Annotated in this window: 50 protein-coding genes (2 of these 50 running past the window's edge); 25 read left to right on the forward strand and 25 right to left on the reverse strand. The window is 73.3% G+C overall.

Annotated features, from left to right (window positions below; genetic code table 11):
• From ABT296_RS09015 to ABT296_RS09025, 3 genes are all read right to left on the reverse strand, one after another.
• Window positions 1–1,209, reverse strand: the 5' portion of a protein-coding gene (locus ABT296_RS09015) for an aminotransferase class I/II-fold pyridoxal phosphate-dependent enzyme (RefSeq protein ID WP_351924848.1). The gene continues 39 nt to the left of window position 1, outside the view; only the first 1,209 of its 1,248 coding nucleotides appear in the window; the start codon lies at window positions 1,207–1,209; the stop codon falls past the left edge of the window.
• Between the two features lie 54 nt (window positions 1,210–1,263).
• Window positions 1,264–1,872 carry a hypothetical protein gene (locus tag ABT296_RS09020; RefSeq protein ID WP_351924849.1) on the reverse strand — a complete coding sequence of 203 codons (609 nt, stop codon included), beginning with the start codon at window positions 1,870–1,872 and terminating at the stop codon, window positions 1,264–1,266.
• 519 nt (window positions 1,873–2,391) lie between these two features.
• Window positions 2,392–3,183, reverse strand: coding sequence for an RNA polymerase sigma factor SigF (locus ABT296_RS09025; protein ID WP_351924851.1), 792 nt, complete (start codon window positions 3,181–3,183; stop codon window positions 2,392–2,394).
• A 226-nt stretch (window positions 3,184–3,409) separates the two neighbouring features.
• On the opposite strand from ABT296_RS09025, the gene ABT296_RS09030 reads away from it, so the two are divergent.
• The gene (locus tag ABT296_RS09030; protein ID WP_351924853.1) at window positions 3,410–3,796 is read left to right on the forward strand and encodes a DUF2795 domain-containing protein; all 387 of its coding nucleotides are present in this window, start codon (window positions 3,410–3,412) and stop codon (window positions 3,794–3,796) included.
• Window positions 3,797–3,887: 91 nt separating this feature from the next.
• On the opposite strand, the gene ABT296_RS09035 is transcribed toward ABT296_RS09030, so the two are convergent.
• From ABT296_RS09035 to ABT296_RS09045, 3 genes are all read right to left on the reverse strand, one after another.
• Window positions 3,888–4,130 carry a DUF6158 family protein gene (locus ABT296_RS09035; RefSeq protein WP_351924855.1) on the reverse strand — a complete coding sequence of 81 codons (243 nt, stop codon included), beginning with the start codon at window positions 4,128–4,130 and terminating at the stop codon, window positions 3,888–3,890.
• Window positions 4,131–4,283: 153 nt separating this feature from the next.
• A complete protein-coding gene (locus ABT296_RS09040) occupies window positions 4,284–5,903 on the reverse strand; it encodes an ABC-F family ATP-binding cassette domain-containing protein (protein WP_351924857.1) in 1,620 nt (539 codons plus the stop codon).
• Window positions 5,904–5,945: 42 nt separating this feature from the next.
• Entirely contained in the window at window positions 5,946–6,602 is a 657-nt protein-coding gene (locus ABT296_RS09045; protein WP_351924859.1) for a histidine phosphatase family protein, read from the reverse strand.
• A gap of 62 nt (window positions 6,603–6,664) precedes the next feature.
• On the opposite strand from ABT296_RS09045, the gene ABT296_RS09050 reads away from it, so the two are divergent.
• The 3 genes from ABT296_RS09050 to ABT296_RS09060 all read left to right on the forward strand — a co-directional run bounded on the left by ABT296_RS09050 (window position 6,665) and on the right by ABT296_RS09060 (window position 9,285).
• Window positions 6,665–8,158 (forward strand): bifunctional phosphatase PAP2/diacylglycerol kinase family protein, encoded by a 1,494-nt coding sequence (locus tag ABT296_RS09050; RefSeq protein ID WP_351924861.1) that lies wholly within the window; start codon window positions 6,665–6,667, stop codon window positions 8,156–8,158.
• A 91-nt stretch (window positions 8,159–8,249) separates the two neighbouring features.
• Window positions 8,250–9,071 (forward strand): methyltransferase domain-containing protein, encoded by an 822-nt coding sequence (locus ABT296_RS09055; RefSeq protein ID WP_351924863.1) that lies wholly within the window; start codon window positions 8,250–8,252, stop codon window positions 9,069–9,071.
• Window positions 9,072–9,114: 43 nt separating this feature from the next.
• Window positions 9,115–9,285 carry a hydrophobic protein gene (locus ABT296_RS09060; RefSeq protein ID WP_351924865.1) on the forward strand — a complete coding sequence of 57 codons (171 nt, stop codon included), beginning with the start codon at window positions 9,115–9,117 and terminating at the stop codon, window positions 9,283–9,285.
• Between the two features lie 113 nt (window positions 9,286–9,398).
• On the opposite strand, the gene ABT296_RS09065 is transcribed toward ABT296_RS09060, so the two are convergent.
• From ABT296_RS09065 to ABT296_RS09075, 3 genes are read right to left on the reverse strand one after another with little or no spacing between them, the layout of a single operon-like run.
• Window positions 9,399–10,079, reverse strand: coding sequence for a GvpL/GvpF family gas vesicle protein (locus tag ABT296_RS09065; protein WP_351924867.1), 681 nt, complete (start codon window positions 10,077–10,079; stop codon window positions 9,399–9,401).
• 59 nt (window positions 10,080–10,138) lie between these two features.
• Window positions 10,139–11,995 (reverse strand): transketolase, encoded by a 1,857-nt coding sequence (locus ABT296_RS09070; protein ID WP_351924869.1) that lies wholly within the window; start codon window positions 11,993–11,995, stop codon window positions 10,139–10,141.
• Complete coding sequence (locus ABT296_RS09075; RefSeq protein WP_351924871.1) at window positions 11,992–12,171, reverse strand: hypothetical protein; 180 nt, start codon at window positions 12,169–12,171, stop codon at window positions 11,992–11,994. The genes ABT296_RS09070 and ABT296_RS09075 overlap by 4 nt, the downstream gene beginning before the upstream one ends.
• Window positions 12,172–12,425: 254 nt before the next feature.
• Between ABT296_RS09075 and ABT296_RS09080 the strand changes: the two genes are divergently transcribed.
• Window positions 12,426–12,773 carry a VOC family protein gene (locus ABT296_RS09080; RefSeq protein ID WP_351924873.1) on the forward strand — a complete coding sequence of 116 codons (348 nt, stop codon included), beginning with the start codon at window positions 12,426–12,428 and terminating at the stop codon, window positions 12,771–12,773.
• Here the strand turns inward: ABT296_RS09080 and ABT296_RS09085 are convergent.
• Genes ABT296_RS09085 through ABT296_RS09115 form a run of 7 tightly spaced genes read right to left on the reverse strand, consistent with a single transcriptional unit; the run spans window position 12,764 to window position 19,783 of the window.
• Entirely contained in the window at window positions 12,764–13,327 is a 564-nt protein-coding gene (locus ABT296_RS09085) for a GNAT family N-acetyltransferase (protein WP_351924875.1), read from the reverse strand. The two genes, ABT296_RS09080 and ABT296_RS09085, sit on opposite strands and share 10 nt — an antisense overlap.
• Window positions 13,328–13,369: 42 nt before the next feature.
• Window positions 13,370–13,624: a LapA family protein gene (locus tag ABT296_RS09090; protein ID WP_351924877.1), complete on the reverse strand. Its 255-nt coding sequence runs from the start codon at window positions 13,622–13,624 to the stop codon at window positions 13,370–13,372.
• A gap of 59 nt (window positions 13,625–13,683) precedes the next feature.
• Window positions 13,684–14,607, reverse strand: coding sequence for a S66 peptidase family protein (locus tag ABT296_RS09095; RefSeq protein ID WP_351924879.1), 924 nt, complete (start codon window positions 14,605–14,607; stop codon window positions 13,684–13,686).
• The gene (locus tag ABT296_RS09100) at window positions 14,604–16,562 is read right to left on the reverse strand and encodes a S9 family peptidase (protein ID WP_351925181.1); all 1,959 of its coding nucleotides are present in this window, start codon (window positions 16,560–16,562) and stop codon (window positions 14,604–14,606) included. Before ABT296_RS09100 ends, ABT296_RS09095 begins: the two co-directional genes overlap by 4 nt.
• A gap of 5 nt (window positions 16,563–16,567) precedes the next feature.
• Window positions 16,568–17,872 (reverse strand): M20/M25/M40 family metallo-hydrolase, encoded by a 1,305-nt coding sequence (locus ABT296_RS09105; RefSeq protein ID WP_351924881.1) that lies wholly within the window; start codon window positions 17,870–17,872, stop codon window positions 16,568–16,570.
• A complete protein-coding gene (locus ABT296_RS09110) occupies window positions 17,865–18,698 on the reverse strand; it encodes a M55 family metallopeptidase (RefSeq protein WP_351924883.1) in 834 nt (277 codons plus the stop codon). Before ABT296_RS09110 ends, ABT296_RS09105 begins: the two co-directional genes overlap by 8 nt.
• A gap of 47 nt (window positions 18,699–18,745) precedes the next feature.
• Window positions 18,746–19,783: a heme/hemin ABC transporter substrate-binding protein gene (locus tag ABT296_RS09115; RefSeq protein WP_351924885.1), complete on the reverse strand. Its 1,038-nt coding sequence runs from the start codon at window positions 19,781–19,783 to the stop codon at window positions 18,746–18,748.
• An 87-nt stretch (window positions 19,784–19,870) separates the two neighbouring features.
• Between ABT296_RS09115 and ABT296_RS09120 the strand changes: the two genes are divergently transcribed.
• The 4 genes from ABT296_RS09120 to ABT296_RS09135 all read left to right on the forward strand — a co-directional run bounded on the left by ABT296_RS09120 (window position 19,871) and on the right by ABT296_RS09135 (window position 24,960).
• Window positions 19,871–20,641 carry a hypothetical protein gene (locus ABT296_RS09120; RefSeq protein ID WP_351924887.1) on the forward strand — a complete coding sequence of 257 codons (771 nt, stop codon included), beginning with the start codon at window positions 19,871–19,873 and terminating at the stop codon, window positions 20,639–20,641.
• Window positions 20,642–20,679: 38 nt separating this feature from the next.
• Window positions 20,680–21,582, forward strand: a complete 903-nt coding sequence (locus tag ABT296_RS09125; protein ID WP_351924889.1) for an HtaA domain-containing protein — start codon at window positions 20,680–20,682, stop codon at window positions 21,580–21,582.
• Window positions 21,583–21,771: 189 nt separating this feature from the next.
• On the forward strand, window positions 21,772–22,299 hold the full coding sequence (locus ABT296_RS09130) for a hypothetical protein (RefSeq protein WP_351924891.1): 528 nt from the start codon (window positions 21,772–21,774) through the stop codon (window positions 22,297–22,299).
• A 75-nt stretch (window positions 22,300–22,374) separates the two neighbouring features.
• Window positions 22,375–24,960: an immunoglobulin I-set domain protein gene (locus ABT296_RS09135; RefSeq protein WP_351924893.1), complete on the forward strand. Its 2,586-nt coding sequence runs from the start codon at window positions 22,375–22,377 to the stop codon at window positions 24,958–24,960.
• Between the two features lie 48 nt (window positions 24,961–25,008).
• On the opposite strand, the gene ABT296_RS09140 is transcribed toward ABT296_RS09135, so the two are convergent.
• The 4 genes from ABT296_RS09140 to ABT296_RS09155 all read right to left on the reverse strand — a co-directional run bounded on the left by ABT296_RS09140 (window position 25,009) and on the right by ABT296_RS09155 (window position 31,470).
• Window positions 25,009–25,734, reverse strand: coding sequence for a class I SAM-dependent methyltransferase (locus ABT296_RS09140; RefSeq protein WP_351924895.1), 726 nt, complete (start codon window positions 25,732–25,734; stop codon window positions 25,009–25,011).
• 170 nt (window positions 25,735–25,904) lie between these two features.
• Complete coding sequence (locus ABT296_RS09145) at window positions 25,905–28,361, reverse strand: SpoIIE family protein phosphatase (RefSeq protein ID WP_351924897.1); 2,457 nt, start codon at window positions 28,359–28,361, stop codon at window positions 25,905–25,907.
• Window positions 28,362–28,506: 145 nt separating this feature from the next.
• A complete protein-coding gene (locus ABT296_RS09150) occupies window positions 28,507–30,867 on the reverse strand; it encodes an MFS transporter (RefSeq protein ID WP_351924899.1) in 2,361 nt (786 codons plus the stop codon).
• Between the two features lie 159 nt (window positions 30,868–31,026).
• On the reverse strand, window positions 31,027–31,470 hold the full coding sequence (locus tag ABT296_RS09155) for an SRPBCC family protein (RefSeq protein WP_351924901.1): 444 nt from the start codon (window positions 31,468–31,470) through the stop codon (window positions 31,027–31,029).
• 143 nt (window positions 31,471–31,613) lie between these two features.
• On the opposite strand from ABT296_RS09155, the gene ABT296_RS09160 reads away from it, so the two are divergent.
• The 3 genes from ABT296_RS09160 (at window position 31,614) to ABT296_RS09170 (ending at window position 34,991) form a co-directional block, all read left to right on the forward strand.
• Window positions 31,614–32,672 (forward strand): Rv2578c family radical SAM protein, encoded by a 1,059-nt coding sequence (locus tag ABT296_RS09160; protein ID WP_351924903.1) that lies wholly within the window; start codon window positions 31,614–31,616, stop codon window positions 32,670–32,672.
• Window positions 32,673–32,808: 136 nt separating this feature from the next.
• Window positions 32,809–34,374 carry an alpha/beta hydrolase gene (locus ABT296_RS09165; protein WP_351924905.1) on the forward strand — a complete coding sequence of 522 codons (1,566 nt, stop codon included), beginning with the start codon at window positions 32,809–32,811 and terminating at the stop codon, window positions 34,372–34,374.
• A 50-nt stretch (window positions 34,375–34,424) separates the two neighbouring features.
• A complete protein-coding gene (locus ABT296_RS09170; RefSeq protein WP_351924907.1) occupies window positions 34,425–34,991 on the forward strand; it encodes a GNAT family N-acetyltransferase in 567 nt (188 codons plus the stop codon).
• Window positions 34,992–35,028: 37 nt separating this feature from the next.
• Here the strand turns inward: ABT296_RS09170 and ABT296_RS09175 are convergent, their stop codons facing one another.
• Entirely contained in the window at window positions 35,029–35,604 is a 576-nt protein-coding gene (locus ABT296_RS09175) for an adenylosuccinate lyase (RefSeq protein WP_351924909.1), read from the reverse strand.
• A gap of 475 nt (window positions 35,605–36,079) precedes the next feature.
• Here ABT296_RS09175 and ABT296_RS09180 point away from each other — a divergent pair, with 475 nt between their 5' ends.
• From ABT296_RS09180 to pssA, 9 genes are all read left to right on the forward strand, one after another.
• The gene (locus ABT296_RS09180) at window positions 36,080–37,885 is read left to right on the forward strand and encodes a 3-hydroxyacyl-CoA dehydrogenase family protein (RefSeq protein ID WP_351924911.1); all 1,806 of its coding nucleotides are present in this window, start codon (window positions 36,080–36,082) and stop codon (window positions 37,883–37,885) included.
• Between the two features lie 136 nt (window positions 37,886–38,021).
• Window positions 38,022–38,831, forward strand: a complete 810-nt coding sequence (locus ABT296_RS09185) for a TetR family transcriptional regulator (protein ID WP_351924913.1) — start codon at window positions 38,022–38,024, stop codon at window positions 38,829–38,831.
• A 422-nt stretch (window positions 38,832–39,253) separates the two neighbouring features.
• The gene (gene ccrA / locus ABT296_RS09190) at window positions 39,254–40,597 is read left to right on the forward strand and encodes a crotonyl-CoA carboxylase/reductase (RefSeq protein WP_351924915.1); all 1,344 of its coding nucleotides are present in this window, start codon (window positions 39,254–39,256) and stop codon (window positions 40,595–40,597) included.
• 11 nt (window positions 40,598–40,608) lie between these two features.
• Window positions 40,609–42,759: an ethylmalonyl-CoA mutase gene (locus tag ABT296_RS09195; RefSeq protein WP_502977211.1), complete on the forward strand. Its 2,151-nt coding sequence runs from the start codon at window positions 40,609–40,611 to the stop codon at window positions 42,757–42,759.
• Complete coding sequence (locus tag ABT296_RS09200; protein ID WP_351924918.1) at window positions 42,756–43,715, forward strand: HpcH/HpaI aldolase/citrate lyase family protein; 960 nt, start codon at window positions 42,756–42,758, stop codon at window positions 43,713–43,715. The genes ABT296_RS09195 and ABT296_RS09200 overlap by 4 nt, the downstream gene beginning before the upstream one ends.
• 4 nt (window positions 43,716–43,719) lie before the next feature.
• Complete coding sequence (locus ABT296_RS09205; RefSeq protein WP_351924920.1) at window positions 43,720–44,232, forward strand: MaoC family dehydratase; 513 nt, start codon at window positions 43,720–43,722, stop codon at window positions 44,230–44,232.
• Window positions 44,233–44,234: 2 nt separating this feature from the next.
• Window positions 44,235–45,440 (forward strand): acyl-CoA dehydrogenase family protein, encoded by a 1,206-nt coding sequence (locus ABT296_RS09210; RefSeq protein ID WP_351924922.1) that lies wholly within the window; start codon window positions 44,235–44,237, stop codon window positions 45,438–45,440.
• Window positions 45,441–45,608: 168 nt separating this feature from the next.
• Window positions 45,609–46,265, forward strand: coding sequence for a phosphatidylserine decarboxylase (locus ABT296_RS09215; protein WP_351924924.1), 657 nt, complete (start codon window positions 45,609–45,611; stop codon window positions 46,263–46,265).
• 22 nt (window positions 46,266–46,287) lie between these two features.
• Entirely contained in the window at window positions 46,288–47,106 is an 819-nt protein-coding gene (gene pssA, locus ABT296_RS09220) for a CDP-diacylglycerol--serine O-phosphatidyltransferase (RefSeq protein ID WP_351925185.1), read from the forward strand.
• Between the two features lie 480 nt (window positions 47,107–47,586).
• Here the strand turns inward: pssA and ABT296_RS09225 are convergent, their stop codons facing one another.
• Entirely contained in the window at window positions 47,587–48,717 is a 1,131-nt protein-coding gene (locus ABT296_RS09225) for a glycerate kinase (RefSeq protein WP_351924926.1), read from the reverse strand.
• A 155-nt stretch (window positions 48,718–48,872) separates the two neighbouring features.
• Between ABT296_RS09225 and ABT296_RS09230 the strand changes: the two genes are divergently transcribed.
• The 4 genes from ABT296_RS09230 to ABT296_RS09245 all read left to right on the forward strand — a co-directional run bounded on the left by ABT296_RS09230 (window position 48,873) and on the right by ABT296_RS09245 (window position 51,659).
• Window positions 48,873–49,946 carry an ADP-ribosylglycohydrolase family protein gene (locus ABT296_RS09230; RefSeq protein WP_351924928.1) on the forward strand — a complete coding sequence of 358 codons (1,074 nt, stop codon included), beginning with the start codon at window positions 48,873–48,875 and terminating at the stop codon, window positions 49,944–49,946.
• Between the two features lie 24 nt (window positions 49,947–49,970).
• A complete protein-coding gene (locus ABT296_RS09235; protein WP_351924930.1) occupies window positions 49,971–50,462 on the forward strand; it encodes an NUDIX domain-containing protein in 492 nt (163 codons plus the stop codon).
• A gap of 87 nt (window positions 50,463–50,549) precedes the next feature.
• The gene (locus tag ABT296_RS09240; protein ID WP_351924932.1) at window positions 50,550–51,275 is read left to right on the forward strand and encodes an SIR2 family NAD-dependent protein deacylase; all 726 of its coding nucleotides are present in this window, start codon (window positions 50,550–50,552) and stop codon (window positions 51,273–51,275) included.
• 15 nt (window positions 51,276–51,290) lie between these two features.
• Window positions 51,291–51,659 (forward strand): VOC family protein, encoded by a 369-nt coding sequence (locus ABT296_RS09245; RefSeq protein WP_351924934.1) that lies wholly within the window; start codon window positions 51,291–51,293, stop codon window positions 51,657–51,659.
• Here the strand turns inward: ABT296_RS09245 and ABT296_RS09250 are convergent.
• The 3 genes from ABT296_RS09250 to ABT296_RS09260 form a co-directional block, all read right to left on the reverse strand.
• Window positions 51,656–52,138 (reverse strand): methylated-DNA--[protein]-cysteine S-methyltransferase, encoded by a 483-nt coding sequence (locus ABT296_RS09250; RefSeq protein WP_351924936.1) that lies wholly within the window; start codon window positions 52,136–52,138, stop codon window positions 51,656–51,658. The genes ABT296_RS09245 and ABT296_RS09250 overlap by 4 nt on opposite strands.
• 9 nt (window positions 52,139–52,147) lie before the next feature.
• Window positions 52,148–53,611: a DNA-3-methyladenine glycosylase 2 family protein gene (locus ABT296_RS09255; protein WP_351925187.1), complete on the reverse strand. Its 1,464-nt coding sequence runs from the start codon at window positions 53,609–53,611 to the stop codon at window positions 52,148–52,150.
• 61 nt (window positions 53,612–53,672) lie between these two features.
• Window positions 53,673–55,558 carry the 3' portion of a heavy metal translocating P-type ATPase gene (locus ABT296_RS09260; protein ID WP_351924938.1) on the reverse strand. Its footprint extends 31 nt past the window's final position, so only the last 1,886 of its 1,917 coding nucleotides appear in the window; its start codon lies beyond the right edge, outside the window; the stop codon is at window positions 53,673–53,675.

Consider the following 55,558-nt stretch of genomic DNA (forward strand, 5'->3'; position numbering starts at 1 on the left):
TTCGCCGAAGACCGAGCGCACGCGGGTCAACGCGGCCTGCACATGGGGAAGTTCCAGTGGTGCGGGGGCGTAGAGGGCGGCGGCCCGGTCCTCGTCGGTGCCGCCCAGCATGTCCCCGGTGGACAGCCGTACGCGGGGTGCGGCGAGGTCGTCGCCGAAGCGGTGGCCGCCGGGGGCGGGCATGCCGAGCCGGGCGGTGAGGAAATCCTCCAGGTCCTGGGCGTCGCCGACGCCGTGCGCGGCGAGCGGGTCGCGCAGGGGTGCGAGGTCCACGTAGAGGTGGCGGCCGGCCCGCGGCGGGCGGGCGAGGGCGCCCGCGTCGACGACGGCCGCGTGCAGGGCGGCGGCCATGCGCGCGTGCAGGCCGACGGCGGCGGCCCGGCGGGTGGTGACCGGCTCGGGTTCGGAGAGGGCGTACCCGGCGGCGGAGGCGACCGGGCCGGCGACGCGGGCGCCGAGTGCGGTGAGCACGTCCAGAACGCGCGCGTACAGGCCCTGTCCGGCCTCGCCGGCGGGGAACCTCGCTACGGCGGCCGGCCAGCCCGGCGGCAGCAGGGCGCCGGCCAGGTCGGTGACGACGGTGACGTGCTCGGGGAGCATCTCGGCGGGGCTGAGCAGCACGGAGTCGTGGGCGGCGTGCCGGGTGTCGCGCCAGGTCTCGTCGCTGACCAGGTGCAGCCCCTCGGCCGCGGCGGCCTCGACGGTCTCGTGCAGCAGTTCGGGGGGCGCCACGGTGGCGGTGGGGTCGTCGGCGACGGACAGCACCAGCAGGCGTGGGTCGCCGCCCTCGGCGCGGACCCGTCGCACGGTCTCCAGCAGGGCGTACGGGTCCGGCACCCCGCCGCACTCGGCCGGGGTGCCGACGTGGAAGACGGGTCTTCCCAACAGGCGCGCGTACGGCCCCCACCAGGCCGCGCAGGGCCGGGGCACCAGGACGTCGCCGCCGAGCGCGGCGGTCAGCGCGAGCAGCAGGGCGGGGGCGCCGGGGGCGGCGACCACCCGATCGGGCGCCGCGGGCAGTCCGCGCCGCTCCCAGTGGCCGCGGGCCGCGTCGAGCAGGGCCGGCCCGCCACCGACGGGTTCGCTCTCGGCCCGGTCGGCCGCGGCGGCGAGCACGGCGGCCAGTGCGGGCAGTACGGGCAGCCCGTCCCCGGGCAGCGGTGGCCCGTACCGGACGGGGCCGTGGCTCTCGGGAACCCTGCGCGCCACCCTGACTCCCTCCGCTGGTGCGTACGGTCGAATCGACACGGGCCCGCGCGGGCCCTACCCGGCCGGGGACCTGCGCCACAGCCGGTACACGGCGCCACCGAGCGCGCCCGCGACGAGCAGGCCGCCGGCCACCAGCGCGGGCACCGAGTCGGCGAACGTGCCGCCCTGCCCGGCGTGGACGCCGCGCTGGACGACCGCGCTCGGGCAGGACTCCCGGTGTTCCTCGGCGGTGCAGGGCCGCGCGGTGGAGCCGCCGCCCTTGGTGACGGTGAGGGTGGCGCTCCACGGCCTGCCCTGGCCGCCGGGTGCGGCGGGGCAGGTCCCGTCGACGGTCCAGGCGGTGTCGGGCCCCAGCGAGTCGGCGACCTCCAGTTCGGCGGCGGCCGCGATCCGGGCGGTGCCCCGGTAGGTGGGGTTCTCGTCGTCGCCGGTGCTGTGCAGGGCGACGGTGCCCTCCTCGAAGGCCTGCGAGGTGGCGTCCATGGTGGCGGGCGCGGCGCCGCCGAGGGGGTCGCAGGTGACCGACACGGTGACGCTCGCGCCCGGGTGCACGGACGCGGGGCTGACCTCGGCGGCCGGTTCCGCGAAGGCCGCCGATCCGGCGAAGCCGACGGCGGCGCCGCCCAGGGCGAGGGCGGACAGGACACGGACGCTGCGGTGCATGGCGCGGCTCCTTCGGCCGACGGCTGCCGGACGCGCCGACGCGCGCCCCGCAGCCATCACAGCCCGCCCCGGCCCCGGCCGCGCGCGGCCGGACACCATTGGCGGCACGAAAGCCGCCCGTGCGAGTGAAACCCCGCGCGGCGGAGGTTCGCCCCCGCGGGCCGGTACGGCCGCACGGCGGCCCGGCACTCCGGCCCGCACGGCCGCACGGAGGTCCGGCGACCCGGTCGGCAGGCGGGCCGGAGGCCCGGCACCCGTCCCCGTACGGCCGCACGGAGACCAGGCACACCGCCCCGCACAGCCACACGGAGTTCCGGCACCGCGGCCGGTACGACCACACGGAGGTCCGGCCCCCGGTCCGTACGACCGCGCAGAAATCCGGCACCCCGGCCCGTACGGCCGCACGCAGGTCCAGCACCGCGGCCCGCACGGCCGTACGGAGTTCCGGCACCCCGGCCCGCACGGCCACACGGCGGCCCGGCACCCCGGTCGGCACCTTCGCGCGCAGGCCCCGTGCCGCTACGCGGCGTCCCGGAGGACCTGTTCGCGGACTCGGCCGCAGCAGCGGCTGATGAGCCGGGACACGTGCATCTGCGAGATGCCGAGCTGCTCGGCGATCCGGCTCTGCGTCATGTCGCCGAAGAACCGCATGTAGAGGATGGCCCGCTCGCGCTCGGGCAGCGCGGCCAGCCGGGCCCTGACGGCCTCCCGGTCCACGACGGTGTCCAGCGCGGGGTCGGCGGAGCCCAGGGCGTCGCTCAGGGAGTAGCCGTCCTCGCTGCCGGGCAGTTCGGCGTCCAGGGACAGCGCGGTGAAGCTCTCCAGCGCCTCCAGGCCGGCCTTGACGTCGGCCTCGCTCATGGCGGCGTGCTCGGCGATCTCCGCGTTCGTGGGCCGGCGGCCCGAGACGCTCTGGAGGTCCTGGAGGGCGAACCGTACGCGGTTGCGCAGGTCCTGGACCCGGCGCGGGACGTGCAGGGTCCACATGTGGTCGCGGAAGTGCCGCTTGATCTCACCGGTGATGGTGGGCACGGCGTAGCTCTCGAAGGCGTTGCCGAGGTCGGGGTCGTAGCGGTCGACGGCCTTGACCAGGCCGAGGGCCGCGACCTGCCGGAGGTCCTCCAGGCTCTCGCCGCGGCTGCGGAATCGTCCCGCGAGCCGGTCGGCCATGGGCAGCCAGGCCTCGACGACCTGGTCGCGCAGGGTGTCCCGCTCCTGCCCGGGGGGCAGGGCGGCGAGCCTGCGGAACGCCTCGGCGGTGTCGGGGGCGTCGTCGTGCGGGTGGTGCTTCGCGCTCACTCGGGTGGGCATTGCGTCGCAGCTCCCTCGGTTCGGTGCTCGGGTGGGGCGGTCACCGTGGGAGGACGTGCCGGGGCCGGACGGAGCGCGGCCGTGGCGGCGTGACGCCGCTCCCACGGACGTGCCTCCTGTCCGAAGCACTGACAGTGCGCCTGCCCCGGGTCCCGTGGGGCAAACACCGTGTCGTCCGCCGCCGTCCGGGTACGCGGTGCGCACCCGCGAAGATCTGGAGGGAGTCATGCAGCGAGGCAGTGACCGGCTGAACGTCCGGCGCGACGACGAGATGAAGCACGAACTCCAGGGCCTGCTCAGGTCCGGTCACCCGACGCGGACCGAGGAGTGGCACGACCCCGAGCCGACCGCCGACGACGACCCGCCGGTGGCGGGCGGTCCGGTGGCGCCGGGGACGGCCGCGGCCTCCCTGCCGGCGGTGCGGCAGGCGCTCTCCCGGTTCCTGGGCCGCGGCCGGTTCCCGGCGGGCCCGAGCGAGCTGGCGGGCACGATGCGCCGTGGGTACGCGCCGGACGGCCTGGTGGAGTCCGTGGAGCGGCTGCCCCGGTCGGCGCGCTACAGCACCGTGCAGGAACTCGCCGAGGACGTCACCGAACGCAACCGGCGCCGGTAGCCGAGAGGAGTGGCCCGGGCCCGCCGCACCCCGCCCGGGGTGCGGCGGTTCCCGCGCTCGGGCGTCCGGGGCCGGACCGCAGCCCAGTGACTCAGGCGTCCGGGGCCGGACCGCAGCCCCGTTCCCGGGCCCCGTCGCGGGTGCGGCCCGCGGAGACGAGTCGGCGCGGATTGCGGCGGAGGTACTCGCCCTCCAGCCGGGCCATGCGTTCGTTGTGCGCTCGCAGGGCGTCGTTCGAGCCGTACAGGAGCGCGTCGTGACGCGTGCGGTGGATGGTCTCCAGCTCCTTCATGAGCTGCTGGTCGTCCAGCCGGCTGGGGTCGACTCCGGTCATGGTGGTGCCCCGCTCGTCGTGTCCGTGCGCGCGGTCCGGGCCGGGCGGCGCCCCGTGCGCCGCCCGGGAGGGCCGCGGCCTACGCCTCTGCCTCCACTGTACGAACATCCCGCCGGACGGGCCCTTTCGGGCCCCGCACCATGGACCCCCGCGCTATCGGGCCCGTTCCACGCGGCGCTCGTCCCAGACCGGCTCCGGGGTCTCCCGGACCCGGCCGTCGGAGCCGAAGACCAGATAGCGGTCGAACGCGCGAGCGAACCAGCGGTCGTGGGTCACGGCGAGGACCGTGCCCTCGAAGGCCTCCAGGCCCTCCTGGAGTGCCTCGGCCGACTCCAGGTCGAGGTTGTCCGTGGGCTCGTCGAGCAGCAGGGCCGTCACGCCCTCCAGCTCCAGCAGCAGGATCTGGAAGCGGGCCTGCTGGCCGCCGGAGAGCCGGTCGAAGGTCTGTTCGGCCTGCTGGGTCAGCTCGTAGCGGCGCAGCCGGGACATCGCGGCGCCCCGGTCCTGGGAGTGCTCCGTCCACAGGATGTCCAGCAGGGTGCGGCCGGTCAGCTCGGGGTGCGCGTGGGTCTGCGCGAAGTGTCCGGGGACGACCCGGGCGCCCAGCTTCCACTGGCCGGTGTGGGCCACGTCCTCCCCGGCGAGCAGTCGGAGGAAGTGCGACTTGCCCGAGCCGTTGGAGCCGAGCACGGCGACCCGTTCGCCGTAGAAGACCTCCAGCGAGAACGGCTTCATCAGGCCGGTCAGCTCCAGGTCGGCGCAGGTGACCGCGCGGACGCCGGTCCGGCCGCCCTTCAGGCGCATCCGGATGTCCTGCTCGCGCGGCGGCTCGGGCGGCGGGCCGGCCTCCTCGAACTTGCGCAGGCGGGTCTGGGCGGCGGCGTAGCGGGACGCCATCTCGTGGCTGACCGCGGCCGCCTGGCGGAGGTTGAGGACCAGCTTCTTCAGCTGCGCGTGCTTCTCGTCCCAGCGGCGCCGCAGCTCCTCGAAGCGGGCGAAGCGCTCCCGGCGGGCCTCGTGGTAGGTGGCGAAGCCGCCGCCGTGCACCCAGGCGTCCGCCCCGGTCGGCGAGGGCTCCACGGAGACGATCTTCTGCGCGGCGCGGGCGAGGAGCTCCCGGTCGTGGGAGACGAACAGGACCGTCTTGCGGGTCTCCCGCAGCCGCTCCTCCAGCCAGCGCTTGCCGGGCACGTCGAGGTAGTTGTCCGGCTCGTCGAGGAGCAGCACCTGGTCGGTGCCGCGCAGCAGGGCCTCCAGGACCAGCCGCTTCTGCTCACCGCCGGACAGGGTGCTCACCTTCCGCCACTGCGCCTTCTCGTAGGACACGCCCAGCGCGGCCGTGGTGCACATGTCCCACAGGGTCTCGGCCTCGTACCCGCGCACCTCGGCCCAGTCGGCGAGCGCCTGCGCGTACTTCAGCTGGGCGGCCTCGTCGTCGACCGTCATCATCGCGTGCTCGGCGGTGTCGACCGCTCGGGCCGCCTCCTGGATGCGGGGCGGCGCGACGGAGACCAGCAGGTCCCGTACGGTCGTCTCGTCCCGTACCGACCCCACGAACTGGCGCATCACCCCGAGGCCGCCGGTCACGGTGACCGAGCCGCCGTGCGGTTTCAGCTCGCCGGAGATCAGCCGCAGCAGGGTCGTCTTGCCGGCGCCGTTGGGGCCGACCAGGGCCATCACGGACCCCTCGCCCACCCGGAAGGAGACATCACCGAGCAGCGCCCTGCCGTCGGGGAGGTAGTACTCGAGGTGTGCTGCTTCCAGATGTCCCATGGAACGGCATTCTGCGGTCCGCCGGGCGCCGCGGCCAAACCGTTATTCGGGCCGCTGAAGCGGTTCGCCCGCCGGACCGCTGCCGCCCGCGGGCGCCACGCTCGCGCCCGCCCACGACAGCGCCTTGAATCCGTCGGCCGGAGAGCCCTCCAGGACCACCACCCCGGTGTTGGCCAGCCGGTGCCCGGCGGCGAAGGCGATGTCCACGTTGTCGGCGCGGGCCGCGGTCCAGGTCCGGATCACGGCGCCGTGGCTGACCATCACGACGGTGCGGGCGCCGCTGCGGGCGGCCTCCGCGACCACCTCGTCGAACCGGCCGAGCACCTCCTCGCCGTTCTCCCCGCCGGGCATCCGCAGCCCCGTCTCGCCGGCCGCCCAGGAGAAGGCGGTCCGCATGTACAGCTCGCCCCGCGGGGAGTCGCCGGGGAGCATCTCCAGGTCGCCCGCGGTGATCTCCCGGATGCCGTCGCGGACCAGCATGTCCAGTCCGCGGGCGGCGGCCAGCGGGGCGGCGGTGAGCCGGGTGCGCAGCAGGGTGGAGACGTAGATCGCCTCGATGTCCTCGTCGGCGAGGGCCTCGGGCAGCGCGGCCGCCTGCGCCTCGCCGAGCTCGGTCAGACCCGGACCCGGGACGGCGGTGTCCAGCAGGTAGTCGAGGTTCGTGGGGGTCTGGCCGTGGCGGACGAGGAGCAGGCGCATACAGGGCCCTCCGGGGGACGGGACCGGACAAGGAGCGGCCACTTCAGGGTACTCATGACCCCATGAGCCCAGATGTCGATCTCACTCTGCCCACACCAGGCCGCCATGTGCTGCGCGACCGGCTGCTCGCCCTCGACTCCCGGCTGTTCGAGTTCGCCGCCGAGCGGCACTGGCCCGGCGCCGAGCGGGTGCTGCCCCGGCTGAGCCGGAGCGCCAACCACGGGGTGCTGTGGTTCGCGGCCGGCGCGGTGATCGCGGCGAGCCGTACACCGCGGGCCCGCCGGGCCGCCGCGCGCGGGCTGGCCTCGCTCGGTCTGGCCTCGCTGACCATCAACACCCTCGGCAAGCGTTCGGTGCGCCGGCCGCGGCCGGTGCTGGACCCGGTGCCGCTGGCGCGGCAGCTGAAGCGGCAGCCGATCACCACCTCGTTCCCGTCGGGGCACTCCGCGTCGGCGGCGGCGTTCGCGGCGGGGGTCGCGCTGGAGTCGCCGGCCTGGGGGGCGGTGGTGGCGCCGGTGGCCTGGTCCGTGGCGCTGTCCCGGGTCTACACGGGGGTGCACTTCCCGAGCGACGTGCTGGTGGGCGCGGCCTTCGGCGCGGGTGCCGCGTTCGCGGTGCGCGGTCTGGTGCCCACCCGGGCCCAGCTGACCCCGCCGCCCCGGCCGCGCGCGGAGGTCCCGCTGCTGCCCACGGGCGAGGGTCTGGTGCTGGTGGTGAACACCTCCTCGGGCTCGGCGGCCCGGGCGGGTGCCCTGCTGGACGAGCTGCCGGCGGCGGAGCTGGTGGAGTGCGGTCCCGGCGAGCTGCGGCGGGAGCTGGAGAGCGCGGCGGGGCGGGCCCGGGTGCTCGGGGTGTGCGGCGGCGACGGCACGGTGAACGCGGCGGCCGAGGCGGCGCTGCGGCACGGGCTGCCGCTGGCGGTCCTGCCGGGCGGCACGCTCAATCACTTCGCGTACGACCTGGGGGTGGAGGACGCGCGGGATCTGGCCCGGGCGCTGACGCACGGTCACGCGGTGCGGGTGGACGTGGGCCGGTTCCGCTCGGGCGAGCGGCGGGGGGTGTTCCTCAACACCTGCAGTCTGGGCGTGTATCCGGAGCTGGTGCGCGAACGGGACCGCTGGGCGCACCGGATCGGCGGCTGGCCGGCCGGGGTGCTCGCCACGCTGCGCGTCCTGCGCACCGACCGGCATCCCCTCCAGGCCCGGATCGGCCGTTCCACCCGGCCGTTGTGGCTGCTGTTCGCCGGGAACGGCACCTACCACCGGATGGGGCTGGCCCCGGGCCGCCGGGTCGACCTCGCGGACGGAGTGCTGGACGTGCGGGTGGTGCACGGCGGCCGCCGTCCCGCGGTCCGGCTGCTCGCGGCGGCCTTGGCGGGCCCGCTGACCCGCTCCCCCGTCCACGCGGCGGTGCAGGTCGGCCGGTTGCTGGTGACCGATGTCGCGCCGGGCGCGCTGCTCGCGTACGACGGTGAAGTCATCGAGGTGGAGGGCGAGGTGACGCTGGAGAAGCAGGCGGAGGCCCTGACGGTGTACCGGCCGCTGCCCTCTCACTGACGGTCCGTCAGTCCACCATTCAAAACGCGGGTCTCACTATTCGGCGGGCGGGCGTACGGTGACGCCACGACGACCGGACGAGGGGAACGCCATGCCGAAGCCGCGTGAGACCGCCGTGTACACCCATGGGCACCACGAGTCGGTGCTGCGCTCGCACACCTGGCGCACCGCCGCCAACTCGGCGGCCTACCTGCTGGATTCGCTCAAGCCGCACATGCGGGTGCTGGACATCGGCTGCGGTCCGGGCACCATCACCGCCGACCTGGCCGCCCTGGTCCCGGACGGCCGGGTCACCGGCGTCGACCGGGCCCCGGACATCCTGGACCGGGCGCGCGCCACGGCCGCCGAACGGGGCCTGGACAACGTCGACTTCGCGGTGGTCGACGTGCACGCGCTGGACTACCCGGACGACACCTTCTGCGTGGTCCACGCGCACCAGGTGCTCCAGCACGTCGGCGACCCGGTGCGGGCGCTGAGCGAGATGCGCCGGGTGACCCGGCCGGGCGGCCTGATCGCGGTCCGCGACTCGGACTACGCGGCCATGACCTGGTACCCGGCGTCCCCGGGCATGGACGACTGGCTGGACCTGTACCACCGGGTGGCCCGCGCCAACGGGGGCGAGCCGGACGCCGGGCGGCGGCTGAAGTCCTGGGCGCTGCGGGCGGGTCTGACCGACATCACCGCCACCTCCGCGACCTGGACCTTCGCCACCGCCGAGGAGCGGGCCTGGTGGAGCGGACTGTGGGCGGACCGCACGCTGGCCTCGGCCTACGCGGACCGGGCCGTCGAGGGCGGACACGCCACCGTGGAGCGGCTGCGGGAGGTCGCGGCGGCCTGGCGGGAGTGGGGCGGGCGCGAGGACGGCTGGTTCTCCGTCCTGCACGGAGAAATTCTGTGCCGGAAGGAAGGATGAAGTCAGGATTTCCGGACACCCGCTCGAACAGGAGGTAATAACAATGGTTCCTGTTCTGCTGGTTCTGCTTCTTGTGCTGCTTCTGTTCGGTGCCGGATTCGCGGTGAAGCTTCTCTGGTGGGTCGCCGTGGCGGTGCTCGTCCTGTGGTTGCTCGGATTCGTGATGCGTGGCACCACGGCGGGCGGGGGCCGGGGCCGCTGGTACAGGTGGTGAATTGCCCCCTGAACTCCGGGGAAGTACTGGTCCTGGTGGCCCGAAGCCGGAAATCCGGCTTCGGGCCACCGCCCTTTCAGCCCGGCTCACTCGCCCGGCTCACTCGGCCTAGTTCACGGCCGGGGAATTTCCTCGCCGGTGAAGGAATACGCGGCCCAGGGGCCGGAGAGCTCGACCCTTGTTCCCGGAATTCCTCCGTTCATTCCCTCGGACCGCTTCACGAGTTCCACGAATTCCTCGCAGGCCGCACGCGGCACCAGATAGGCCGCGTCGAGCACGGTCCGCTCCGACGGACCGGGCGGGGCCGTGCCGTGCGGATCACGCAGCCGGGAGTCCTCCGCGTAGGCGGCGAGCGTCGTGTGCAGGCGCCCCGCGAAGTCCTCGTCGCCGCCGGTGCCGGGGCCCGCGTACGCCCTGACCTCCCACTCGGCCCGCCCCTGGAGCCGGTCCAGGGTGCGCCGGAAGTGCTCCTCGCGGGCCTCCATCATCGTGCGCAGTGCGCTGTCGTCCCGGAAGACGGTGGCGAGCGCCAGGGGCAGCGGGGTGGTGACGGCGGTCAGCGCGTCGACGACGCCCTGGTGGGCGCGGGCCGTCTCGGCGCGCCACGCCCGGTCGCGGAGGTGGCCGGGCAGTTCCTCCTCGGCGAACTCGGCCGCCGGTACGACGCTGTAGAGGGCGACCAGACCGTGGTGCGTCAGCTGCCGGGGCGGCTGTCCGGCGACCCCGGTGAGCTGGGCCTGGAGGGGCTGCTGGAAGGGCCGGCAGACGGCGTACACATAACGCGGTGCGGGCATCGTGCCTCCTCCCGCGCGCGGCGGGGTGTCGTCCCGGGCGGTCGCCCCGCCGGTTCCGCTCACGGTGCGATCGCCTCGCCGACCAGCAGCTGTCCGGCCGCCGCGATCGACTCGGCGTCGATGCCGGCGGAGTGCAGCTGTTCGTCCGGGGCGGCCGAGCCGGGCATCGTACGGACCGCGAGCCGCACCAGGCGCGGCACCGGGCGGCCGTCGAGGAAGGCGTCCAGGACGGCGTCGCCGAGGCCGCCCTCCTCGTGGTGGTCCTCCACCGTGACCAGGAGGCCGGTGTCCTCGGCGGCCCGGCGCAGCGTCGCCCGGTCGACGGGCTTGACCGAGTACAGGTCGATCACCCTGACCGGGATGCCCTCGCGCCCGAGCGCGTCGGCGGCGGCCAGCGCCTCGTGCACGGTGACGCCGGCGGCGACGAACGTCAGCCGGTCCGCGCCGGAGGCCCGCAGCACCTTGCTGCCGCCCACCGGGAACTCCTCGTCGGGGCCGTAGATCACCGGGGAGTCACCGCGCGAGGTGCGCAGGTAGCGGACGCCGTCCAGGCTCGCCATGGTGGCGACGAGCCGGGTGGTCTGGTTGGCGTCGCACGGGTACAGCACGGTCGAGCCGTGCACCGACCGCATCATCGCCAGATCCTCCAGGCCCATCTGCGAGGGCCCGTCCTGGCCGATGGCGACGCCCGCGTGCGAGCCGACGAGGTTGATCCCGGCGCCCCCGACGGCCGCCATCCGCACGAAGTCGTGGGCGCGGGTGAGGAAGGCCGCGAAGGTGGCGGCGTACGGGGTCCAGCCGCGGGCGGCGAGCCCGACCGCGACGCCGACCATCAGCTGTTCGGCGATGTAGCACTCGAAGTAGCGCCCGGGGTGCTCCTTGGCGAACAGCTCCCCCCGGGTGGAGTCGCCGACCTCGCCGTCCAGGGCGACGACGTCGTCGCGGGCGGTGCCGAGCGCGGCGAGCCCCCGGCCGTAGGCGTCCCGGGTGGCGGCCCGCTCGCCGACGGCGTAGCGGGGCAGTTCGAGGTCGCCGGTGGGTACGGAGTGCAGCATCCGGGCGGCGGTCGGTTCCTGCACCCGGACGCGGGCCTCGCGCCGGCCGCCGAGTTCGGCGACGGCCGCCTCGGCGTCCTTCAGCGGCTTGCCGTGCAGGCCCTCGCGGTCCTCGGCGGCCTGGACGCCCTTGCCCTTGAGGGTGCGGGCGAGGATCGCCGTGGGCTGCCCGGTCGTGGAGGCGGCCTCGGCGTAGGCGCGGTCGACGGCGTCGACGTCGTGGCCGTCGATCTCGACGGTGTGCCAGCCGAAGGCGGCGAAGCGCCGGGCGTAGGCGTCGAGGTCGTGGCCGTGCCGGGTCGGGCCGCGCTGGCCGAGCCGGTTGACGTCGACGACGGCGGTGAGGTTGTCGAGCCGTTCGTACGCGGCGTGCTCGGCCGCCTCCCAGACGGAGCCCTCGGCCATCTCACCGTCCCCGCACAGCACCCACACGCGGTAGCCGGTGTGCTCCAGGCGCTTGCCCGACAGGGCGAGGCCGACACCGACGGGGAGCCCCTGTCCGAGCGACCCGGTGGCCGTCTCGACCCAGGGCAGCCTGCGGGGCGTGGGGTGTCCTTCGAGGAGGCTGCCCAGCTTGCGGAAGGTGAGCAGTTGGCCGTCGTCGACCGCGCCGGCCGCCTTGAACGCGGAGTACAGCAGCGGGGTCGCGTGTCCCTTGGACAGCACGAGGCGGTCGTTGCCGGGGTGGGCGGGGTGGTCGAAGTCGTAGTGGAGGTGGCGGGCGAGGAGGACGGCCACCAGGTCGGCGGCGGACAGGGACGAGGTCGCGTGCCCGGACCCCGCCGCGTCGCAGGCCCGTACGCTGTCCACCCGCAGTTGCTGTCCGAGGGCGACGAGTTCGTCGTGTTCGGCGGTGTTCATGCGTCTCCTTCCTCGCGCTGACCGGGGCCGGGGCTCGGGTCGGGTGGGATGTCGGCCCGCTTGACGGGCCCGGGCGGCTCGGTGTGCCGGTCGTCGCGGCGCTGCCCGGCCGGTTCCCCGCCGGTCCTTCGCTTCGCGGGCTCGCCGCCGGGCCGGTTGCGGACGGACTTGTTCATCGGGTCCTCCGTGTGTCGCTGGGCGGCGGGACGGGCACCGGGCGCGGCCGGCCGGGGCCGGTGGAACGCCGTCGGCGGACACTCACGCTGCGGGACCGGCTCACGGCGTGCCTCACTCGCTGTCGCGTACCTCGGGAACCCTCCGCGTCCCCCGCGCGGGGCCGGTCAAACGTCGGCGCGCGGGAGTCGGGAGGCCCTGTGGAGATCGGCCGGAACGATCTCCTCGGGGGCCGCGCCCTGGCTAGGCTCGGGCCATGGAGATTCTGGGAGCCACGCTGCGTGTCTGCGTCGAGGACCTGGAGGCCGCGGTCCCCTTCTACGAGCGGCTGGCCGGCGGCCGGGCGCAGCGCTTCGGGCGGGGCGGGGTGGAGGTGGCGGCGGTCGGCTGCTTCCTGCTGATGAGCGGCCCGGAGGAGGAGCTGGAGGTGCTGCGCAAGGTCGCCGCGACGATCGCCGTGAAGGACGTCGCCGAGACCCGGGACGTGCTGGTGGAGCTGGGCGCCCATGTGGTCGCCGGGCCGCTGGCCACCCCGGCGGGCCGCAGCCTGGTCGCGATGCACCCCGACGGCACGGTGTACGAGTACGTGGACCGTCAGTCCTGACCCGCGGGTACGCGCATCTCGGCGGTGAGCGCCCAGCGCTCGTGGTCGCGCCAGGCCCCGCCGACGTGCAGCATCGCCGGGGAGAAGCCCTCCAGCCGGAATCCGCAGCCGCGGGCCAGGGCGATCGAGGCGGCGTTGGCGGGCTGCACGTTGATCTCCAGGCGGTGCAGGCCCAGCGGGCCGAAGGCGTGGTCCACCACGAGCCCCAGCGCCTGGCGCATCAGCCCGCGTCCGGCGGCGTGCGCGAAGGCGCCGTAGCCGAGGGCCCCGGACTGGAAGGCGCCCCGGACGATGTTGTTGATGTTGATGAAGCCGGCGATCGAGCCGCCGTCGTCCTTCTCGCACACCAGGAAGCCCGCCTTGGCCGGGTCCTCGATCAGGGTCGAGGCGTAGCGCGCGTAGGAGGAGGGGTTGTCCGGCGGGAACAGCCATGGCTGGTGCAGTTCCTTGCTCTCCCGGGCCCGCGAGGTGAACTCGGCACTGTCCTCGTGGGTGAAGTGGCGTATCCCGACCTGCGGTCCCTCGGCGACATAGCGCGGTGCGACGTGCGGCATCCGGCCAGCCTACGGCGGACGGCCCTTCGTGGTCGCGGGCCGCTACCTGCGGCGGCGCATGAAGTACGCCCCGCACAGGGCGCCGATGAGGGTGCAGACGAGCAGTGCCGCCCACAGCGGCACGGTGACCACGGGGATCAGCAGACGGATCTCGACGTCGGCGGTGTTCTCGAAGATGAAGATCAGGGTGAGGACGGCCAGCGCCAGCACGGCGATCCGCGCCGGGGTGAACGCCGGGTTCTTGCCGGAGGTCTTCGCGCCGGTCGTGCCACCGTTCTCGGAGGTCTTCGGGCTCATACCTCAAGGGTGCGCCCGAAGACCTCGTCACGCATGGTGGGGCCGGTGCCCGGGGTGGTTCAGCGCAGCGCGGGTTCGTCCAGGGTCAGGGTGCCCGTGTCGGCGTCCAGCTCGGCCGTCACCCCGAAGGGGACGGTGAGCGCGTCCGGGCCGTGCCCGAAGCCGAACTCCTCCACCACCGGGACGCCGAGGCCGCCGAGCCGGTCGAGCAGCAGGGGGCGCAGCCGCTCGTAGGGGTCGCACTCCTGCCACGAGCCGAGCAGCAGCCCGCTCACCCCGTCGAGCCAGCCCGCGCGCAGGAGTTGGGTGAGGTACCGGTCCACGCGGTACGTCTCCTCGCCCACGTCCTCCAGGCAGAGCAGCCCGCCGCGCGCGGAGGGCCGGGCGTGCGGGGTGCCGAGGTCGGAGGCGAGCAGGCTCAGACAGCCGCCGAGGGTGATCCCGCGGGCCCGCCCCGGCACCATGGTGCGGCCGCCGGAGGCGATCTCGCGGACCGTCTCCGGGGCGAACAGCGTGGCTCTGAGGTGCCGCTGGGCGCGTTCGCTCTTGATGAAGTCGACGCCGGCCGCCATGGGCCCGTGGAGGGTGGCCAGGCCGAGCCGGACGGCGAACGCCTCGTGCAGCGCGGTGAGGTCGCTGAACCCGACGAACACCTTCGGTCCGGCCGCCCGCATCGCCTCCCAGTCCAGCAGGCCGGTCAGGCGCTGCACGCCGTAGCCGCCGCGGGCGCAGAGCACGGCGTCGACGGACGGGTCGCACCAGGCGTTCTGGAGGTCGGCGGCCCGGTCGGCGTCCGTGCCGGCCAGGTAGCCGAAGTCGGGGTGGCGGTCCAGGACGTGCGGTGCCACCACCGGGTCGAGGTCCCAGCCGCGCAGTACGTCGAGTCCGGCCTGGAGCCGTTCCTCGGGCACCGGGCCGCTGGTGGCGACGACGGCGACGCGGGCGCCGGGGGCGAGTCGGTTCGGGCGGACGAGGGGTTTCACCGGTCGAGCTCCAGGGTCGGGACGTCGGGCGGGTTGAGCCCGAAGACCTGAGCGTAGAGGGACAGCTCGGCCTCCAGCGCCCGCACCATGGTCTCGGCCCGCCGGAAGCCGTGCCCCTCCCCCTCGAAGGCGAGGTAGGCGTGCGGTACCCCCCGCCCGGCCATCCGGGCCAGGAACCGTTCGCACTGCGCGGGCGGGCAGATCACGTCGTCCAGGCCCTGGAGCAGCAGGAACGGCGCGGTGATCCGCTCGGCGTGCTCGGTCGGGGAGCGTTCGGCGTACCGGGCGGGCACCTCGGCGAGCGGTCCGACCAGGGTCTCCAGGTACCGGGACTCGAAGTCGTGGGTCTCGCCGTCGGCCCAGGCGGCGAGGTCGAGGATGGGGTAGATGACGGTGCCGCAGGCGTAGACGTCGGTGGTGGCCAGGGAGACGGCCGCGGTCCAGCCGCCGGCGCTGCCGCCGCGCACGGCGAGCCGGTCGCGGTCGGCGGTGCCCTCGTCGGCGAGGGCGAGGGCGACGGCCGCGCAGTCCTCGACGTCGACCAGACCCCAGTTCTCGCGCAGCCGGTCCCGGTAGGCGCGCCCGTAGCCGGTGGAGCCGCCGTAGTTGACCTCGGCGACACCGATGCCGCGCGAGGTGAAGTAGGCGATCTCCAGGTCGAGTACGAGCGGTGACCGGCCGGTCGGGCCGCCGTGCGCCCACACGACGTACGGTGCGGGGCGGCCGCCGGGGGCGACGCAGCCGGGGTTGTGCGGCGGGTAGACGTGGGCGTGGATCTCCCGTCCGGCCGGTCCGGTGAAGGTGCGGATCTGCGGCTCGGGGTAGTGGGCGGGGTCGACGGGGTCGTCGTGCGCGGCGCCGACGACCCGGGCGTGGCCGGTGCCGGTGTCCAGTTCGACGACCTCGTAGGCGCTGCGCGGGCTGGCCCCGACGGCGACGACCCGGGTGCCGTGGACCGCGAGGGTGGGCGCGAACTCGGTCCAGGGCCCGGCGGCGTCGACGACCTCGCCGCTGGTGGGGTCGAGCACGCCGAGCGCGGTGGCGCCGCGTCCGTGCACCACGGCGATGAGCCCGCTGTCCAGGGGGGCGAACCAGCGGTGGCCGATCTTCCACAGCGGCCCGCCGAACTCCTCCTCGCGCGGGCACAGGGCGACGCCGTCGCGGTAGAGGTTCCACCAGCCGCTGCGGTCGCTCGCGTACAGCAGGGAGCCGTCGGGCGCCCAGTCGGCCTGGGCGACGGACTCCTCGGGGCCGCCCGCGACGGTCCGCGCGCCGGTGAGGGTGTCACCGACGTCGGCGACGACGAGTTCGGTCCCGTCCCACGGCATGCGCGGGTGGTCCCAGCCGAGCCAGGCCGCCCGCCGCCCGTCCGGCGACAGCCGCGGCCCGGTGACGAACCGGTGTGCCCCGTCGCTGAGTTCGCGCACGGCCGTCCGGTCGTCCGCCGCGGACCCGTCCAGCGGTACGGCGGCCAGGACGCGCCGCACGTCACTCGGCCCGTCGCCGGTGAACTCCTCCAGCAGGCACCAGACTTCGCCGCGCTCCACCAGCAACTGCGGGTCCGCCCAGCGCAGTCCGCCACCGATGGCGGAGAGCGGGGTCAGCGGGACCGGCTCCTCGCCGGGCCGGAACCGGTGCAGCCGCTGGTCGGCGAAGTTCACGAAGACCACGAGGGGTTCGCCGTCGGCCTCGGCGCCGGCCCAGGGCAGGCCGCCGTACTCGATGACGCGGCTGCGCACGTTCCACGGCGCGGGCAGGACAGGCTCCTGGGTGCCGTCGGCCCGGCGGCGGACCAGGGTGCGGCGGCCGCCCTCGGTGGGGCGGGGCTCGGTCCACCAGGTCTCGTCGCCGACGAAGCCGACGTACTCGGGGTGCCCGTCGTGCGCGGCGGCGAGGGCCGCGTCGATGGGCGAGGGCCAGGAACCGTAGGGCAGGGTCTGCACGTTCTCCCCCAACTCGCTCACGCCGCCCGAAGGAAGCGGTCCAGGACCCGGACACCGAAGTGCAGGGCGTCGACGGGGACCCGTTCGTCGACGCCGTGGAAGAGGGCCTGGTAGTCGAAGCCCTCCGGCAGCCTCAGCGGGGCGAACCCGTAGCCGGTGATGCCGAGGCGGGAGAACTGCTTGGCGTCGGTGCCACCGGACATGCAGTACGGCACGGTCCGGCCCCCGGGTGCGAACTCCTCGACGGCGGCGCGCATCCGGGCGAAGGTCGGGGAGTCCACGGGTGCCTGGAGGGCGACCTCGCGGTGGTGGAACTCCCAGTCCACGTCGGGTCCGGTGAGCCGGTCGAGGGTGGCGCGGAACTCCTCCTCGGTGCCCGGCAGATACCGTCCGTCGACATGGGCGACGGCCTCGCCCGGGATGACGTTGACCTTGTAACCGGCGTCCAGCATCGTCGGGTTGGCGCTGTTGCGGACGGTGGCCTCCACCAGCGAGGCGGCCGGGCCGAGCTTCCTCAGCAGTGCGTCGACGTCGTCGAGGTCGGGCTCCACGCCGTACACGGCGGCGAGTTCGGTGAGCGCGGCGCGCACGGTCGGGGTGAGCCGCAGCGGCCAGGTGTGCTCGCCGATCCGGGCGACGGCGGCGGCGAGCCGGGTGACGGCGTTGTCGCGGTTGACCTTGGAGCCGTGGCCGGCCCGGCCGCGCGCGGTCAGCTTCAGCCAGGCGGTGCCCCGCTCGCCGGCGGCGATGGGGTACAGCTCGCGGCCGGAGCCGTCGTGGAAGGTGAACGCGCCGGACTCGCTGACGCCCTCGGTGCAGCCCTCGAAGAGCGCGGCGTGCCGGTCGGCGAGGAATCCGGAGCCGTCCTCGGCGCTGGCCTCCTCGTCCGCGGTGAACGCGATCACGATGTCGCGGCGGGGCCTGATGCCCTCGCGGGCCCAGGAGCGGGCGACGGCGAGGATCATCGCGTCCATGTTCTTCATGTCGACGGCCCCGCGCCCCCACACGACCCCGTCGCGGATCTCCCCGGAGAAGGGGTGCACGGTCCAGTCGCGGGCCTCGGCGGGGACCACGTCGAGGTGGCCGTGGAGCAGCAGCGCGTCGGCGGAGGGGTCGCTGCCCTCGATCCGGGCGACGACGTTGGTGCGGCCCTCGGTGCGCTCCAGCAGGGTCGGCTCGATGCCCGCCTCGGCGAGCCGGGCGGCGGCGTACTCGGCGGCGGGCCGTTCCCGGCAGTCGCCGCCGCCGCGGTTGGTGGTGTCGATGCGGATGAGGTCGGACGTGAACGTGACGACCTCCTCCAGTGCCTGCTGGTCAGCCATACTGCTCCTCCACCGCTGCCGAGACGATCGTGGTGACCGCCTTGAAGGTCCGGATGCCCTCGTACATGGTGGCGCTGGTGTAGGCCACCTTCCGCTCCCCGATCCGCTCCACGCCGGGTACCACGGTCGCGGCCGTCGACAAGTGCTCGGCGTCGAATTCCACGGCGACGGTGAAGGGTCCCGCCTGGACGGGCTGGTACCGCACCGCCAGCGCGGCGGCCTCCTCGGCGGCGGCCCGGATGTCGGCGGAGGTGCGGTTCGGGGTGCGGCAGACGGCTGCGTAGCGCGAGACGTGGTCCTTGACCGCGACCTTCAGCGCCCCGGGCGCGTAGCCGAGCGCGTCCTCGCAGGCCAGGTCGTCGCCGGTGACCAGGACGACGGGCACCCCGTACTCGGCCACGACATGGGCGTTGAGCAGCCCCTCGCTGGCCCGTACGTCGTTCACCCACACGCCGGTGATGGAGTTGGCGAGGTAGGTGTGGGCGAGGACGCCCTCCATGCCGGCGCCGGTGTGGTAGCCGATGAAGGCGATGCCGTCGACGTCGCCGTGCTGCACGCCCTCCACCATGGAGAGGGACTTGTGCCGTCCGGTGAGCATCTCGGCCCGGTCGTCGAGGCGCTCCAGCAGGAGGTTGCGCATGGTCCAGTGCGCCTCGTTGATCAGCACCTCGTCGGCGCCGCCGTCGAAGAAGCCGAGGACGGCGGCGTTGACGTCGGAGGTGAACATGGAGCGGCAGCGCTCCCACTGCGGTGTGCCCGGCAGCACGTCGGCCGGCCAGGTCACCCCGGTGGCGCCTTCCATGTCGGCGCTGATGAGGATCTTCATGACCCGTCACGTTACGCGCCCTCGGACGGCCCGGCCAGGAAGGGTCCTCAGGCCCGGTGCAGCCGGTCGACCAGGATGTCGATGACGAGCGGGGTGCGCGGGCCGTAGCCGAGCAGGACGCCGTCCTCCAGGTCGACGACCCGGCGGTTCATGCCGGCCGGGGTCTGGGCGATTCCCGGGATGGCGACCAGGCCGTCGACACCGCCGACGGACTCCAGCCCCTTGGTCATCATGAGGATGACGTCCGGCTGGGCGCGGACCAGGGCCTCGCTGGTGATGGGGGTGAACGGCCGGTCGAACCCGGCCTCCTTCCCGGCGTCGACGGCGCCCGCGGCCTCGATCAGCGAGTCGGCGCCGGAGCCCTCGCCGCCGATCAGGTAGACGGCCGCGCTGCCGCGCAGGTAGAGGAAGGCGACCCTGGGCCTGCTGCCCTCGGGAACGGCGGCGCGGGCGGCCGCGAGTTCACCGTTCATCCGCCGGTTGAGGGCCTTGCCCGCGTCGGGGACCCCGAGGGCCTCGGCGACCCGGGTGGTGCGGGTGGTGACGTCGGCGAGTTCGGTGGCCGGGTCGAGGACGACGACGGGGACCCCGGCGGCCCGGATCTGCTCGATGGCCTCGCTCGGTCCGGTGTCGGTGTCGGCGAGCACCACGGTCGGTTCGAGCGAGAGCACGCTCTCGGCGCTGACGTCGTGCGCCTTGGTGACCTGGGGCAGGTCCTCGGCCTCGGCGAAGGTGGCGGTGATGTCCCGGCCGACGACCCGGTCGCCGAGGCCGAGGGTGAACACGATCTCCGCGACCCCGCCGTTGAGCGGGAGGATGCGCGAGGCGTCCTCGACGGTCACTTTCCGGCCGTCGGAGGAGTCGACGGTGACCGGCAGCCGGGGGGTGGGCGCCTCGCCCTCCAGCGGGACGAGGGTGTTGTCCGCGAGCCGCTTCCCGGCCGCCGCGGCGCGCTCGCCCGCCGAGGCCGGGGCGGGGTCCGGCCCGCCGGCCGCCGTGCCGCCGCTCCCGCAGGCGCCGGTGAGCAGCGCCACGGCGAGCACCAGGGGCAGGGCGAGCCGAGGTGGTCTTCCGGTCATTCTCATCGCTGTCCCCTCCAGGCCCCGACTTCACCACAGTTGATCAATAGCTTAGGTTAGGTTTACCTTATTACTCCGTCGTGGGGGTGCGCTGTGACATCACCAACTGGCCTGGCCCATAGGCGAGTTGCCCGTACGGCCGGGCCGGCGGCCCTGGCCGCCGTTCTCGCCCTGGCCGCTCCCGCGTCCGCCGCGGGGGGCTCGGCGAGCGGCCCCGAGGGCCAGAAACTCAGCGTGTCGAAGTCCTCCGGTCTCGACCCGGCGGGCGAGACGGTGACCGTCACCGGCTCCGGCTACAACACCGAGAAGGGCATCTACGTCGCCTTCTGCGTGGACAACGGCGCCGGGAAGACCCCGACACCCTGTGTGGGCGGCGTCGACATGTCCGGGGAGTCCGGCGCGTCGGTCTGGGTCTCCTCCAACCCGCCCTCCTACGGCGAGGGCCTGGCGAAGCCGTACGAGGGCGGCGGCCACAAGGGCTCGTTCAGCGTGCGGGTCAAGGTGCGGGCGAAGGACGCCAACACCGACTGCACCGCCTCCGGAGTGACCTGTGCCGTCATCACCCGCAACGACCACACGCGGGGCGGGGACCAGAGCCAGACGGTCAGGATCCCGGTGGCCTTCGGCGGCACGGACGACGACGGCGCGGACACCGCGTCGCCCACCCCGACCGCGTCCGCCCCGGCGTCCGCCCCCGCCGGCACCGGGTCCGGCTCCGGCTCCCCGGACTCCGACGACCCCAAGGGCCCGCTGGCCAGCACCGGTTCGGTCGCCCTGCCCGTGGGGCTGACCGCGGCGGCACTGGTCGGGGCCGGCGCCTGGACCTGGCTGTGGGCCCGCAGGCGCCGCCCCGACACCGACTGACGTTTCCTCAATCCCGTGACCCCACAGGAGACTTGACGATGGCCATGAGACCCGGTGCCGCCGCGGTGGCGGGCGGCGCACTGCTCGCCCTACTGGGGCAGGGCGCCGCGACAGCACAGGAGCGGGAGGTGTCGGGCGGCTACGCCGGCTGGACGCTGGACTCCGGCGGGCTGACCCTCGGCGGCTCGGCCCGCCCGGCCTGGCTCCCGGCCACCGGCGGTACGGCCGACCCCGCGACCGGCGCCCTCACCCTGGAACTCGGCGGCACGGCCGGGCTCACCCCGCCCGCCGGGACGGCCCCGCCGCTGCCCCTGGCGGACCTGCGCCTGAGCCTGGACGGCGACTCCGGGGCCCTGCGCGCCCGTACCGCCGTCGACGGCGAGGCGCACGAACTCGCCCTGGCCGAGGTGAAACCCGGCACCCCCGTCGTCCGCGCCGGCGGAGCGACCTGGACCGGACTGGAGGCCACACTCACCGAGGAGGGCGCGGCGCTGCTCGCGCGGTGGAGCGGGCTGGAGTTCGACGCCGGGGACGGACTGGGCCGGTTCGACGTGACGGTGGGCACCGGGACCGCCGCACCCCCGGCCACCACTCCCCCGGCCGAGCCGTCGACCGGGCCTTCGGCGCCCGCCGCGGACCCGACCGCACCCGCCCCGGCCCCGAGCACGCCCGCCACCGCCCCGAGCGCCTCGGTCGCGGCGACGGAGCTGGCGGCGGGCTCCCGACAGACCGTCACCGGCGAGGGGTTCGAGCCCGGCGAGGTGATGCTCGTCGCGATCGACCAGGACACCCGCTACCAGGTGACAGCGGACGAACAGGGCCGCGCCTCAAGGGCGTTCCCCGTGTACGCCACCGCGACCGAGGGAGCGCACACGGTCGAGCTGCGCTCCGTCACCGGTGACCGGCGCGCCGCCGCGGACTTCACCGTGCGCACGCCGTAGAGCCGTGCCGTCGAGGAGCGGACCGCACTCGGTCCGCTCCTCGGCATGCCCACATCCCTTGCGAACCAAGCCCGTTGCGACTTTTTGCCTTCCATTGACAAGCACCCGCCAGCTCAACTTAGGTTTGCCTTACCTAAGTCCGATCGGTTCCGCATCGGCCTTCCACTTCCCCAGAAGGGTCCTGCCCCCATGAGAGTCGTCACCGCCTCCCGCGCCGCCCTCGCCGTCGCCGCCGCCTCCGCGCTCACCCTGGGCCTGGCCACCTCGGCCTCCGCCGCCACCTCGACCCGCACGATCGTCGACGGCAGCACCACCTACAACCTCTCGGTGACCGCCCCGAACACCGCGTCGGCGGCCGGCCAGGTCATCAACGTCACCGGCTCGGGCTTCAACACCGGACAGGGCATCTACGTCGGCCTCTGCGTCGTCGAGGGCAATCCGGGTGCCTCCAAGCCGACGCCGTGCCTGGGCGGCCAGGACGAGAGCGGCTCCACCGGCGCCTCGCACTGGGTCAACAACATCTTCGGCGGCATGTTCGCCAACAGCTCCAGGTTCGGCACCGGCGGCACCTTCAACGTGAACATCTTCGTCAAGGCCACCCTCGACGACGGCAGCGTCTGCGGCCAGGACGTCGACTGCGCGATCGTCACCCGCGCCGACCACTTCGACACCAACGACCGCAAGTACGACGTGCACGTCCCCATCACCTTCCAGTAGGCACCGCCAGGCCGGGCCCTCACCCTCCGAGGGCCCGGCCCGCCCCCCGGCGCACCCGACATGTGAGGAACTCCGATGCATCTCAGACGCCCGGCGGCGTTCGTCGGCGCCGCCGCGCTGGTGGCCGCCTCCGCCGCCGCCGGCCCGTCCGCACAGGCGGCCGACACCCCCAGGACGGCGCTCGGCAAGGACGGCCAGAAACTCACCGTCTCCGCCTCCGCGAACCTGGACCCCGAGGGCGAGACCCTGCGCGTCACCGGCTCCGGCTACGACGACACCAAGGGCATCTACGTCGCCGTGTGCAAGGACAACGGCGACAACCGCATCCCCACCCCCTGTCTCGGCGGCGCCGACCAGGGCGGCGACAGCGGCGCCTCCAAATGGATCATCCCCAGGGACGCCTCGGACGAGGGCGCGGGCACCGTCGCCGAACGCTGGGGCGAGGGCGGCACCTTCGACGTCCGGCTGGGCGTGCGGGCGAAGGACAGCGGACTGGACTGCTCCGAGGTGGCCTGCTCGGTCGTCACCCGCGTCGACCACAACGCCGCCGGCGACCGCTCCCAGGACGTCCGGATCCCGATCACCTTCGAGGGCCAGGACCCCGGTGACGGAACCGGCGGCGGGGACGGCGTGGACGTCCCCCCGGGCACCGTGAGCTACACCGGGGCCGCCGAGTTCACCACCGCGGGGCGCCCCCTGGACCTGCTGCTCCACCCCGACTCGGGGAAGCTGTACGTCGGTTCGGACAACATCCCCGACACCGCGGACGTCGCCGAACAGGGCCTGTACGCCCTGGACGCCGGGGACGGCAAGCCGCTGTCCCACATCGCGCAGGCTCCCGGTCCCAACGGCACCCTCGCCGCCCGGGTGGTCCGCCGGATCGTCGCCCCGCTCCCCGGCGACGGGGTGGTCTTCCACTACCCGCTGCGCGGCATCGGGGCCGCGAAGGACGGCGACACCGTGGCGCGGGGCCTGTGGTTCAACGGCGCCTCCTTCACCGGTGTCGGCCAGGACTCCGACACCTCCACCGTGCTGGTCGCGGCGGGCGGCGAGCTGCGCCGGACCGACCTCGCCACCGGCGAGGTACGCGCCACCCTCGCCCTGGAGGGCGGCGGCGAACTCGGCGTGGACGCCGCCCGGGACGCGGCCTGGTCGGTCGGCACCGACGCGAACGGGACGGTGCTGCGCCGGGTGGACACCAGGACCTTCCAGGTCACGGCCACGACCGCGTTCACCGCCGATGTCGTCACCTTCGTCGAGCCGGACCCCGCGACCGGCAACGTCTGGGTCGGCAACGGCCCTTCCGTCCTCGTCTTCTCGGCGGACGGCACCCTGCTGACCACCCTCACCGGCGAGGACCGGGCGATGGCCGCGGCCTTCGACCGGACCACCGGACGCGCCTTCCTACTGCGCGAGGACCTCTCCGACGGCACCACCGACAACGCCGGGTCGCTACAGATCGTCGACAGCACCACATTCGGTCCGGTCGCCGAGGCGGTCGCGCTGCCCGGCAGTGTCCGCACCGGCACCTACGCGAGTGTCGCGGTCGCGCCGGGCGCCACGTCCGTCTACCTGACCAGGTCGGCCGAGAGCAAGGTCGTCAAGTACGACCTGCGCATGTCGCCGAAGGTGACCCAGGCGCCCACCGACCGGTCCGCCGAGGCGGGCGACGAGGTCACGTTCGTCGCGGCGGCCGAGGGCGCCCCGGAGCCGACGGTGCGCTGGCAGGTCAGCCCGGACGGCGGCCAGACCTGGTCTGCCGTCGAGGGCGCGGACGACAACGCCTACTCCTTCACCGCGCGGGCGGCGCAGGACGGCTACCGGTACCGGGCCGAGTTCGCCAACCCGGCCGGCACCACCCGCACCGCGCCGATCACCCTGACCGTGAAGAAGGCCGACGAAGGCGACGGTGACGGTGACGGTGACGGCGGTGAGACCCCCGAGAAGCCCTCCGGCTCCCGGACCGTCACCGGCCCCGACGGCCAGAAGCTCACCGTCACCCCGGTCAACCACCTCGCCACCGAGGACCAGACCCTGAAGGTCACCGGCTCCGGCTACGACGTCGACAAGGGCGTCTACGTCGCCCTGTGCGTCGACAACGGCCCCGGCGAGCTGCCCACGCCCTGCGTCGGCGGTGTCGACATGAGCGGCGCCTCCCACTCCTCCGCGTGGATCTCCTCCAACCCGCCGGACTACGGCGAGGACCTCGCCGTCCCCTACGGCCCGGGCGGCAGCTTCGCGGTGGAGCTGACCGTGGACGCCAAGGACGAGTTCACGGACTGCTTCAAGGCCAAGTGCGTGCTGGCCACCCGCGCCGACCACACCCTCTCCGGGGACCGCGGCCAGGACGTGAAGGTGCCGGTGAGCTTCGTCGGGCAGGACCCCGTCGACACCGACGACGGCGACGGCGACGGCGACGGCACCGGGGACGGCGGCGGCTCGGGCTCCACCGGCGGCACGGGCGGGAGCACCGGCGGCTCCGGCACGGGCGGCGCCTCCGGCACCACGGGGGGCACGACCGGCGGTTCCGGCATCGGCACCGCGGGCAGCGGCGGCAGCCTGGCCTCCACCGGCGTCACGGTCGTCTCGCTGGCCGCGCTGGCGGGGGCCCTGACGGCGACGGGCTGGGTGGCGTACCGCCGCGGCCGTACGGCCGGCTGAGCGCGCGTTCGCCCTCCCGGCGCCCCTCCGGGAGGGCGAACGCGGGTGTCAGTCCGGCCGGCCCACGACGAACCATCTCGACGGCAGTTCGATGAGGGTGCCGTCCGGGCCCTGCTCGGTGGTGGTCAGGGGCATCTCTCCGGAGGCCACCACGGTGAGACCGGCCGCCCGCAGGTACTCCGCCACGGCGTCGTCGGCGACCTCGCCGGGGGCGATGCCGTGCCGGAAGACGGGGGCGAGCTTGGCCGGCGGGCCCGAGGGGCCCTGGGCGAGGCCCATCAGGACGGGCTTGGCCGCCTCGGCCAGCTCGACCAGGAAGGCCCGGCCGCGGGTGCCGACCAGAGTGGCGATGCCGTCCACCAGCGCCTGCCGGGCCTCGGGCTCCGCCTGGTGCAGCACGCCCCTCATATAGACGTTGGAGTCGCCGAGTTCGGCGTGCAGCGTCTGCGTCTCGTCCTTCTCCCCGGCGTCCAGGACCCGGTAGCCGGCCAGGCCCGCGGGGTCGGACCGGCGGGCGTGGTCGACCGCGGCGGCGGCCAGGTCCACCCCGACGACATGCGGGAAACGGCCGGCGAGGAACCGGGTCTGGGTGCCGTTGCCGCAGCCCACGTCCACCAGCGGCAGGGTCGGCGCGACCAGGAGCGGTTCGAACAGGGCCAGTTGGGGTCCGACGGTCACCGTCGGCTCCGCGTCCCAGAACACCGCGCCCTCCTCCTCGGGCGCCTCCCGCCAGAAACCCTCCCAGGCGTCCCGGTACCGACTCGTCACGCTCATGCCCAACTCCCCAGGGTGCGAAGGCATCCCGCCACGGCCGGGCGGGGCGAAGTACGGTCTATCGCGCCCCGCGCGGGGCTACAAGCGCGTCACACGTTCCTTCACGCCGCATTCGATCCGCGTACGCCCGACCGGCCGCGTGCGCCTCGACCGGACCCGGCTTGCCGGGGTCAGCGCCTCGGCAGCGTCAGCTCGAACCAGACGCTCTTCCCGGACCGCGTGCGGCTGGCGCCCCACTCGCGTGCGAGGGTGCTCACCAGCCGCAGCCCGCGGCCGAACTCGTCGAGGGGACCGGCGTTTCTCAGGGTCGGCAGCTCGTGGTCGTCGTCGTCCACCTCGCACAGCAGGGTGTCGCCGCGGACCAGGCGCACCTCGACCGGGCGGCCGTGCGAGTGCCGCAGCGCGTTGGTGACCAGTTCGCCGGCGAGCAGCGCGGCGACGTCGGCGAGCCGGGCGAGCCCCCAGTCGTGCAGCTGCTCCCGGACCGCCGCACGGGCCCGGCCGACCTGGGCGGGGTCGCGGGCGATCCGCCATTCGGCGACGTCCTCGGGCCCGATGCCGGCCAGCCTGGCCATCAGCAGCGCCACGTCGTCCTTGCGGCCGCCGCGGGTGTTGAGGGCGCGGATGATGGTGTCGCAGGCGTCGTCCATGGAGGCCGCCGGGTGGGCGGCGGACTCGCACAGGGTGGCCAGTCCCACGCCGATGTCCTCACCGCGGACCTCGACCAGCCCGTCGGTGCACATCACCAGCCGGTCCCCGGGCGCCACCGGCACCCGCACCGACTCGAAGGGCACGCCGCCGACTCCTATGGGCGCCCCCGTCGGAAGGTCGAGCAGTTCGCTGCGGCCGTCCTCGGCGCGCACCAGCACGGGCGGGATGTGGCCCGCGTTGGCGAGGGTGAGTTCGCCGGCGATCGGGTCGTAGACGGCGTAGAGGCAGGTCGCGAGGTAGGTGTCACCGAGGCGCTGGGCGAGGTCGTCGAGGTTGCGCAGGAGTTGCGCGGGCGGCAGGTCCAGCGCGGCCATGGTCTGTACGGCCGTCCTCAACTGGCCCATCATCGCGGCGGAGTTGAGGCCGTGGCCCATCACGTCGCCGACGACGAGGGCGGTGCGCGCGCCGGGGAGTTTGACCGAGTCGAACCAGTCGCCGCCGATCCGGCCGAGGAGGGTGCCCGGCAGATAGCGGGTGGCGATGTCGCAGCCGGCCATGCGGGCCGGGATGTGCGGCAGCATGCTGTCCTGGAGCGTCTCGGCGACGTTCTCCTGGAAGGTGTACATGCGCGCGTTGTCGAGCACGAGCCCGGCGCGGGCGGCGAGTTCGGCGCCGGTGACCCGGTCCATGTCGTTGAAGACGGGGCGCTCGGGGTGGCGCAGCAGGATCATGAACCCGAGGACGACGTTGCGGGCCTTGAGCGGTACGACCAGCATGGAGCGGTTGGTGATCAGCGGCCGGATGTCGCGCTTCTCGAACTGCGAGGCGATGGCGTGGCCCATCTGCTCGCTGATCCGCGGCACCAGCACGGGTTCCCCGGTGGTCATGCACTGGAAGAACGGGGTGTGCGCGGGGAAGGGCATCGCCTCGCCGACCGGCACGACGTCGTCCCAGCGGCCGGGTTCGTCGGTGTGCTCGACGGCGACCCGGTGCCACAGGGTGGTGGTGTCCGGCACGCCGTCGGCGAACCCCTCGCCGGCGACGACCTGTTCGCGCAGGTAGGTGCCGGCGACATCGGTGAAGCGGGGCACGACGGCCCGGCTGACCTCGGTGATGGTCCGGGACAGGTCCAGGGAGGTGCCGATGCGGCCGCTGACCTCGTTGAGGAACTCCAGACGCTCGCGGACCGCGGCGTACTCCAGGTCCTCGGCGTCCTCCGCGGCCGGCTCCGGCGCGGGCAGTCCGAGCGCCGCGGCCCGGGCCGCGCGTTCCCGGCGGGCCCTGCGCTCGGCGCGCCGCGGCACACCCCAGTCCGGGGTGACGGGCACCCGGTCGTTCTGGCTGAACTCCAGCACGGGATAGCCCAGTTCGAGGATCTGGGCGACGATGCGGGTGCTCTCGCCGACGCTCATGCTGGGCAGGATCTCGGGCAGCCGGCGCGCGAGTTGTTCGGCGCCGGGGAAGTCGGTGTGCAGGGCGAACCCGGGGGCGATGCGCTCGCCGTCCGGGTGGTCGGGGTCCTGGCGGCTCAGTCCGTCCGCGTCGGCCGCCAGCACCAGCAGCCGCTCGCTGCCGGGGCCGACCAGGGGGTACGCCCACCACAGCACGTCGGAGCGGTCGGTGCCGGGCAGGGCGAGGCGGGCGCGGCCGGCGGCGGGGAAGTTGAGCCGTCCGTCGAGGGAGGACTCCAGATCGGGCCCGAGGGCGTCGTAGGCCGTGTACATGCCGTACGGGGCGGTGTCCGGTTCGTCGGGGAGGGCGCCGGAGACGGGGAGCAGGTCGGCGGCGGGCCGTCCGATCGCCTCGTCCTTGGCCGCGCCGAACAGCCGCCGTGCGCCGCTGCTCCAGTGGGAGACCAGGCCCTCCCGGTCCACCACGACGACGGCCAGCGGAACACGTCCGCCGGCGGCGTGTTCCGGTGCGCCGTCACCGGCTCCGCGGCCGGGAGGTGCGTCCCGCTCGGTGCCACGGTCCATGGCCAAGGCCTCTCTCCCCACGGCTTGGCAAGATCTGTCCCGCCGACACCACCGTACGGCGCGAGCCGGTGGTGATGTGGGGCAACGGGGTAATTGACGGGTCCGTCCGCCCCGGCGCACGCTCCCGGCTACCGGCAGGTACCCCTCAGCCCTCGTGCCCCAGCTGAAGATCGCGTTCCGTGCGCCCGCCGCCGGCCACCCGGAGCACGCTGGCGACCGGCGGATAGCCCGTGGCGATCACGGTGTACTCGCCGGACGACAGATCGACGAACCGGAAGGTCCCGTCCGGGCCGGTGGTGAGGGTGTCGGCGACGTTGCCCGCCGCGTCCAGCAGGGTCACCCGGGCGTCCTCGGCGGGCCGTCCGCCGCCGGCGCGGACGGTGCCGCGCAGGACGGCTCCCCCGGCGAGTTCGATGTCCTGGACGGTCTCCCGGGCGGCGCGCACCGAGACGGGCAGGGCGGCCGGGCGGAAGTCCGGCGCGCCGGCGGCGAGGGTGTACTCGCCCGCGGGGAGTTCGGTGACGGCGAAGTCGCCCAGGGGGCCGGAGCGGGTGGTGGCGACGACCCGGCCGTCCACGTCGGTGAGGGTGACGGTCGCCTCCGGCACGGCGCCGCCGTCGGGGGTGCGCACGGTGCCGGCGACACGCCCCGCGCCGCCGAGCAGGACGTCGAGGTCGACCGGGCGTTCGCCGACGGTCACCGCGACGGCCTGCGGCTGGTGTCCGCCGGCGGCGGCGATCAGGACGTACGCCCCCGGCCCGGGTGCGGACAGCGCGTACCGTCCGTCCGCGCCGCTGCCGCCGCGCCCGGTCTGCTCGCCTCCGGCGTCGATGAGGGTGAGTGCCGCGCCCGGTACGGCCGTTCCGTCGGGGTGGCGTACGGCGCCGCGGACGGGCACGCCGTCGGCACGCTCCGAACGGGCCGGCGGGACCCGGGTGTCGGCCGCGGGGGTGTCGTGGGCCACCAGGGGTTTCTCCTTGAGGAAGAAGGCGAGGACCAGGCCGAGCAGGAGGACCGGCACGAGGTAGAGGAAGATCCTCGGCATGGCGTCGGCGTAGGCCTGGACGTAGACGTCGCGCAGGTGCGGGGGCAGCGCGTGGACGGCCTGCGGGGTGATCGACGCGGGGTCGGGCAGCCCGGCGCCCGGCGCGGCGGGCAGCCGGCCGGCCAGGGCGTCGGTGAGCCGGTCGGCGAAGAGGGTGCCGAAGACCGCGGCGCCGACGCTGCCGCCGATCTGCCGGAAGTAGTTGTTGGCGCTGGTGGCGGTGCCGAGGTCGGCGGGGCGCACGGAGTTCTGCACGGCGAGGACCAGGACGGGCATGACCATCCCGATGCCGGCGCCGAGGACGGCCATCCAGAGGCTGTAGTGCAGCCGGGGCGTGTCGGCGTCGAGGCCGGACAGCAGCCACATACCGGCCGCCGAGAGGGCGCCGCCGAGGACGGGGTGGACCTTGTAGCGGCCGGTGTGGCTGATGAGCTGTCCGGCGACGACGGAGGCGCCGACGATCCCGCCCAGCATGGGCAGCATCAGCAGCCCGGACTCGGTGGCGGAGGCCCCGTCGACCATCTGCAGGAAGGTCGGCAGATAGCTGGCGGCCCCGAACAGGGCGACGCCCACCACCAGGCCGATCAGGCCGGTGATGTTGAAGACGGAGTCCCTGAACAGCCGTAGGGGGATGAGCGGTTCGGCGGCGTGGCGCTCGGCGAGGAGGAAGAGCGCGCCGGACACGGCGGCGCCCGCGCCGAGGCCGAGGATCGTCCGCGAGCCCCAGGCGTGTTCGGTCCCGCCCCAACTGGTCAGCAGGACCAGGCAGGTGGAGGCGGCGGTGAGCAGCAGCGCGCCGAGGACGTCGAGCCGGGCCCCGGTCCGCGGGCGGGGCAGCTTCAGCACGGCGGTGACGACGGCGAGGGTGAGGAGGCCGAAGGGGACGTTGAAGTAGAAGCACCAGCGCCAGGAGAGGTGGTCGGTGAAGTAGCCGCCGAGCAGCGGTCCGGCGACGGAGGCGAGGCCGAAGGCGGCGCCGATCAGGCCCATGTACCGGCCGCGCTCCCGGGGCGGCACGATGTCGGCGATGATCGCCTGCACGCCGATCAGGAGTCCGCCGGCGCCGACGCCCTGCACGGCGCGGAAGGCGATGAGCTGGTCCATGGTCCCGGCGCGCCCGGCGAGGGCGGAGCCGATGACGAAGACGACGATGGCGAACTGGAAGACGCCCTTGCGGCCGAGGAGGTCGCCGAGTTTGCCGTAGACGGGCAGGCCCACTGTGGAGGTGAGCAGGTAGGCGGTGATCGCCCAGGACATCCGGTCCAGGCCGTGCAGTTCGCCGACGATCCTCGGCAGCGCGGTGGCCACGATCATCTGCTCCAGCGCGGCCAGCAGCAGCGCGAGCATCAGGGCGAGGAAGACCAACCGCACCTGGCGCGGGCCGAGTTCGGCCGGTCGGGGGTGCGGCGGCACGGGGGGTGCGGCGGACGCCTCGTCCCGCGCCGGAGTGATCCCGCCCACGTCCGCTCCCCTCGTCGCGCCACCGCACGGTTCCCGCTCGAAGGCGGCAACGGTCGGCGGGCGCGACGGGTTACGGCGGACGCCGGGCCGGGCGGAAGATCCACCCGATTCGGTGAGGCGGCCAACGACCGCCGGGAGCGGCCCCGTTGAGGAGCCGTCCTACTTCTCGACCTCGGCGGCGAGCCTGTCGAGCAGGTCGTCGTAGATACGGCCGAGGCCCTTGGGGGCGAAGGTCTTCTCGAAGAAGCCGCCGATGCCGCCCGCGCCCTGCCAGACGGTGGTCACCACGACCCGGGACTTGCCCTCGCCGGCCGGGGTGACCCGCCAGGTGGTGACCATGGAGGAGTTGCGGTCCTTCTCGACCAGTTCGCCGTCGCTGGGCTCGGTGACCTCCAGCAGGCAGTCGCGGACGCGCTTGCTGGTGGCCTGGAGCTTCCAGTGCACGAGGGTGCCCTCGCCGTCGCCGCCCTCCCGCACCTCGTACTCGCTGAAGTGTTCGGGCAGGACCTTCCGGCGGGTGCCCTCGTAGTCGGCGAGGGCGTCGAACACCTTCTCCGCGTCCGCCGCGACGATCCGCTCCGTAGTGGCCTCGACCTGCGCCATTGACTTCCTCCAGGGGTGTTGTGCCAGGGCCTGTGGGGGGTGAGGTCAAGCCAACCACCCCGTGACCCGGCCGCCCAAATCGGGGTCGCACGATCAAGGGAACATGTGTTCTATTCTGTGGGCAGTGCTACCGAGGAGGCCTCATGCGCTGGGAGAACCTCGCCCTGGAGTCCGGGCACGGCCGGGTGGAGTCCGGTCACGGCCGGGCCGACGCCGCGCTGTTCGGCGCCGACGCGGTGACCACCAGAACCTTCGACAGCCCAGAGTTCCGTGGCATCACCTTCCACGAGATCCGGGCCCGCTCGATCATCAACCGGGTGCCGGGGGCCTCCCGCATGCCCTTCGAATGGACCGTCAACCCCTACCGGGGCTGTACGCACGCGTGCGTCTACTGCTTCGCGCGCTCCACCCACGGCTATCTGGACCTCGACACCGGGCTCGGCTTCGACTCCCAGATCGTGGTCAAGGTGAACGCCCCGGAGCTGCTGGCCCGTCAGCTCGGCTCGCAGCGCTGGACCGGCGACCACATCGCGATGGGCACCAACGTCGACTGCTACCAGCGGGCCGAGGGCCGCTACCGGCTGATGCCGGGCATCCTCGGCGCCCTGCGCGACCACGCCAACCCCTTCTCGATCCTCACCAAGGGCACCCTCATCCTGCGCGACCTGGACCTGCTCGAACAGGCCGCCGCGGTGACGGACGTCGGGATCTCCGTCTCGGTCGGCTTCCTCGACACCGAGCTGTGGCGCACCGTGGAGCCGGGCACGCCCGCCCCCGAGCGGCGCCTGGAGGTGGTGCGCACCCTGAGCGGGCGCGGCATCGGGTGCGGGGTGCTGATGGCGCCGGTGATCCCCTTCCTCGGGGACGGTCCGGACCGGCTGCGGGCCACCGTGCGGGCGATCGCCGCCGCGGGCGCCACCTCGGTGACCCCGCTGGTGCTCCATCTGCGCCCCGGCGCCCGCGAGTGGTTCATGGCCTGGCTCGAACGCCACCACCCGTACCTGGTGCGCCGTTACGAACGGCTGTACGCGGACGGCGCCTACGCCCCGAAGTGGTACCAGCGCCGGATCACCCGTCAGGTGCACGAGCTGGCCGAGGAGTACGGCATCGGCCCGAACCGCGCGGGCATGCCCCGCCGGCTCCCCGAGCCCCCGGCGGCCGAGGAGCGGCCGGTCGAACCGGTCCAACTCACCCTGATCTGAGCGCATCCGGAGGCAACGCACGGCCCAATCGGGTCAAGTATCGGCAGAAGACGTTCGTCCGGCCGGGCTTTCCGGGACGATGCGGCGTGGACCGTGACCCTCGCGGTCCGAACACCCGCCGTCCTGGGAGGACTCGATGAGAAGAAGCGCAGCCCTGCTGTGCGGTGCGGCCGTCGTCGTGGCCGGGACGCTGACGGCCGTCCCCGCCGAGGCGGACGACCGGGGCGCCACCACCGCCGCACAGCTCTCCTGGAAGGACTGCGGCACCGCCTCCTACCCGACCCTGCAGTGCGCGTCCCTCGAAGTACCGCTGGACCACGCGAATCCGCGGGGGCGGAAGATCACGCTGGCGCTCTCCCGGGTCCCGCACACCGCGAAGAAGTACCAGGGCCCGCTGCTGGTCAACCCCGGCGGCCCCGGCGGCAGCGGGCTGACGCTCGCCGGTTTCGTGGCGAACTCGCTGCCCGAGTCGGTGGCCGCGCAGTACGACGTCATCGGCTTCGACCCGCGCGGGGTCGGCAGGAGCGAGCCCGCGCTGGACTGTCTGCCCGGCCACTTCGACCCGGTCCGCCCCGACTCGGTGCCGAGCACCCCGGCGCTGGAACGGGCCAACCTCACCCGCGCGCAGACGTTCGCGAAGGCGTGCGGCGACAAGCACGCGGACGTGCTGCCGTACATCGACACGGTCAGCGCCGTGCGGGACATGGACCGGATCCGGCGGGCGGTGGGCGCCGAGCGGATCAACTACTTCGGCTACTCGTACGGCACCTACCTCGGCGCGGTCTACGCCCGGCTCTTCCCCGAGCGGGTGCGGCGCCTGGTGCTGGACTCCGTGGTGGACCCGACCGGCGTCTGGTACCGGAACAACCTCGCCCAGGACTACGCCTTCAACGACCGTCACCTCGCCTTCATGGCCTGGGTCGCCCGGCACGACGCGACCTACCGGCTGGGCACCGACCCGGCGAAGATCGAGAAGCGCTGGTACGCGATGCGGGCCGAGCTGGCGAAGGACCCGGCCGGCGGCCGGGTGGGCCCCGCCGAACTGGAGGAGACCTTCCTGCCCGGCGGCTACTACAACGGCTACTGGCCCTATCTCGCCGAGGCGTTCGCCGCGTACACGAACGACGGCGACACCGAGGCGCTGGTGGAGACGTACGACAACTTCGCCGCCGTGGACGCCTCGGGCGACAACGGCTACAGCGTCTACACCGCGGTGCAGTGCCGTGACGCGAAGTGGCCGCGCGACTGGCGGCAGTGGCGTGCGGACAACTGGGCGGTCTACCGCAAGGCGCCGTTCATGGCGTGGAGCAACGCCTGGTACAACGCGCCGTGCGCGTTCTGGCCGACCGAGTCCCTCAAGCCGGTGAACGTCGCCAACGCCGAACTGCCGCCCGCGCTGCTGCTCCAGGCGACCGGGGACGCGGCCACGCCGTACGAGGGCGCCGTGATGGCCAACCGGCTGCTGCGCGGCTCCAGCCTGGTGGTGGAGGAGGGCGGCCAGAACCACGGCGTCTCACTGAGCGGCAACGCCTGCCTGGACGGGCACCTGGCGCGCTATCTCACCGACGGCACGGTGCCGCGCGGCAGCGGTGAGGCCGACGCGGTCTGCGAGGCGCTGCCCGACCCGGAGCCGGCCGCCGCGAGGTCGGCGAGCACCTCCCGGGGCTCGACGCTCCACGGGCTGCTGGGCTTCCGCGGCTGAATCCACCCGCCGGGGGCGGGCGTCGGCGGCCGGTGGTCCACGATGGACCCATGACCGAGCCCACCAGGACGCCCGCCCCCGGCGGCGCGGAAGCGCAGCTGCGCATACGGGAGATGACGTACGCCGACTGCGACCGCGTCGCCGAGATCCGCGTCGGCGGCTGGCGCACCGCCTACCGCGGCATGATGCCGCAGTCCCATCTGGACGCCCTCAGCGTCCCCGAGGACGCCGACCGGCACCGGGCCCGCTTCGCCCGGGCCGACGGCACCACGGTGAACCTGATCGCCGAGCGGGACGGCCGGGCCGTCGGCTGGTCCTGCCACGGTCCCTACCGCGCGGGCGACCTGCGCACCCCCGACGCCGAGCTGTACGCCGTCTACGTCGACCCCGCCCTGTACGGCTCCGGGGCCGGCCGGGCCCTGCTGGCGGAGTCCCTGCGCCGGTGCGCCGCCGCCGGGCACCCCCGGATGCTGCTGTGGGTCCTCAAGGACAACGCCCGCGCCCGGCGCTTCTACGAGCGGGCGGGCTTCCGCCCCGACGGCGCCGAGGAGACCTTCGAGGCGGACGGCGTCCCGGTCCCCGAGCTGCGCTACGCACGGGAGTTGACGGCGCCCTGACCCTCACCGCCGGTCGGGGCGCGCGACGCGGTCCCGCTCACCGCTGTGCCGGGATGCGGGCCAGCGCCCGTACCGCGGCCTCGGCGAGCGCGGGGTGGGCCAGCGCCTCGTCCAGTACGGGCCGGGCGCGGGTGTCGCCCAGGTCGCCCAGCCCGTCGACGCAGGCCAGCGCGACCCGGCGGTAGGGGTCGTGCGGGCGCAGCCGCCGCTTCAGGGTGGTGATCAGCGCGGGGACGGCCTCGGGGGCGCGCAGTACGACCAGCAGCCGGACCGGGTGCAGCGCGTAGGCGACCCGCAGTTCGTTCGTGGCGAGGGCGGCGGCCGCCCGGGCGGTGCGGGGATCGCCGAGCCGGGCCAGGGCGTGGGCCGCGGACCGGCAGCGCTCGGGGTCGCGGTGGTTGAGCAGCAGGACGAGCGCCTCGAACGCCCGCCGGTCCCCCGCGAGTCCCAGCCGGAACGCGGCCAGCTCCCGGGCCCACAGCGCGTGCCCCGGCGCGACCAGCACCTCGGCCAGTTCGTCGACGTCCTCGGTGGCCGCCAGCCGCTCGAAGCCGGCACCGCCGCCGGACTCCCGCCGTAAGCGCTCCGTGAGTGATCGCAACTCTTCGTCCATGGTCCGACCCTAGGGGTGCCCCCACCGGCGCGGGACCTACATCACAAAGACGGTCAAGGAGAGGGGCTGGCGCGCTCGTTACCGGCGGGTTAAGCTCAGACGAGCGAGACACCCTCTCGTTTTCGACCCGCGGTGGCCTGGTGACGCAGCCGCCGTGGGAGCAGTCGGTTCGGTGCCCCAGGTACCGCAGTACGACTCGGCCACGGGACAGGGCCGGTCGGCCTCACCGTTCGCCGGACGTGTGCACGTCCACGGCGACGGCACCGGGCGTGTGCGTGAGCGCTCCGCTTGGAGGGCCACGACATGCCGTCGTGGCTGGTCACGCAGGTCTCCACCCCTCCAGGGCGCTGACCGCGCGGCCCGCTCGTAAGCCCGGGACCAACACCCGCATCCCGCTTTCCTTCCGCACCCGTGGCGCCGTTTCGGCGCACCGGGTCGCGTTCCCAGTCGTCACCCTCATTCCTGGAGTCCCGCGATGGCCACTCCCCTGTCCGACACCTCCCAGTCCCCGATCCGGACCGTCGCCGTCGTCGGCCTCGGCACGATGGGCACCGGTATCGCCGAAGTGCTCGCCAAGGCCGGCCGCGAGGTCGTCGGCATCGACGTCAGCGAGGCCGCGGCCGTCCAGTCGGTCACCGCGATCGCCGCCTCGACCGCCCGTGCCGTGGAGCGCGGCAAGCTCACCGAGCAGGAGCGCGCCGACGCACTCGCCCGGATCCGCACCGGCAGCGACCTCACCGCCGCGGCCGGCGCCGACCTGGTGATCGAGGTGGCACCGGAGTCGTACGAGATCAAGCAGCAGATCTTCCGCGCGCTGGACTCGATCGTGCGGCCGGAGACGATCCTGGCCACCGGCACCAACGCGCTGTCCGTCACCCGGCTCGCCGCCGACTCGGCGCGCCCCGAGCGGGTGCTGGGCCTGCACTTCTTCAACCCGGCGCCGGCGATGCGGCTGGTCGAGGTGGTCTCCTCGGTGCTGACCGCGCCGGCCGCGGTCACCGCCGTCACCAACCTGGCCCTGGACCTCGGCAAGGAGCCCGTCGCGGTGGGCGACCGGCCCGGATTCGTCGCCGACGGGCTGCTGTTCGGCTATCTCAACCAGGCCGCCGCGATGTACGAGGCCAAGTACGCCTCCCGCGAGGACATCGACGCCGCGATGCGGCTGGGCTGCGGACTGCCCATGGGCCCGCTCGCACTGCTGGACCTCATCGGCATCGACACCGCGCGCACGGTCCTGGACGCCATGTACGCCGAGTCCCACGACCGGCTGCACGCCCCGGCCCCGATCCTCAAGCAGCTCAGCGAGGCGGGCCTGACGGGCCGTAAGTCGGGCCGTGGCTTCTACAGTTACGAGGCGCCGGGCAGCGCGGTCGTCGTGCGGGACGCGCTGACCCCGCTGGAGGGCTCGGTGCAGGTCCCGGGCCGTGAGGTCCGCTCGGTCGGCGTCGCCGGTTCCGGCACCATGGCCTCCGGCATCGCCGAGGTCTTCGCCAAGGCGGGCTACGAGGTCGTCCTCGCCGCCCGCAGCGAGGAGAAGGCGGCGGTCGCCAAGGCCCGGATCGGCAAGTCCCTGGCCCGCTCGGTGGACAAGGGCCGGATGACCGCGGAGGCCGCGGCGCGGACCCTGGACCTGATCACCCCGGCGGGCTCCTACGACGCCTTCGCCGAGGTCGACCTGGCCGTCGAGGCGGTCGCCGAGGACCTGGAGATCAAGCAGCAGCTGTTCGCGACGCTGGACAAGGTCTGCAAGCCGGGCGCGGTGCTGGCCACCACGACCTCCTCGCTGCCCGTGGTCGCCTGCGCGCGGGCCACCTCGCGTCCGCAGGACGTGATCGGCATGCACTTCTTCAACCCCGCGCCGGCGATGAAGCTGGTCGAGGTCGTGCGGACGGTGCTCACCGCCGACGACGTCCACGCCACCGTGCGCGAGGTCTGCGGGCGGATCAGGAAGCACGCGGTGGACTGCGGCGACCGGGCCGGCTTCATCGTGAACGCGCTGCTCTTCCCGTACCTGAACAACGCGATCAAGATGGTGCAGGAGCACTACGCCACCCTCGACGACATCGACGCGGCGATGAAGCTGGGCGGCGGCTACCCGATGGGCCCGTTCGAACTGCTGGACGTCGTCGGGCTCGATGTCTCGCTGGCCATCGAGAAGGTCCTGCACCGCGAGTTCCGCGACCCGGGCCTGGCCCCGGCGCCCCTGCTGGAGCACCTGGTGGCCGCGGGCTGCCTCGGCCGCAAGACGGGCCGGGGATTCCGCGAATATGCCCGGCGCTGACCGTCCGGGCGACTGGTTCACCGGCGGCGAGGACTGGGGCGGACTGCTCGACCCCGCGGACTCTCCCCCGCTCCCCAGGAGCGGGGGAACCCCGGGACACGCGCACCGGGCTGCGCAGATGCAGTACGTTCGGGTCATGTCCCAGCCCGCCAGGTCCTCACGTACACCAGCCACGCCCGACGCGCCGGAGAGTGCCGCGGGCAGTCGCGCGGCCGCCCAGCGGCTCAAGATGCGCCGGGAGCTGGCGGCGGCGGCGATGGAGCTGTTCGCCACCAAGGGGTACGAGGCGACCACCGTCGACGAGATCGCGGCCCAGGCCGGGGTCGCCCGCCGTACCTTCTTCCGTCACTTCCGCTCCAAGGAAGAGGCGATCTTCCCCGATCACGACGACACCCTGATCCGGGCCGAGGCGGTGCTCAACGCCGCCCCCGCGCACGAGCATCCGCTCGACACGGTGTGCCGCGGCATCAAGGAGGTCATGCGGATGTACGCGGCCCGCCCGGAGATCTCGGTCGCCCGCTACAAGCTCACGCGCGAGGTGCCCACCCTGCGCGAGGCGGAGATCGCCTCGGTGGCCCGTTACGAACGCCTCTTCACCCGCTACCTCCTGGGCCACTTCGACGAGCACGCCCACGACGACGACGCCAACGACGACCCGCTGCTGGCCGAGGTGGCGGCGTCCGCCGTGGTCACCGCGCACAACCACGTACTGCGGCGCTGGCTGCGGGCGGGCGGCCAGGGCGATGTGGAGGCGCAGCTGGACCACGCCTTCGCGATCGTCCGCAAGACCTTCGGCTCCGGCATCGGGGCCGGCCGCTCCGCCCAGCCCCAGCCGGCCGCCGCGACGGTCTCCACCCACGGCGAGGTGCTGGTGACGGTGGCGCGGACGGACGCGCCGCTGGAGCAGGTGATGCGGACCATCGAAGAAGCCCTCAAGGAACGCTGAGGCGCCCCTGCGGAACTCTTCGCCCCTGTGATGACGGCCACCCCTCGGGGTGGCCGTTTTGGCATGTCAGGGCAGGTTTTCCGACGGCTTCCGGAGCCGATTCGATCGATCATCGCTCATCTGTTACGTAAAGATTTCATCTGAGAGCAATCCCTGGCACTCAGTGCCTTGCGGCGTGACACGCGGTGTCATACGTTGAAGAGGTCCGGGCGGCCGGCGTGCAGAGACCATGCGTACGCCGGCTGTCCCCGCAGCCTCATGGGCCGCGCGCCCGGACGCCTGCGTCACAGGCACCCTCCCGCGCCACAAAGCGCTGCCGATCAGCACCGTCCGCCGAACCGACGGCACCCCCGATCCACCCTCAGCAGCACCGACGTAACCCTCAGCGTCCCCCTCAGACGCTCACCGCCGGAGGCATCACCGTGACCGTGAAGGACATCCTGGACGCGATCCAGTCGACCGACGCCACGTCGGAAGACTTCGCCGCCATCCCGCTCCCCGAGTCGTACCGCGCGATCACCGTGCACAAGGACGAGACCGAGATGTTCGCGGGGCTGGAGTCCCGCGACAAGGACCCGCGCAAGTCGATCCACCTGGACGACGTGCCGCTGCCCGAACTGGGCCCGGGCGAGGCCCTGGTCGCCGTGATGGCCTCCTCGGTCAACTACAACTCGGTGTGGACCTCGATCTTCGAGCCGCTGTCCACCTTCGGCTTCCTGGAGCGCTACGGCCGCACCAACGACCTGGCCAAGCGCCACGACCTGCCGTACCACATCATCGGCTCCGACCTCGCGGGCGTCGTCCTGCGCACCGGCCCCGGCGTCAACGCCTGGCGGCCCGGTGACGAGGTCGTCGCGCACTGTCTCTCGGTCGAGCTGGAGTCCTCGGACGGCCACAACGACACCATGCTCGACCCCGAGCAGCGGATCTGGGGCTTCGAGACCAACTTCGGCGGCCTCGCCGAGATCGCCCTGGTCAAGTCCAACCAGCTGATGCCCAAGCCGGGCCACCTCAGCTGGGAGGAGGCCGCCGCGCCGGGTCTGGTCAACTCCACCGCCTACCGCCAGCTGGTCTCCAGCAACGGCGCCGCCATGAAGCAGGGCGACAACGTCCTGATCTGGGGCGCGAGCGGCGGACTCGGCTCCTACGCCACCCAGTTCGCGCTGGCCGGCGGCGCCAACCCGATCTGTGTCGTCTCCAGCGACCAGAAGGCGGACATCTGCCGCGCGATGGGCGCCGAGGCGATCATCGACCGCAACGCCGAGGGCTACAAGTTCTGGAAGGACGAGAACACCCAGGACCCCAGGGAGTGGAAGCGCTTCGGCAAGCGCATCCGCGAGCTGACCGGCGGTGAGGACATCGACATCGTCTTCGAGCACCCGGGCCGCGAGACCTTCGGCGCCTCGGTCTTCGTCACCCGCAAGGGCGGCACCATCACCACCTGCGCGTCGACCTCGGGCTACATGCACGAGTACGACAACCGCTACCTGTGGATGTCGCTGAAGCGGATCATCGGCTCGCACTTCGCGAACTACCGCGAGGCGTGGGAGGCCAACCGTCTGATCGCGAAGGGCAAGATCCACCCGACGCTGTCGAAGACGTACTCCCTGGAGGAGACCGGCCAGGCCGCCTTCGACGTGCACCGCAACCTCCACCAGGGCAAGGTCGGCGTGCTGTGCCTCGCCCCCGAGGAGGGCCTCGGCGTGCGCGACCAGGAGATGCGCGCCAAGCACATCGACGCCATCAACCGCTTCCGCAACATCTGAGGGCAGCACATATGAGCGAGCGTCAGACCCCGCCTGCGGCGCAGGGCGCGCCGGTGTCGAAAGAGACGAAGGCAAGGGAGCGCAGCGACCGCGGACTGAGGAACGTCGACACCGGCACGGAGCGCCCTGCGCCGCAGGCGCATCGAGAAAGGGACCGGCCGTGGTTGATGCGGACCTATGCCGGCCACTCCACGGCCGAGGCGTCCAACGAGCTGTACCGGCGCAATCTCGCCAAGGGCCAGACAGGTCTGTCCGTCGCGTTCGACCTGCCGACGCAGACCGGCTACGACCCCGACCACATCCTCGCCCGCGGCGAGGTCGGCCGGGTCGGCGTGCCCGTCTCGCACGTCGGTGACATGCGCCGGCTGTTCCAGGACATCCCCCTGGAGCAGATGAACACCTCGATGACCATCAACGCCACCGCCATGTGGCTGCTGGCGCTCTATCAGGTCGTCGCGGAGGAGCAGGGTGCGGACATCACCAAGCTCCAGGGCACGACCCAGAACGACATCGTCAAGGAGTACCTGTCCCGCGGCACGCACGTCTTCCCGCCCGGGCCGAGCCTCCGGCTGACGACGGACATGATCGCGTACACGGTCTCCCACATCCCGAAGTGGAACCCGATCAACATCTGCAGCTACCACCTGCAGGAGGCGGGCGCCACCCCGGTCCAGGAGATCGCCTACGCGATGTCCACGGCGATCGCGGTCCTGGACGCGGTGCGCGACAGCGGCCAGGTCCCCGAGGAGCGCATGGGCGACGTCGTCGCCCGGATCTCCTTCTTCGTGAACGCGGGCGTCCGCTTCGTCGAGGAGATGTGCAAGATGCGCGCCTTCGGCCGCATCTGGGACCGGATCACCTCCGAGCGCTACGGCATCCAGGACCCCAAGCAGCGCCGCTTCCGCTACGGCGTCCAGGTCAACTCCCTGGGCCTGACGGAGGCGCAGCCGGAGAACAACGTCCAGCGGATCGTGCTGGAGATGCTGGCCGTCACCCTCTCCAAGGACGCCCGCGCGCGTGCCGTCCAGCTGCCGGCCTGGAACGAGGCGCTGGGCCTGCCCCGGCCCTGGGACCAGCAGTGGTCGCTGCGGATCCAGCAGGTCCTCGCCCATGAGAGCGACCTGCTGGAGTACGAGGACCTGTTCGAGGGTTCGAAGGTGGTCGAGGCCAAGGTCGACGCCCTGGTCACCGAGTGCCTCGCGGAGATCGGGCGGATCGAGGAGATGGGCGGCGCCATGGCCGCCGTCGAGTCGGGCTACCTCAAGGCGCAGCTGGTGGCCTCGCACGCCGAGCGGCGGGCCCGGATCGAGTCCGGCCAGGAGAAGATCGTCGGCGTCAACGTCTTCGAGACGACCGAGCCCAACCCGCTCACCGCCGACCTCGACACGGCCATCCAGACGGTGGACCCCGCGGTCGAGGAGCGCGTCATCGCCTCGCTGGTGAACTGGCGGGACACCCGGTACCAGCCGCCCTTCAACCACCCGCGCCCGTGCAAGGCGCTGGAGCGGCTGAAGGAGGCCGCGAAGGGCACCGGCAACCTGATGGAGGCCACCCTGGAGTGCGCCCGTGCCGGGGTCACGACCGGTGAGTGGGCCGGGGCGCTGCGGGAGGTGTTCGGCGAGTTCCGGGCGCCCACCGGGGTCTCCTCCGCGCCCGTCGCGGTCTCCGCGGCGGAGGGCACGGCGCTGGCCGAGGTGCGCCGCAAGGTGGAGCTGACGGCGCGCGACATGGGCGTCGGCAAGCTGCGCTTCCTGGTCGGCAAGCCGGGCCTGGACGGGCACTCCAACGGCGCCGAGCAGATCGCCGTCCGGGCCCGTGACGCCGGCTTCGAGGTGGTCTACCAGGGCATCCGGCTCACCCCGGAGCAGATCGTGGACGCGGCCCTCGCCGAGGACGTGCACGCGGTGGGCCTGTCCATCCTCTCCGGCTCGCACGCCCGGCTCGTCCCGGACGTCCTGGAACGGCTCCGTGTGGCCGGTGCCACAGATATCCCGGTGATCGCCGGTGGCATCATCCCGAATGGTGATGCCGAGCAGCTCCGGGCCGCCGGAGTGGCCGCGGTCTTCACCCCGAAGGACTTCGACATCACCGGAATCATCGGCCGCATCGTCGACGAGATCCGGAAAGCGAACAAGCTCGACCCCCTGGAGGTCCCCGCATGACCGTCAACCGTCTGCGTCCCCGCCGCTCGTGTCTCGCGGTGCCGGGAAGCAACCCCCGCTTCCTGGAGAAGGCCCAGGGTCTGCCGGCGGACCAGGTCTTCCTGGACCTGGAGGACGCCTGCGCCCCGCTCGCCAAGCCCGAGGCGCGCCACACCATCGTCAAGTTCCTCAACGAGGGCGACTGGACCGGCAAGACGCGTGTCGTGCGGGTCAACGACTGGACGACCGAGTGGACCTACCGCGACGTCGTGACCGTCGTCGAGGGCGCCGGGCAGAACCTCGACTGCATCATGCTGCCGAAGGTGCAGACGGCCGAGCAGGTCGTCGCGCTGGACCTGCTGCTGACGCAGATCGAGAAGACGATGGGCTTCGAGGTCGGCAAGATCGGCATCGAGGCGCAGATCGAGAACGCGCAGGGCCTGAACAACGTCAACGCCATCGCGCAGGCCTCGCCGCGCGTGGAGACCATCATCTTCGGCCCGGCCGACTTCATGGCGTCGATCAACATGAAGTCCCTGGTCGTGGGCGAGCAGCCGCCCGGCTACCCGGCGGACGCCTACCACTACATCCTGATGAAGATCCTGATGGCCGCCCGCGCCAACAACCTCCAGGCGATCGACGGCCCCTACCTCCAGATCCGCAACGTCGACGGCTACCGCGAGGTGGCACGGCGTGCCGCCGCGCTCGGCTTCGACGGCAAGTGGGTGCTGCACCCCGGGCAGGTCGACGCGTCGAACGAGATCTTCTCGCCCTCGCAGGAGGACTTCGACCACGCCGAGCTGATCCTGGACGCGTACGACTACTACACGTCGGAGGCGGGCGGCAAGAAGGGCTCGGCGATGCTCGGCGACGAGATGATCGACGAGGCCAGCCGCAAGATGGCTCTGGTCGTCTCCGGCAAGGGCCGCGCGGCCGGCATGCAGCGCACCAGCAAGTTCGAGATCCCGGAGGCGTAGGGCCATGCAGTTCGGACGCACCTACGAGGAGTTCGAGGTCGGGGCGACGTACAAGCACTGGCCGGGAAAGACGGTCACGGAGTACGACGACCACCTGTTCTGTCTCCTCACCATGAACCACCACCCCCTCCACATGGACACCAACTATGCGGAGAACACGACGGACTTCGGCAGGAACGTCGTCGTGGGGAACTACATCTACTCGCTGCTGCTGGGCATGTCCGTGCCGGACGTGTCGGGCAAGGCGATCGCGAACCTGGAGATCGAGTCGCTGCGGCATGTGGCACCGACCTTCCACGGCGACACGATCTACGGCGAGACCACGGTCCTCGACAAGACGCCCTCCAAGTCGAAGAACGACCGCGGCATCGTCTACGTCGAGACCAAGGGCTACAAGCAGGACGGCACCCTGGTCTGCGTGTTCCGCCGCAAGGTGATGGTGCCGACCGAGACGTACATCAAGGAGCGCGGCGGCGAGCAGCCGGGCCGCCCCGAGCTTCAGGAACAGGGGAAGTAGTCATGGCGCGACTCGCCCAGACCGCCGGTCTGACCGACATCCAGCAGGAGATCCTGTCCACCGTCCGCGACTTCGTGGACAAGGAGATCATCCCGGTCGCCACCGAGCTGGAGCACCGCGACGAGTATCCGCAGGCGATCGTCGACGGCCTCAAGGAGTTGGGCCTGTTCGGCCTGATGATCCCGGAGGAGTACGGCGGCCTGGGCGAGTCGCTCCTGACGTACGCGCTGTGCGTCGAGGAGATCGCGCGCGGCTGGATGTCGGTGTCCGGCATCATCAACACCCACTTCATCGTGGCGTACATGCTCAAGCAGCACGGCACGCAGGAGCAGAAGGACCACTTCCTGCCGCGCATGGCGGCCGGTGACATCCGCGGCGCCTTCTCCATGTCGGAGCCGGCCCTCGGCTCGGACGTGTCGGCCATCACGTCGAAGGCGGTGAAGGACGGCGAGGAGTACGTCCTCAACGGCCAGAAGATGTGGCTGACGAACGGCGGAACGTCCTCTCTGGTCGCCGTTCTGGTGCGAAGTGACGAAGGACACCCCGAGGGCACGGCGCCCCACAAGTCGATGACGACCTTCCTCGTCGAGAAGGAGCCCGGCTTCGGTGAGGTCCGCCCCGGCCTGACCATTCCGGGCAAGATCGACAAGATGGGGTACAAGGGGGTCGACACCACCGAACTCATCATGGATGGCCTGCGAGTTCCCGCCGACCGGGTGCTCGGCGGGGTCACCGGCCGAGGTTTTTACCAAATGATGGACGGCGTCGAGGTGGGCCGCGTCAACGTCGCGGCGCGTGGCTGCGGTGTCGCTCAGCGTGCCTTCGAACTCGGTGTCCGGTACGCCCAGCAGCGTCACACTTTCGGCAAGGCGATCGCCCAGCACCAGGCGATCCAGTTCAAGCTGGCCGAGATGGCTACCAAGGTCGAGGCCGCCCATGCGATGATGGTGAACGCGGCACGCAAAAAGGACTCCGGGGAGCGAAACGACCTTGAGGCTGGGATGGCGAAGTACCTCGCCTCCGAGTACTGCAAGGAGGTCGTGGAAGATGCCTTCCGGATCCACGGCGGCTACGGCTTCTCCAAGGAGTACGAGATCGAGCGCCTCTACCGGGAGGCTCCGATGCTGCTGATCGGCGAAGGTACCGCCGAGATCCAGAAAATGATCATCGGTCGCAGGCTGCTCGAAGAGTATCGATTCCAGGGCTGATTGTCCGGATACGGGGTGTTTTCTTGGAGAAGAAGATCACACCCCGTCAACGCTCCTCGGCTGCCGACTCGGCTTCCTGGCTTGCCCAGTTGCGGCCCGCGACCGGTACGATCCCGGAAAGCCGCCGTCCCCCTCAATGCGCGGCTCCATCCGCTACGAAGGTCATCCATGCCCCACAGCCAAACCTCTGCACCTCGCGACAGCCTGGCCGGCGTACGCCTGGCACGCGGAGCATCGCCGTGGCTCCTCCCGACCGTCGCCACGGCAGCCCTCAGCCTCGTCAAGGCCCGTCGCTCCGGCGCCGCCAAGGCCGTCGCAGTGCCCGCCACCGCCCTCGCGGCGGGCATGCTGTGGTTCTTCCGCGACCCCGAGCGTGAGATCGCCCAGGGCCGCGTCATCTCGCCCGCCGACGGTGTGGTGCAGAGCATCATGCCGTGGAAGGACGGACGCACCCGCGTCGCGATCTTCATGAGCCCGCTGAACGTCCACGTCAACCGCGCGCCGCTCTCCGGCACGGTGACCTCCGTGGAGCACGTCCCCGGCGGTTTCGTCCCGGCGTTCAACAAGGAGAGCGAGAACAACGAACGCGTCGTCTGGCACTTCGACACCGAGCTCGGTGACATCGAGATGATCCAGATCGCCGGCGCGGTCGCCCGCCGCATCGTGCCCTACATCCCGCAGGGGACGAAGGTCGAGCAGGGCGAGCGGATCGGTCTGATCCGTTTCGGCTCCCGGGTCGACATCTACCTGCCCGAGGGCGTGGAGGTCGCGGTCGAGGTCGGGCAGAAGACCGTGGCTGGGGTGACTCGCATTGACCGTGATTGATCCGGAGACACAGGCGGGCTGGGTGCCCGAGGCCGACGGGGTGGACGAAGAAGAGGAGATGCCCCTCTCTCTTCGCCTGTCGATAGCGGACACCCTCACGCTCGGCAACGCGACCTGCGGCTTCATGGCGGTGTACTTCACCACCACCGGCATCCTGATCCCGCACCTCACCGGCAGCCAGGAATCCGGCATGGCCCGCCACAGCGCGGCCACCGCCGTCATCCTGATGCTCTGCGCGGCGGTCTTCGACCTGTTCGACGGCCTGGTCGCGAGGAAGCTCCGCTCGTCCCCCATGGGCGCCGAGCTGGACAACCTCTCCGACCTCATCAGCTTCGGCCTCGCGCCGGCGTACTTCGTCCTGGTCTACGGCATGGTCGCGGACGACGCGCACCAGAAGGTGGCCGCGGTCGGAGCGATCGTGGTGCTGCTGGCCGTGGTGCTGCGCCTCGCGCGGTTCTCGTGCGTGACGCCGCCGAACGGCATGTTCCAGGGCATGCCCTCGCCGTTCGGCGCGCTGACGGTCGTCTCGATCGTGCTGCTGGAGCTGCCGTTCGTGGCGACGCTGCTGGCGATCCTCGGGACCGCGTGGCTGATGGTGAGCCGGGTGGAGTACCCCAAGCCGCGGGGGCGCCTCGCGGTGGCGATGCTCGGCTGGATCGTGCTGAGCATGGGGCTGCTGGCGGCGTGGGCGTTCGACGCGCCGAGCGGGCAGTTGCTGCTGCAGACCGGGTGCGCGTTGCAGCTGGTCATGGGCGCGGTCATTCCGCTGTTCGCGACGGCTCGCCGGGTGAACAACTTCCGCGACAACCGCCGCGAGGCCCGGGCAGCACAGCTCCCGTAACGCTCCGCCGACATTGCTTTCGAGGGCCCCGGGTTTCCACCCGGGGCCCCTCTTCGTGTCTTCGACTGCAGCGCCGTCGTGGCCGGTCGCGCAGTTCCCCGCGCCCCTGGGGAGGTGGCAGCTGGGCGTGCTTCGAGGGGCCCGGGGTTCTTCTGCCCGCTGCTGGGTGCGGCGCCACTGTGGCTGATCGCGCAGTTCCCCGCGCCCCTGGGGAGGTGGCAGCTCGGCGGCTGCACAGTTCCCGGCGCTCCAAAGGACCGGCCAAAAACCCCCGGGCCCCCTCGAACCGCACCCCGCCAAGCCATGACTCCCTGACCTGAACAGCCACCCAACCCCCACCCACCCAGGGGCGCGGGGAACTGCGCGACCAGCCACGACAGTGCCGCGGCCGGAAAACACGACGCGGCCCCACCCACCCAGGGGCGCGGGGAACTGCGCGACCAGCCACGACGGTGCCGCGGCCGATGGTGCGTCGTGGGGTCAGGTCAGGAAGTCCTGGGCGATTTGGGACGCCGTGCGTTCCAGGATGGGGCCGGCTTCCGCGATGCAGCGGGCCACGTCCGGTTCCGTGGCCGTCAGGGGATACGCGCGGCGGATGCCGGCTCGGCCCAGGGCCTCCGGGGGGAGGGCCAGGCGGCCGCAGACCGCCACGACCTCCTTGCCGGCCGCCCGGGCGGCCGCGGCAACGCCCGCGGGGGCCTTGCCGTGGAGGGTCTGCTCGTCCAGGGACCCCTCCCCGGTGATCACCAGCTCCGCCCGCTCCAGCGCCGGCGCGAAGCCCAGCACGTCCAGCATGACCTCGATCCCGGGCCGGAAACGCGCCCCGAGCAGGAGGGCGCCGTAGCCGATCCCGCCGGCCGCGCCCGCACCGGGCGAGACGGCGTACTCGGCCGCCCGCGGGCCCACGGCCGACTCCAGCACCTTCGCGAAGTGGGCCAGCGCAGCGTCCAGCGCGGCCACGTCGTCCGCGGAGGCGCCCTTCTGCGGCCCGTAGACCGCCGGGGCGCCCTTGGGCCCGGTCAGCGGGTTGTCGACGTCGCTCGCGAGCACCAGGTCGACGGAGGACAGCCGCGGGTCCAGGCCGGAGAGGTCCGCGGAGGCCAGGGCGCCGAGCCCGCCCCCGCCGGGCGCCACCGGCTCGCCGTCCGCGTCGAGGAACCGCGCGCCGAGGGCGGTGAGCATGCCGGCCCCGCCGTCGGTGGTGGCGCTGCCGCCGACGCCGAAGACGATGGTCCTGGCGCCCGCGTCCAGCGCGGCGAGCAGGAGCTGCCCGGAGCCGTGGGTGGAGGCCGTCAGGGGCGCGAGGACGCCCGCCGGGAGCCGTTGCAGACCGCTGGCCTCCGCCATCTCCACGACGGCCGTGTCCCCGCGCAGCGCGAACGCCGCGGTCACCTCGTCGCCCAGCGGCCCGGCGACCCGCCTCTCGCGGCGCTCGAACCCGGCGGCGACGGCCGCGTCGACGGTGCCGTCCCCGCCGTCGGCCACCGGCAGCGCCTCGACCTCGACCTCGGGTGCGACCGAGCGGAGCCCCGCCGTCACGCGCTCGGCGACCTGCACGGCCGTCAGCGATCCCTTGAACTTGTCCGCGGCGATGAGCACGCGCTGTGTCACCTGTGATCCCCTTGCTCTCCGGGCCCGCGCGCAGCGGGCCGGTCGCGCCGCTGCGACCTTAACCGCAGGACACCTCCGCCGTCATGCCCCGCCCGGTGACTGGACGGCCCGCCGCCGCGCCGTGCGGGGCGCGCGGAATCGGGTAGACCGAAGTCATGAACCCTGTGGGCACCGAGCACGAGTTCACCGACCGCGTCCTCGGGGGCTGGCTGGGCCGGATCGCCGGCAACATGCTGGGCAAGCCGGTCGAGCAGGGCGACCTGTGGACGCGGGACCGGATCGACCGCTATCTGCGGCGGGCGGCGGCGCTGCCGCTCACCGACTACCTGCCGGAGCCGCCGCCCGGCGACGGCGAGGTCTTCGAGCTGCGCCCCGAGTGGCGCAGCTGTGTGCGCGGCCGGATCCACGGCAGCTGCCGGGACGACGACGTCGACTACGCCATCCTCGGCCTGCACCTGCTGGAGACGCACGGCTTCTCCTTCAGCACCGAGCAGGTCGGCGACCTGTGGCTGCTGCGGCTGCCGTACCTGCAGACGTTCACCGCCGAGCGGGCCGCCTACCGCAACCTCGCCGGCGGGCTGAAACCGCCCCTGACCGCCACCTACGACAACCCCTACCAGGAGTGGATCGGCGCCCTGATCCGGGCGGACGTCTTCGGCTGGACCTGCCCGGGCGACCCGCGCCGGGCCGCGTCGCTGGCCCGCAGGGACGCGGTGCTGTCGCACACCGGGAACGGCGTGTACGGGGCGATGTGGGCGGCGGCGCTGATCTCGGCGGCGTTCACCGCGCCGACCGTGCGCGCGGCGCTGGGCGAGGCGCTCACCGTGATCCCGGCGTCGAGCCGGCTCGCCCGGACCGTCCGCCGGGTGATCTCCCTGCACGACGCCCGGCTGCCGTGGGAGGACACCCTGACGACGGTGTCCGAGGAGACCGCGGGCCTCGGCTGGATCCACACGGTGCCGAACGCAGCCGTCCTGACCGCCGGACTGCTCTACGGCGACGGCGACTTCACCCGGACCATCGCGCTCACCGTGCGGGGCGGCCTGGACACCGACTCCAACGGGGCGACCGCCGGCTCGGTGGCCGGGGTGCGGACCGGGGGCGGGGCCATCCCCGCGCAGTGGCGGGACCCGCTGGAGGACACGGTGCGCAGCGCGGTGTTCGGCTTCGACGGGGTGCGGATCAGCGAACTGGCCCGGCGCACGGTGGCGGTGGCGAACGGCGGGTGACGGCGCCGTCGTTACCCTGTCAGGATGACCACTCAGGACTTCGCCACGTACATCGCGGGACTCCCCCGTGTCCTCGCCGGTGCCGCCGCCCTGTTCCGGGACGCGGCGGGGCGGGTGCTGCTGGTGGAGCCCAACTACCGCGAGGGCTGGGCGCTTCCGGGCGGCACGGTCGAGTCCGACACCGGTGAGACGCCGCGCCAGGGCGCGCGCCGGGAGACGGCCGAGGAGATCGGGCTCGACCTGCCGCTCGGTCCGCTGCTGGCGGTGGACTGGGTGCACGGCACGAACCGGCCGCCGCTGGTCGCCTACCTGTACGACGGCGGGGTCCTCGGCGAGGACGACTTCAAGGCGATCCGGCTCCAGGAGACGGAGCTGCTGTCCTGGCGCCTGGTCCCGCGCGAGGAGCTCACCGGGCTGCTGCCGGGCGCCCTGGGCCGCCGGGTGCTGGCCGCGCTGGACGTGCTCACGGACGGCGGCGGCACGGTGGAACTGGAGAACGGGCACCGGGCCGGCTGACCGGCAGGCCCGCGTCCCCGCACCCTCACGCCCTCGCACCCGAATATCCGTTCGCCCCGGTCGCGGCCCGCGCCTACGCTCGGTGACATGACCAAGCCCCTCGTCGCCCTGCTCAGCGGCGCCGGTGTCAGCACGGACTCCGGGATCCCCGACTACCGCGGGCCGAACGGCCTGTGGCGGCGGGACCCGGAGGCCGAGAAGCTCGTCACGTACACGTACTACATGGGCGATCCGGAGATCCGCCGGCGCTCCTGGCAGATGCGGCGCGCCACCCAGGCGCTCACGGTGGAGCCGAACGCCGCGCACCACGCGGTGGCGGCGCTGGAGCGCTCCGGGGTGCCGGTCAGGGTGATCACCCAGAACGTCGACGGGCTGCACCAGCGGGCCGGGATGCCCGCCCGCAAGGTGCTCGAACTGCACGGCACCGCACACCAGGTGGTGTGCACCGGGTGCCATGCGCGCGGCCCCATGGCGGAGGCCCTGGCCCGGGTGGAGGCCGGTGAGGCGGATCCGCCGTGCCGGGAGTGCGGAGGGATCCTGAAGTCGGCCACGGTGATGTTCGGGGAGCGACTCGACCCGGTGGTGCTGGGCGAGGCCGTCGCGATCGCCAAGGCCTGCCAGGTGTTCGTCGCGGTCGGTACGACGCTCCAGGTGCAGCCCGCGGCGGGCCTCGCGGGCGTGGCCGCCGACCACGGGGCGCGGCTCGTGATCGTCAACGCCGAGCCGACGCCGTACGACGAGCTCGCCGACGAGGTGATCCGGGAGCCCATCGGCACGGCGCTGCCGGAGCTGCTGCGCGGACTGGCCGCGTAGATCACAATCGCTTCCATGACCTCTGCCATCCGCCACACGACGATCGACAGCGCCGACGCCTACGGCCTCGCCTCCTTCTGGTCCGGGGTGCTGGGCCTGCCGCTGCACGAGGACGACGAGCCGGGCGCCGGGGAGGCGCTGATCGAGGGGGCGGGGCTGCTGTTCGTGACGGTCCCGGAGCCCAAGACCGTCAAGAACCGGATCCATCTGGACCTCCAGCCGCAGGACCGCACCCGGGACGAGGAGGTCGAGCGGATCCTGGCGCTCGGCGCCACCCTGGTCGACGACCGCCGCACCCCGGACGGCCTGGGCTGGGCGGTCCTGGCCGATCCGGAGGGCAACGAGTTCTGCGTGGAGCGCAGCGCGGCGGAGCGCACGGACTAGAGCATCCCTGCCGCCCTTTCGAGGTCCAGCAGGCGGCGCTTGCGGTCCAGGCCGCCGCCGTAGCCGGTGAGGCCGCCGTCCGCCCCGACCACCCGGTGGCAGGGGACGATGATGCCGATCGGGTTCTTGCCGTTGGCGAGTCCGACCGCCCGGGAGGCGGCGGGTTTGCCGAGGGCGTCGGCGAGTTGGCCGTAGCTGCGGGTCTCGCCGTACGGGATGCGGCGCAGCTGCTCCCAGACCGTGCGCTGGAACGGGGTTCCGTGCAGGCGGAGTTCGAGGGTGAACTCGGTCAACTCGCCCGCGAAGTAGCCCTCCAGCTGTTCCTCGGCGTCGGCGAAGAGGGTGTCGTCGCGGGCGCCGAAGGTCTCCTCGGCGGGGCGGTGGCGCTGCTCGGTCATGTAGAGCCCGCACAGGACCCCGTCGTCGGCGACGAGGGTGAGGGGGCCGTAGGGGCTGTCGGTCACGCTGTGTCGGCGCATGGAACGTCCTTAGACCGGGAGGAAGTTGATCGGGTGGCTGTCGGTCGCCCAGAGGTACTGGACGGCGTACGCCCGCCAGGGCCGCCAGGCGGCGGCGCGGGCCGTGAGGGCGGCGGGGGTGGAGGGCAGGCCCAGTTCGCCGGCCGCGCGGCGGATGCCCAGGTCGGTGGGGAGGAAGGCGTCGGGGTCGCCGAGGGCGCGCATGGCGATGACCTCGACGGTCCAGGGCCCGAAGCCGGGCAGTTCTAGCAGGCGGGCGCGCGCCTCCTCCCAGTCGCTCTCCACGCCGAGCCGGAGGCCGCCGTCGGCGAGCCGTTCCACCAGGGTGGTGAAGGTGCGCCGGCGGCTGCGCGGCATGGCGAGGGTCTCCGGGTCCAGGGCGGCCAGGGCCGCGGGCGCCGGGAACAGGTCGGTGAGGCCGCCCTCGGGGTCGTCGACGGGTTCGCCGTGCGCGGTGACCAGGCGGGCGGCGTGGGTGCGGGCGGCGGCGGTGGAGACCTGCTGGCCGAGGACGGCCCGGACGGCGAACTCCGCCTCGTCGACGGTGCGCGGCACCCGTCGGCCGGGTGCCTTGGCGACCAGCGGGGCGAGCAGGGGGTCGGTGGCGAGCTGTTCGTCGACGGCGACCGGGTCGGCGTCGAGGTCGAGGAGCCGGCGGCAGCGGCTGATGGCGACGGTCAGGTCGCGCAGGTCGCCGAGGGTGAGCCGGCAGGCGATGTGGTCGGGCCGCGGGGTGAGGGCGACGACGCCGTGGGCGTGGGGCAGGCGCAGGGTGCGGCGGTAGGCGCCGTCGCGCCACTCCTCCACGCCGGGGACGGCGGTCGCGGCGAGGTGGCCGAAGAGGTTGTCGGGGTTGAGCGGGGCGCGGAACGGCAGGCGCAGGGTGAGTGCTCCGGAGGTCCGGCCGGGGCGGGGGGCGCGGGCCCGCAGTTCGCTCGGGGCGAGGGCGAAGACCTCGCGGACGGTGTCGTTGAAGGCGCGGATCGAGGAGAACCCGGCGGCGAAGGCGATCTGCGCCATCGGCAGCGGGGTCGTCTCGATCAGCAGCCGGGCGGTCTGGGCGCGCTGGGCGCGGGCCAGGGCGAGCGGGCCGGCGCCCAGTTCGGCGAGGAGCTGGCGTTCCACCTGGCGGGCGCTGTAGCCGAGGCGGCCGGCGAGCCCCGGCACGCCCTCGCGGTCGACCACCCCGTCGGCGATCAGCCGCATGGCGCGGGCCACCAGGTCGGCGCGCCGGTTCCACTCCGGGGAGCCGGGGCTGGCGTCCGGGCGGCAGCGTTTGCAGGCCCGGAACCCGGCCTGCTGGCAGGCGGCCGCGCTCGGGTGGAACACCATGTTCTCCGGCTTGGGCGCGACCACCGGGCAGCTCGGCCGGCAGTAGATCCCGGTGGTCAGGACGGCCGTGTAGAACCAGCCGTCGAAGCGCGCGTCCTTGGCCTGCACGGCCCGCACGCAGGTCTCGGTCTCGGTGTGCATCCCCGTTCGCATGGCTCAAGCATCGAGGACCCGGAACGCGAAGGCTGGCGAGAATCCGACATCAACCTCGGCTGTCCTGGACCCATGCCGATTCACGCAGCAGCCTGAGTCCGTTGAGGCCGACCAGCACGGTCGAGCCCTCGTGTCCGGCGACACCGAGCGGGAGCGGGAGGTGGCCGAGCAGGTCCCACAGGACGAGTCCGGTGATGAAGACTCCCGCGATCACGAGGTTCTGCACGACCAGGCGGCGGGCGGAGCGGGAGAGCCGCACCACGGCCGGCACGGTCGTCAGCTCGTCGCGCACGATCACCGCGTCCGCGGTCTCCAGCGCCAGGTCGGAGCCGGCCCGGCCGAGGGCGATGCCGGAGTGGGCGGCGGCCAGGGCGGGCGCGTCGTTGACGCCGTCGCCGACGAAGAGCACCTTGCGGCCGCCGTCCTGGAGGGCGCGTACGGCGCCGACCTTGTCCTCGGGGAGCAGTCCGGCGCGGACGTCGGTGAGGCCGGTCGCGGCGGCGACCCGGGCGGCGGCGCCGGGGTGGTCGCCGGTGAGCAGGACGGGGGCGGTGCCGGTCAGCGCGGTGAGGGCGGCCGTGGTGGCGGGGGCCTCGGCGCGCAGCCGGTCGGTGAGGGCGAGGGTGCCGACCGGCTCGCCGTCGCGGGTGACGGCCACGACGGTGGCGTCGCCGTCGGCGTCGGCCCGGCCGACGCTCACCTCGTGTCCGGCGACGGTGGCGGTGACGCCCCGGCCGGGGTGGGCGGTGAAGTCCTCGGCGGGCGCGAGCCGCAGGCCGCGGGTGCGGGCGGCGGCGACGATCGCCCGGGCCAGCGGGTGTTCGCCGGGGTGCTCGGCGGAGGCGGCGAGCGCGAGCAGCGCGTCCTCGTCGAGGCCGGTGCCGGCCGCCGGGCGTACGGCGGTCACCTCGGGGGCGCCCTCGGTGAGGGTGCCGGTCTTGTCGAGGGCGGCGAGGTCGATCTCGCCGAGGCGTTCCATCGCCACGGCCGACTTGACCAGCACGCCGTGCCGGCCGGCGTTGGCGATGGCGCAGAGCAGGGGCGGCATCGTGGCGAGGACGACCGCGCACGGGGAGGCGACGATCATGAAGGTCATCGCGCGCAGCAGGGCGTCGGTGAGTTCGGCGCCGAACGCCAGGGGCACGCCGAAGACGGCGAGGGTGGCGACGACGAGGCCGGCGGCGTAGCGCTGTTCGACCTTCTCGATGAAGAGCTGGGTCGGCGCCTTGGTGCGGGACGCCTCCTCGACCAGGGTGACGATCCGGGCGATCACGGAGTCGGCGGGGTCGCGGGCGACGCGGACGCGCAGGGCGCCGGCGCCGTTGAGGGTGCCGGCGAAGACCTCGTCGCCGGGGCGCTTGACGACGGGCAGCGGCTCGCCGGTGATGGTGGCCTCGTCCGCCTCGCTGGTGCCGTCCAGGACGTGTCCGTCGGCGCCGATGCGCTCGCCCGGCCGGATCAGCAGCAGGTCGCCCACGCCGAGCGCGGCGGCCGGCACGGTCTCCTCGCCCGCGTCGGTGACGCGGGTGGCGGTGCTCGGCGCGAGGTCGAGCAGTCCGCGTACGGAGTCGGCGGTGCGGGCGGTGGCCAGGGCCTCCAGGGCGCCGGAGGTGGCGAAGATGACGATCAGCAGGGCGCCGTCGCAGACCTGTCCGATCGAGGCCGCGCCCAGCGCCGCGACGATCATCAGCAGGTCGACGTCGAGGGTCTTCTCGCGCAGGGCGCGCAGCCCTTCCAGGGCGGGCTCCCAGCCTCCGGTGGCGTAGGCGGCGGCGTAGAGCGGGGCCCAGGTCCAGGCGGGGGCGCCGGCAAGGTCGAGGGCGAGGCCCAGCAGGAAGGCGACGGTGGCGGCGAGCGCCCAGCGGGCCTCGGGCAGGGCGAGGACCCGGGTGCGGCGGCGGGGGGCGGCCGGGGCGGTCGCGGGGGCATGGGCGG

Origin of the sequence: Streptomyces sp. NPDC000983 (assembly GCF_040299205.1) — a bacterium.
GTDB lineage: Bacteria > Actinomycetota > Actinomycetes > Streptomycetales > Streptomycetaceae > Streptomyces.

What these genes read in the sequence shown, in the direction of transcription:
- ABT296_RS09020 (WP_351924849.1), bottom strand. Translation starts at nt 1,872, where the DNA reads ATGCACCGCAGCGTCCGTGTCCTGTCCGCCCTCGCCCTGGGCGGCGCC.
- ABT296_RS09025 (WP_351924851.1), bottom strand. Translation starts at nt 3,183, where the DNA reads ATGCCCACCCGAGTGAGCGCGAAGCACCACCCGCACGACGACGCCCCC.
- ABT296_RS09030 (WP_351924853.1), top strand. Translation starts at nt 3,410, where the DNA reads ATGCAGCGAGGCAGTGACCGGCTGAACGTCCGGCGCGACGACGAGATG.
- ABT296_RS09035 (WP_351924855.1), bottom strand. Translation starts at nt 4,130, where the DNA reads ATGACCGGAGTCGACCCCAGCCGGCTGGACGACCAGCAGCTCATGAAG.
- ABT296_RS09040 (WP_351924857.1), bottom strand. Translation starts at nt 5,903, where the DNA reads ATGGGACATCTGGAAGCAGCACACCTCGAGTACTACCTCCCCGACGGC.
- ABT296_RS09045 (WP_351924859.1), bottom strand. Translation starts at nt 6,602, where the DNA reads ATGCGCCTGCTCCTCGTCCGCCACGGCCAGACCCCCACGAACCTCGAC.
- ABT296_RS09050 (WP_351924861.1), top strand. Translation starts at nt 6,665, where the DNA reads ATGAGCCCAGATGTCGATCTCACTCTGCCCACACCAGGCCGCCATGTG.
- ABT296_RS09055 (WP_351924863.1), top strand. Translation starts at nt 8,250, where the DNA reads ATGCCGAAGCCGCGTGAGACCGCCGTGTACACCCATGGGCACCACGAG.
- ABT296_RS09060 (WP_351924865.1), top strand. Translation starts at nt 9,115, where the DNA reads ATGGTTCCTGTTCTGCTGGTTCTGCTTCTTGTGCTGCTTCTGTTCGGT.
- ABT296_RS09065 (WP_351924867.1), bottom strand. Translation starts at nt 10,079, where the DNA reads ATGCCCGCACCGCGTTATGTGTACGCCGTCTGCCGGCCCTTCCAGCAG.
- ABT296_RS09070 (WP_351924869.1), bottom strand. Translation starts at nt 11,995, where the DNA reads ATGAACACCGCCGAACACGACGAACTCGTCGCCCTCGGACAGCAACTG.
- ABT296_RS09075 (WP_351924871.1), bottom strand. Translation starts at nt 12,171, where the DNA reads ATGAACAAGTCCGTCCGCAACCGGCCCGGCGGCGAGCCCGCGAAGCGA.
- ABT296_RS09080 (WP_351924873.1), top strand. Translation starts at nt 12,426, where the DNA reads ATGGAGATTCTGGGAGCCACGCTGCGTGTCTGCGTCGAGGACCTGGAG.
- ABT296_RS09085 (WP_351924875.1), bottom strand. Translation starts at nt 13,327, where the DNA reads ATGCCGCACGTCGCACCGCGCTATGTCGCCGAGGGACCGCAGGTCGGG.
- ABT296_RS09090 (WP_351924877.1), bottom strand. Translation starts at nt 13,624, where the DNA reads ATGAGCCCGAAGACCTCCGAGAACGGTGGCACGACCGGCGCGAAGACC.
- ABT296_RS09105 (WP_351924881.1), bottom strand. Translation starts at nt 17,872, where the DNA reads ATGGCTGACCAGCAGGCACTGGAGGAGGTCGTCACGTTCACGTCCGAC.
- ABT296_RS09110 (WP_351924883.1), bottom strand. Translation starts at nt 18,698, where the DNA reads ATGAAGATCCTCATCAGCGCCGACATGGAAGGCGCCACCGGGGTGACC.
- ABT296_RS09115 (WP_351924885.1), bottom strand. Translation starts at nt 19,783, where the DNA reads ATGAGAATGACCGGAAGACCACCTCGGCTCGCCCTGCCCCTGGTGCTC.
- ABT296_RS09125 (WP_351924889.1), top strand. Translation starts at nt 20,680, where the DNA reads ATGGCCATGAGACCCGGTGCCGCCGCGGTGGCGGGCGGCGCACTGCTC.
- ABT296_RS09130 (WP_351924891.1), top strand. Translation starts at nt 21,772, where the DNA reads ATGAGAGTCGTCACCGCCTCCCGCGCCGCCCTCGCCGTCGCCGCCGCC.
- ABT296_RS09135 (WP_351924893.1), top strand. Translation starts at nt 22,375, where the DNA reads ATGCATCTCAGACGCCCGGCGGCGTTCGTCGGCGCCGCCGCGCTGGTG.
- ABT296_RS09140 (WP_351924895.1), bottom strand. Translation starts at nt 25,734, where the DNA reads ATGAGCGTGACGAGTCGGTACCGGGACGCCTGGGAGGGTTTCTGGCGG.
- ABT296_RS09145 (WP_351924897.1), bottom strand. Translation starts at nt 28,361, where the DNA reads ATGGACCGTGGCACCGAGCGGGACGCACCTCCCGGCCGCGGAGCCGGT.
- ABT296_RS09155 (WP_351924901.1), bottom strand. Translation starts at nt 31,470, where the DNA reads ATGGCGCAGGTCGAGGCCACTACGGAGCGGATCGTCGCGGCGGACGCG.
- ABT296_RS09160 (WP_351924903.1), top strand. Translation starts at nt 31,614, where the DNA reads ATGCGCTGGGAGAACCTCGCCCTGGAGTCCGGGCACGGCCGGGTGGAG.
- ABT296_RS09165 (WP_351924905.1), top strand. Translation starts at nt 32,809, where the DNA reads ATGAGAAGAAGCGCAGCCCTGCTGTGCGGTGCGGCCGTCGTCGTGGCC.
- ABT296_RS09170 (WP_351924907.1), top strand. Translation starts at nt 34,425, where the DNA reads ATGACCGAGCCCACCAGGACGCCCGCCCCCGGCGGCGCGGAAGCGCAG.
- ABT296_RS09175 (WP_351924909.1), bottom strand. Translation starts at nt 35,604, where the DNA reads ATGGACGAAGAGTTGCGATCACTCACGGAGCGCTTACGGCGGGAGTCC.
- ABT296_RS09180 (WP_351924911.1), top strand. Translation starts at nt 36,080, where the DNA reads ATGGCCACTCCCCTGTCCGACACCTCCCAGTCCCCGATCCGGACCGTC.
- ABT296_RS09185 (WP_351924913.1), top strand. Translation starts at nt 38,022, where the DNA reads ATGTCCCAGCCCGCCAGGTCCTCACGTACACCAGCCACGCCCGACGCG.
- ABT296_RS09195 (WP_502977211.1), top strand. Translation starts at nt 40,609, where the DNA reads ATGAGCGAGCGTCAGACCCCGCCTGCGGCGCAGGGCGCGCCGGTGTCG.
- ABT296_RS09200 (WP_351924918.1), top strand. Translation starts at nt 42,756, where the DNA reads ATGACCGTCAACCGTCTGCGTCCCCGCCGCTCGTGTCTCGCGGTGCCG.
- ABT296_RS09205 (WP_351924920.1), top strand. Translation starts at nt 43,720, where the DNA reads ATGCAGTTCGGACGCACCTACGAGGAGTTCGAGGTCGGGGCGACGTAC.
- ABT296_RS09210 (WP_351924922.1), top strand. Translation starts at nt 44,235, where the DNA reads ATGGCGCGACTCGCCCAGACCGCCGGTCTGACCGACATCCAGCAGGAG.
- ABT296_RS09215 (WP_351924924.1), top strand. Translation starts at nt 45,609, where the DNA reads ATGCCCCACAGCCAAACCTCTGCACCTCGCGACAGCCTGGCCGGCGTA.
- ABT296_RS09230 (WP_351924928.1), top strand. Translation starts at nt 48,873, where the DNA reads ATGAACCCTGTGGGCACCGAGCACGAGTTCACCGACCGCGTCCTCGGG.
- ABT296_RS09235 (WP_351924930.1), top strand. Translation starts at nt 49,971, where the DNA reads ATGACCACTCAGGACTTCGCCACGTACATCGCGGGACTCCCCCGTGTC.
- ABT296_RS09240 (WP_351924932.1), top strand. Translation starts at nt 50,550, where the DNA reads ATGACCAAGCCCCTCGTCGCCCTGCTCAGCGGCGCCGGTGTCAGCACG.
- ABT296_RS09245 (WP_351924934.1), top strand. Translation starts at nt 51,291, where the DNA reads ATGACCTCTGCCATCCGCCACACGACGATCGACAGCGCCGACGCCTAC.
- ABT296_RS09250 (WP_351924936.1), bottom strand. Translation starts at nt 52,138, where the DNA reads ATGCGCCGACACAGCGTGACCGACAGCCCCTACGGCCCCCTCACCCTC.
- ABT296_RS09255 (WP_351925187.1), bottom strand. Translation starts at nt 53,611, where the DNA reads ATGCACACCGAGACCGAGACCTGCGTGCGGGCCGTGCAGGCCAAGGAC.